The organism is Actinoplanes sp. TBRC 11911, assembly GCF_012933445.1.
GTDB lineage: Bacteria > Actinomycetota > Actinomycetes > Mycobacteriales > Micromonosporaceae > Actinoplanes.
Genome location: NZ_JABBNC010000013.1, coordinates 57,672 through 115,342 on the forward strand (window position 1 = coordinate 57,672; position 57,671 = coordinate 115,342).

The 57,671-nt window shown below is 67.8% G+C and carries 36 protein-coding genes and 1 pseudogene (2 of these 37 cut by a window edge); 20 read left to right on the top strand and 17 right to left on the bottom strand.

Going from position 1 to position 57,671, the window contains the following annotated elements; all coding sequences use genetic code 11:
• Positions 1-60: the 3' portion of an NAD(P)H-binding protein gene (locus tag HH310_RS19580; RefSeq protein WP_169177032.1), read on the top strand. The gene continues 852 nt to the left of window position 1, outside the view; 60 of the gene's 912 nt are visible here — the last part of the coding sequence; its start codon lies off the left edge, out of view; the stop codon is at positions 58-60.
• Positions 61-91: 31 nt separating this feature from the next.
• Positions 92-430 (top strand): holin, encoded by a 339-nt coding sequence (locus HH310_RS19585; RefSeq protein ID WP_211192368.1) that lies wholly within the window; start codon positions 92-94, stop codon positions 428-430.
• Positions 431-505: 75 nt separating this feature from the next.
• On the opposite strand, the gene HH310_RS19590 is transcribed toward HH310_RS19585, so the two are convergent.
• Entirely contained in the window at positions 506-1,201 is a 696-nt protein-coding gene (locus HH310_RS19590; protein ID WP_169177033.1) for a hemerythrin domain-containing protein, read from the bottom strand.
• Between the two features lie 153 nt (positions 1,202-1,354).
• Between HH310_RS19590 and HH310_RS19595 the strand changes: the two genes are divergently transcribed.
• Positions 1,355-1,987 (top strand): TetR/AcrR family transcriptional regulator, encoded by a 633-nt coding sequence (locus tag HH310_RS19595; RefSeq protein WP_169177034.1) that lies wholly within the window; start codon positions 1,355-1,357, stop codon positions 1,985-1,987.
• A gap of 134 nt (positions 1,988-2,121) precedes the next feature.
• Here HH310_RS19595 and HH310_RS19600 read toward each other — a convergent pair whose 3' ends face one another.
• Positions 2,122-3,528, bottom strand: coding sequence for an FAD-binding oxidoreductase (locus HH310_RS19600; protein WP_211192369.1), 1,407 nt, complete (start codon positions 3,526-3,528; stop codon positions 2,122-2,124).
• A gap of 399 nt (positions 3,529-3,927) precedes the next feature.
• Here HH310_RS19600 and HH310_RS19605 point away from each other — a divergent pair, with 399 nt between their 5' ends.
• Both HH310_RS19605 and HH310_RS19610 read left to right on the top strand, forming a co-directional pair.
• Positions 3,928-5,295 (top strand): S53 family peptidase, encoded by a 1,368-nt coding sequence (locus HH310_RS19605; protein WP_211192370.1) that lies wholly within the window; start codon positions 3,928-3,930, stop codon positions 5,293-5,295.
• 263 nt (positions 5,296-5,558) lie between these two features.
• Complete coding sequence (locus HH310_RS19610) at positions 5,559-6,959, top strand: FAD-binding oxidoreductase (protein WP_211192371.1); 1,401 nt, start codon at positions 5,559-5,561, stop codon at positions 6,957-6,959.
• Positions 6,960-6,979: 20 nt separating this feature from the next.
• Here HH310_RS19610 and HH310_RS19615 read toward each other — a convergent pair whose 3' ends face one another.
• On the bottom strand, positions 6,980-7,807 hold the full coding sequence (locus HH310_RS19615; protein WP_169177035.1) for a helix-turn-helix transcriptional regulator: 828 nt from the start codon (positions 7,805-7,807) through the stop codon (positions 6,980-6,982).
• A gap of 452 nt (positions 7,808-8,259) precedes the next feature.
• Between HH310_RS19615 and HH310_RS19620 the strand changes: the two genes are divergently transcribed.
• Positions 8,260-9,963, top strand: coding sequence for an FAD-binding oxidoreductase (locus tag HH310_RS19620; RefSeq protein ID WP_211192372.1), 1,704 nt, complete (start codon positions 8,260-8,262; stop codon positions 9,961-9,963).
• Positions 9,964-10,019: 56 nt separating this feature from the next.
• Here HH310_RS19620 and HH310_RS19625 read toward each other — a convergent pair whose 3' ends face one another.
• Positions 10,020-10,841, bottom strand: coding sequence for an alpha/beta fold hydrolase (locus HH310_RS19625; protein ID WP_169177036.1), 822 nt, complete (start codon positions 10,839-10,841; stop codon positions 10,020-10,022).
• Positions 10,842-11,028: 187 nt separating this feature from the next.
• Here HH310_RS19625 and HH310_RS45405 point away from each other — a divergent pair.
• From HH310_RS45405 to HH310_RS19635, 3 genes and pseudogenes are all read left to right on the top strand, one after another.
• Positions 11,029-11,328, top strand: a pseudogene (locus tag HH310_RS45405) (response regulator); the annotation flags it as partial.
• A 229-nt stretch (positions 11,329-11,557) separates the two neighbouring features.
• Positions 11,558-11,734, top strand: coding sequence for a helix-turn-helix domain-containing protein (locus HH310_RS45410; protein ID WP_312034222.1), 177 nt, complete (start codon positions 11,558-11,560; stop codon positions 11,732-11,734).
• Positions 11,731-13,383 carry an ATP-binding protein gene (locus HH310_RS19635; RefSeq protein WP_169177037.1) on the top strand — a complete coding sequence of 551 codons (1,653 nt, stop codon included), beginning with the start codon at positions 11,731-11,733 and terminating at the stop codon, positions 13,381-13,383. Before HH310_RS45410 ends, HH310_RS19635 begins: the two co-directional genes overlap by 4 nt.
• Here the strand turns inward: HH310_RS19635 and HH310_RS19640 are convergent.
• Complete coding sequence (locus tag HH310_RS19640) at positions 13,272-14,381, bottom strand: acyltransferase (protein WP_169177038.1); 1,110 nt, start codon at positions 14,379-14,381, stop codon at positions 13,272-13,274. The two genes, HH310_RS19635 and HH310_RS19640, sit on opposite strands and share 112 nt — an antisense overlap.
• A gap of 96 nt (positions 14,382-14,477) precedes the next feature.
• Positions 14,478-15,377, bottom strand: a complete 900-nt coding sequence (locus HH310_RS19645; RefSeq protein ID WP_169177039.1) for a sulfotransferase domain-containing protein — start codon at positions 15,375-15,377, stop codon at positions 14,478-14,480.
• Positions 15,378-15,589: 212 nt separating this feature from the next.
• On the opposite strand from HH310_RS19645, the gene HH310_RS19650 reads away from it, so the two are divergent.
• A complete protein-coding gene (locus tag HH310_RS19650) occupies positions 15,590-17,251 on the top strand; it encodes a GAF domain-containing sensor histidine kinase (protein WP_169177040.1) in 1,662 nt (553 codons plus the stop codon).
• On the opposite strand, the gene HH310_RS19655 is transcribed toward HH310_RS19650, so the two are convergent.
• Positions 17,235-18,182, bottom strand: a complete 948-nt coding sequence (locus HH310_RS19655; protein WP_312034214.1) for an alpha/beta hydrolase — start codon at positions 18,180-18,182, stop codon at positions 17,235-17,237. The two genes, HH310_RS19650 and HH310_RS19655, sit on opposite strands and share 17 nt — an antisense overlap.
• A 405-nt stretch (positions 18,183-18,587) precedes the next feature.
• Between HH310_RS19655 and HH310_RS19660 the strand changes: the two genes are divergently transcribed.
• Both HH310_RS19660 and HH310_RS19665 read left to right on the top strand, forming a co-directional pair.
• Positions 18,588-23,300, top strand: a complete 4,713-nt coding sequence (locus HH310_RS19660; RefSeq protein WP_211192373.1) for a ricin-type beta-trefoil lectin domain protein — start codon at positions 18,588-18,590, stop codon at positions 23,298-23,300.
• Between the two features lie 66 nt (positions 23,301-23,366).
• The gene (locus HH310_RS19665; protein ID WP_169177043.1) at positions 23,367-26,549 is read left to right on the top strand and encodes a DUF5010 domain-containing protein; all 3,183 of its coding nucleotides are present in this window, start codon (positions 23,367-23,369) and stop codon (positions 26,547-26,549) included.
• Positions 26,550-26,596: 47 nt separating this feature from the next.
• Here HH310_RS19665 and HH310_RS19670 read toward each other — a convergent pair whose 3' ends face one another.
• Entirely contained in the window at positions 26,597-26,731 is a 135-nt protein-coding gene (locus HH310_RS19670) for a GMC oxidoreductase (protein ID WP_211192374.1), read from the bottom strand.
• A gap of 208 nt (positions 26,732-26,939) precedes the next feature.
• Positions 26,940-27,653 (bottom strand): alpha/beta hydrolase, encoded by a 714-nt coding sequence (locus tag HH310_RS19680; RefSeq protein ID WP_312034215.1) that lies wholly within the window; start codon positions 27,651-27,653, stop codon positions 26,940-26,942.
• A 324-nt stretch (positions 27,654-27,977) separates the two neighbouring features.
• Here HH310_RS19680 and HH310_RS19685 point away from each other — a divergent pair, with 324 nt between their 5' ends.
• The 3 genes from HH310_RS19685 to HH310_RS19695 all read left to right on the top strand — a co-directional run bounded on the left by HH310_RS19685 (position 27,978) and on the right by HH310_RS19695 (position 30,680).
• Entirely contained in the window at positions 27,978-28,544 is a 567-nt protein-coding gene (locus HH310_RS19685) for a TetR/AcrR family transcriptional regulator (RefSeq protein ID WP_211192375.1), read from the top strand.
• A gap of 206 nt (positions 28,545-28,750) precedes the next feature.
• A complete protein-coding gene (locus tag HH310_RS19690; RefSeq protein ID WP_312034216.1) occupies positions 28,751-30,136 on the top strand; it encodes an MFS transporter in 1,386 nt (461 codons plus the stop codon).
• Positions 30,137-30,386: 250 nt separating this feature from the next.
• Positions 30,387-30,680, top strand: coding sequence for a hypothetical protein (locus HH310_RS19695; RefSeq protein WP_169177046.1), 294 nt, complete (start codon positions 30,387-30,389; stop codon positions 30,678-30,680).
• Positions 30,681-30,724: 44 nt separating this feature from the next.
• On the opposite strand, the gene HH310_RS19700 is transcribed toward HH310_RS19695, so the two are convergent.
• Entirely contained in the window at positions 30,725-31,087 is a 363-nt protein-coding gene (locus tag HH310_RS19700) for a DUF2397 family protein (RefSeq protein ID WP_169177133.1), read from the bottom strand.
• Between the two features lie 589 nt (positions 31,088-31,676).
• Here HH310_RS19700 and HH310_RS19705 point away from each other — a divergent pair.
• Entirely contained in the window at positions 31,677-32,177 is a 501-nt protein-coding gene (locus tag HH310_RS19705; protein ID WP_169177047.1) for a hypothetical protein, read from the top strand.
• A 123-nt stretch (positions 32,178-32,300) separates the two neighbouring features.
• Here HH310_RS19705 and HH310_RS19710 read toward each other — a convergent pair whose 3' ends face one another.
• Positions 32,301-32,447: a DUF4389 domain-containing protein gene (locus tag HH310_RS19710; protein WP_248294168.1), complete on the bottom strand. Its 147-nt coding sequence runs from the start codon at positions 32,445-32,447 to the stop codon at positions 32,301-32,303.
• 292 nt (positions 32,448-32,739) lie between these two features.
• Here HH310_RS19710 and HH310_RS19715 point away from each other — a divergent pair, with 292 nt between their 5' ends.
• Positions 32,740-46,350: a hemopexin repeat-containing protein gene (locus HH310_RS19715; RefSeq protein WP_169177048.1), complete on the top strand. Its 13,611-nt coding sequence runs from the start codon at positions 32,740-32,742 to the stop codon at positions 46,348-46,350.
• Positions 46,351-46,362: 12 nt separating this feature from the next.
• On the top strand, positions 46,363-48,966 hold the full coding sequence (locus HH310_RS19720; protein ID WP_169177049.1) for a hypothetical protein: 2,604 nt from the start codon (positions 46,363-46,365) through the stop codon (positions 48,964-48,966).
• A gap of 187 nt (positions 48,967-49,153) precedes the next feature.
• On the opposite strand, the gene HH310_RS19725 is transcribed toward HH310_RS19720, so the two are convergent.
• From HH310_RS19725 to HH310_RS19735, 3 genes are all read right to left on the bottom strand, one after another.
• The gene (locus HH310_RS19725; RefSeq protein WP_169177050.1) at positions 49,154-49,837 is read right to left on the bottom strand and encodes a CE1759 family FMN reductase; all 684 of its coding nucleotides are present in this window, start codon (positions 49,835-49,837) and stop codon (positions 49,154-49,156) included.
• On the bottom strand, positions 49,834-51,003 hold the full coding sequence (locus HH310_RS19730; protein ID WP_169177051.1) for a CE1758 family FMN-dependent luciferase-like monooxygenase: 1,170 nt from the start codon (positions 51,001-51,003) through the stop codon (positions 49,834-49,836). The genes HH310_RS19725 and HH310_RS19730 overlap by 4 nt, the downstream gene beginning before the upstream one ends.
• Before the next feature lie 87 nt (positions 51,004-51,090).
• Entirely contained in the window at positions 51,091-51,588 is a 498-nt protein-coding gene (locus HH310_RS19735) for a MarR family winged helix-turn-helix transcriptional regulator (protein WP_169177052.1), read from the bottom strand.
• Between the two features lie 235 nt (positions 51,589-51,823).
• On the opposite strand from HH310_RS19735, the gene HH310_RS19740 reads away from it, so the two are divergent.
• Positions 51,824-52,930, top strand: a complete 1,107-nt coding sequence (locus tag HH310_RS19740; protein WP_169177053.1) for an alanine--glyoxylate aminotransferase family protein — start codon at positions 51,824-51,826, stop codon at positions 52,928-52,930.
• A 74-nt stretch (positions 52,931-53,004) separates the two neighbouring features.
• On the opposite strand, the gene HH310_RS19745 is transcribed toward HH310_RS19740, so the two are convergent.
• Both HH310_RS19745 and HH310_RS19750 read right to left on the bottom strand, forming a co-directional pair.
• A complete protein-coding gene (locus HH310_RS19745) occupies positions 53,005-53,265 on the bottom strand; it encodes a CHAT domain-containing protein (protein ID WP_169177134.1) in 261 nt (86 codons plus the stop codon).
• Positions 53,266-53,850: 585 nt separating this feature from the next.
• Positions 53,851-55,011 carry a site-specific integrase gene (locus HH310_RS19750; RefSeq protein WP_169177054.1) on the bottom strand — a complete coding sequence of 387 codons (1,161 nt, stop codon included), beginning with the start codon at positions 55,009-55,011 and terminating at the stop codon, positions 53,851-53,853.
• 367 nt (positions 55,012-55,378) lie between these two features.
• On the opposite strand from HH310_RS19750, the gene HH310_RS19755 reads away from it, so the two are divergent.
• Positions 55,379-56,383, top strand: a complete 1,005-nt coding sequence (locus tag HH310_RS19755; RefSeq protein WP_169177055.1) for a hypothetical protein — start codon at positions 55,379-55,381, stop codon at positions 56,381-56,383.
• A 367-nt stretch (positions 56,384-56,750) separates the two neighbouring features.
• Here the strand turns inward: HH310_RS19755 and HH310_RS19760 are convergent, their stop codons facing one another.
• On the bottom strand, positions 56,751-57,671 hold the 3' end of the coding sequence (locus tag HH310_RS19760; RefSeq protein ID WP_169177056.1) for a lipopolysaccharide assembly protein LapB. The gene runs 1,659 nt beyond the window's last position; 921 of the gene's 2,580 nt are visible here — the last part of the coding sequence; its start codon lies off the right edge, out of view; the stop codon is at positions 56,751-56,753.

Consider the following 57,671-nt stretch of genomic DNA (forward strand, 5'->3'; position numbering starts at 1 on the left):
CGGGCTCCCCTGACCACGCCGGAAGCGCTCAAAGACATCATCAAGGCCATCAACGGCTGACGACCTCGCCGATGTCGTCTCGCGCCTTCGCTTGATCGACAAGGGGAATGATCAGGAGTCAACGATGTTGACCAGAACATTTTGGATTCAGCTCGCGGAACGAGCGCTCAAGACCGGCGCGCAGTCGGCCGCGGCGATAATCGGCGCCGCCGGGCTGGATGTTCTCGATATCGACGCCACGAAGGTCATCTACATCGCCCTGCTGGCGATGCTGGCTTCCGTGCTGACGTCGATAGGCTCAGCCCCGCTGGGCAATGACAAGACCAGCCCGTCGATAACCTCCGTCGGGGCGAGTGCCCCGGCATCCGCGACGGCGGCGACCACGCCACTCGCGCCATCGCAACCGAGTACACCGACACCGTCGACATAGTGGACCAGGCGCGGTTGGCCGGCATCCCCGGCCAACCGCGCGAGGGCCGGCCCCGTGGGTCGGCCCTCGCTGGGTTCATCGAGTGGCGATCGACGACCAGAGGGGTGGGGTGCGCGTGCCGTAGACCCGCTCGGCGTAGTCGCCGTACGCCTTCGGGGCCATTTCGGAGATGACGACGCGTACCTCCTCGCCGATATTGTCGAGCAGTTCCCGGACCTGCGCCGGCTCGGCCTCGTACATGAAGAGACCAACGGCGACCGGCAGGAGATCCGGTGGCAGTGCGCCGAAGTTGGCGGCCGCCATCGCGTCCCATTCTTCGGCCTGGATGTGCTTCTCGATCAGCGGAAGCACGTATTTCAGCTCGTCGTTGAGGTGCTCGCGTACCACCGGCAGCAGCTCGCCGAGCGTGCCCTCCACGACGGTGCGGCTCTGCAGGGTCGGGTCCGCGCGCCAGGTCGCGAGTTCTTGGATCAGCCTGGTAGTGAGCGTGCCGATGAGCTCGTGATGTTCTTCCATGCCGTGCACCAGGGGGCGAATCTCCTCCGGGGCACGCTCCAGCAGCCGGGGCCAGATCTCGAGGTCCTCGGCGTGGTGGTGATGGTGAAGGCCCATGCTGATCAAGCCCACGTGATCGTGGACGATCTCCGCACGCCGGCGGTCGCCCTCGAACACCGTCCGGACGAGTTCGGGCATCAGGAAGAACTCGCGGAGAAATCCCGTGTGCACCATGCTCATGTCCCGGGTCATCACACCCGGCGCCTTGCTCGCCATTGCCGACTCCCTGACTGGCTACTCAGTGACTTACGAAACATTGCGGCAACCGGCGTGATCGGAGCCGTGCACCACCGGACAGACGGCATGAGTCACCCTCCGGTAAAATTGAGTGGTACGACACCGGATTCACTACAGTCGGACCGGAGCCAAATGTACCCCACGAGTCGCCAGCCGCGCACCTACCACTCCGCGCTCCGCAGTCAGCAGGCCGCGCAGACCCGGGAGCGGGTCCTCGACGCGGCGGCGGTGTGTTTCGCCGCCAACGGTTACGGACGCACAACGCTCGCCTCGATCGCCGAGCGCGCCGGCGTCTCGGTGGAAACCGTGCAGGCTAACGGGCCCAAGCGGGCCCTGCTCATGGCCTCGTTCGAGCGCGTCTTCACCGGCGACGAGGGCCCCCGGCCGGTCTCCGAGACGCCGACCGGCCAGCAAATCCTCACCGAGATCGATCTGGCCGGATTCCGGGCCGCGCTGGTGGCGTTCCTGGTCGCCGCCAACAGCCGTGGGGTGCGTCTCTGGCGAGCCTTCGAGGCGGCCGCCGACAGCGACAAGGAGGTCATGGCGTCGCTGCAACAACTGTGGGAGCGGCGGCGGATCGATGTCACCGCCGCGATTGCCGCGCTGATCGAACGGGGAGCGGTGATCTCGGACCCAGCGGCGGCCGCCGACGTGCTCTCCTTCTTGATCTCCCCGGAGGGTTACGAACAGCTCGTACTGCGCGCAGGATGGTCGAACGACACTTACGCGCATTGGCTCGACCAAGCGATCGAACAGTTGCGATGAGCGCTTGGACCGAGCCGAGGTGACCTTCGACACGCTTCGTACAAATTTCATTGCCACTAGTGTTCCCGCATCACGTCGGGGCCGCTGCAGCCTTAATTGATCATTCCCCGGTCGCGCGCAGACGCCTGGCCCGGCTACCAGAGCGCGATGTCGTGGTTCATTCGGAACATGTTCGCAGGGTCGAATCGACGCTGAACGCGGGCCAGCCGTTCCTGCCGCTGCGCGCCGTAGGCGAGGCGCACGCGGTCGCCACCGGCATCCTCGTCGCCGCCGACGAAGTTGACTGTGCGCAGGCCGTCGACCTCCCATGGCGCGAGCCCGTTCCCCAACCGATGGAGGCGCGCGTTCAGCAGATCCTCGTCAGGACCGCCGATCCCGAACGCGTTCACGACGTACGGGCTCCGCAGCGCCGGAACGGCATTCGGCACCGGCGGCTCTCGATCAGACGCACCGCCGAGCGGACGAATCTCGACCATCGTGAGCGGACAGTCCGGTTCCGGCCCGGCAACCTCGATGAAGGCGTCGAGCACCTCGTCGGACAGTTCCCTCAGCGTCGTTGTCCAGCTGTAAAGCGGAGTCCCGCTCTCGGTGTCGAGATCAATCATCGCGCTTTCGGCGTACGGCCGCGCGTACACCTGGTCGATGAGCAAGGGAGAAATGGCGCGGATCGGGGCGATCAGCCGCTCGCCCTCCGCGGCCGGGCCGAGAAAGGCGAACCGGATCTGTAGCACGAAGGCGTTCCCCAGCATTTCGGGCAGTATTTCCGCCAGAACGGGAATGCGCTCGACGGCCACCGATGTGGTTGCGCGCTCCGGCAGTGACCCGGCCCACGTTCGCCATATCGGCAACACGTCGGCCATGCTGCGGGCGGGCAGATACAGGCTGCCGCCGTAGGAGGTCGTCTCCTCCATCAGGTCGAACGTGATCGCGGTGACGACGCCGAAGTTGCCTTTGCCGCCGCGCAGTGCCCAGAACAGGTCGGGCTCGCCGTCGGCGGTGACATGTCGGAGCTCGCCGTCGGCGGTGACCACCTCGATCTCCCGCACGTGGTCGGCGGCCGAGCCCAGAGAACTCTGCCCGGCGCCCAATGTGTAGCCGACTACACCGGCTTCGGGGCTGGATCCACTCATCGGCGCCAGCCCGTACCGGGCGGCCTCGTCGACGACCGTTTTCCAGCGCACTCCGGCTTCGACGCGCGCAGTCCGGTCCGTCTTGTCGACGTGGACACCGTGCATTCGGGACGTGTTGATGAGAACGGCACCGTGGGCGATTCGAACGACCTGACGCCCGGTTGCTCGAATCGCCACCGGCAGGTGGTGTCTGGCAGCGAAACGGACCACCGCCTGCACATCCGCCACGCTGGTCGCTCCGACTGCTATCACCGACTCCAGATATTCCAGCGGGTTGTCAGCGGCGGCCTCGGCAACATGGGTCGCGCCGTCAGTGGTTGAAACACCCCGGAAGAGAAAAACCGGCCCGGCGACGCCTTCACGTAGCTCCCTGACGTCACCTTCCCACGCGGACATTGAACCGTCATCCACTTTCTCTCACTATTCCGTCGCATGCGGAGGGGATTGGCGTGTGACGCCACGAAAGTGGCACGTCCACGATGTTGCTCCGGTTTTCGTGTCGTTGCCATCCCACACGCCGGGTACCCAAAGCCCGCGCCTCCGGCAGCCCGTTTTGCGCACCACGTGATGGGTACCCAAAAGATTTCAGAAACGACATGGCCCTGACCAGCGACCGCGGGGATTCCAGCGTTCACGACAGTGACGTTCATCTGAGCGACGTTCGTTACAAGCAAAGGCTGTGACGAGGCCTGGATATCTCCCCGAGCCGAGCCATAACGTGTCGGTGGAGTCCACGGTTGCTTGTGGACTTCCGGCGTAACAGATCTGCGCCGGAATTCGCATTCGATCGCCAATCTGAAGGAACTAGGAGTGAGCCGAGTGCATTCACGTAAACGTTTTGGTTTCATCGCCGCCGCGATACCCTCCGTTCTCATGGCAGGTGCGCTGGCGGCGGATCCCGCCTTTGCGGCAGCCGGGACATCGCACGACGGGGGCGCCGCCGTCACACAGCAACCGGGAGATGCGACGATTCCGTTGCCGAATCATGAATGCCAAGCTGTCGCGCACACCATCTGCTATACGCCCGCACAGCTGAGCAAGGCCTACAACCTGGACCCGCTGTACAAGGCCGGCATCACCGGCAAGGGCCAGACCATTGTGATCATGACGGCGTTCGGATCACCCACCCTTCAGCACGACCTTGACGTCTACAGCAAACAGTTCGGTCTCAAGACCACCAAGGTCGACGTCATCAGCTTCCGTCGCCAACCTGTCTTCGACCCGGACAACAATTCGCAGATCAATTGGGCGATCGGGATCACGGGTGAAGTCGAGCTGGCTCACACGGCCGCGCCGGACGCCCGGATCGTCCTGGCCGAAACCGGAGTGGACGTCGCGCAGACCGTTACCGGCTGGCGACAGGTGATGGACGCCGAGAAATACCTCATCGATCACAACATCGGTGACGTCATCGTCAACGGTTTCAACACGACGGAAAACAACTTCCCCGGCTTCGACAAGGGGGACTTTTCCAGCATCGAAGACCTGCGGTACGCCTTCAAGGACGCCGAAAAGCACCACGTCACTCTGATCGGAGCTTCGGGTCAGCGCGGCACGACGAGCCTCGAACCGGATGGTTCGACCCCCTATCCGTTCCAGGTGAACTCGTGGCCGTCGTCCGACCCGCTTGTCACCTCCGTCGGCGGCACCAGCCTGCACCTGACTGACACGGGTGAGCGCACCGCACCCGACAGCGTTTTCAACGACAACGACATTCACCTCGGGGCGAGCGGCGGCGGACTCTCGCACGTGTTCGCGCGCCCCTCTTACCAGGACGGCGTCAAGAATGTCGTGGGCAATCACCGCAGCACGCCGGACATCTCGATGAACGCCGCGGGCCGGGGCGGCTTCTGGACGTACGGGTCGGCTGTCCCTGTCTTTTCCGGCTGGCGTGAGCTCAACGGGACCGAGCAGGGGGCACCGTACTTCGCCGGCATCGTCGCTCTTGCCGGTCAGATGGCTCACCACCGCCTGGGCAACATCAATGAGACCGTGTACAAGCTGGCGGCCGCGTCCCGGCACGACGCCCGGACCGGAATCATCGACGTGAATGACGGGACGAACAACAACGTTGTCAACGTCCCGGGCTTCACCGCGGTGGACGGTTACGAACCCGCGGCCGGGGTGGGCACTTTCAACGCCGCCCTCTTCGTGCCCCGGCTCGCCCAGGGCCACTGACGTCCACGAGCGTAATTGGCTGCCAGGCCTTCCAGCTGCCGCGCTCGCCGCCGTTGGCGGTCAGCGGGTGACTTGACGAGACAGGGCCCCTCATCGCCGGCACGGTGGTTTCACTCATCGTGACGGCGACCCGATGGGGCCCTGTTCGTCCTTGCGTAGCGATCCAGGATGTTGCTGATCTCCGGAACGCATACCCGGGGCCTTGAAATACGTGTCGTCGTGGTTTTCGTGGAGTGGGCGCGAAACGAGAATGAGGGAAAGTAGTGACTGATTCAGCGCGGTCGCGGGAATTCGACCTGGCCGAGTTGCGTGAAGCCGTCGCCGGGCCGGTGTTGCGGCGGTCAGATGTGGGGTACACCAACGAGGTCGCCGTTTACAACCCGGTTGACTTTCTCGCACCGGTGGCGGCGGTCGGGGTGACCGGCGTGGCTGATGTGCAAGCTGTGGTCCGCTTCGCTGCGAAACATGACCTGCCGGTCGCGATTCGGGCGACCGGGCATCAGGTGGCTCTCCACGCGCGCGGCGCCCTTCTCATCAACACCTCCCGCATGGACGGTGTATCTGTCGACGAGATCGGGCGGATTGCACGAGTTGAGGCCGGCGTGCGCTGGAGCGCGGTCATCGACGAAGCCGCCCGGTACGGGTTGGCACCGATGAGCGGATCCAGTCCCGACGTCGGCGTGGTGGGCTACACGTTGGGCGGCGGGCAGAGTCCGGTGCTCGGCCGCTCCCTGGGCTGGGCCGCCGACCACGTGCGGGAGATCGAGGTGGTCACCGCCGACGGCGAGCTACGACACGTCACCGCCGACCGCGAGCCCGACCTGTTCTGGGCGCTGCGCGGCGGCAAAGGCAACTTCGGCGTCGTCACCGCGATCACGTTCGACCTGTTCGAGGTGGGCACGTTTTATGGGGGCAGCATGTATCTGCCCGGCGCGCGCATCGCTGAAGTGTTGCCGATATGGCGCACCTGGGCCGGCACGCTGCCCGAACAGGCAACCACATCGATCGCCGCCGAGCGAACCCCCGCGCTGCCGGAACTACCGCGAGTACTTCGGAACTCGTTCGTGCTGCACGTCCGGTTCGCATTTCTGGGTTCGGCCGAAGCCGGCGAACGGTTGATCGCCCCGATCCGCGCGATCGCTCCCGCGCTGATTGACGGCATACAAACACGGCCGTACACCGAAACCGCCACGATTCACCTCCCCCGGCCGGCGGCAACCCCGTACTACAGCCGGACCACGACGCTGTCCGAACTCTCCGACAAGGTGCTGGACGCGCTCGTCGAGCTCACCGGACCCGACTCGGACTGCCCGCTCGCCATGGTCGAGATCCGTGCCTTGGGCGGCGCCCTGGACCGCGAGCCACCCGTGCCGAACGCCGTGCCCACTCGCGGGATCCCGTACGTCGTCAACGCCTTCGGAGTCAGCGACCTTGACGAAGAAGAGCTCATGGATGGTTATCTTGATGAAGTCGTCGACGTACTCGCGCCGTGGGCCGTCGACGGCCGCCGGACGGTGAACTTCCTCGGCAGCGAGGAAGCCGTTACCCGCGACCAGATGCGACGCGTCTATGGCGCACAACGATACGACCGGCTGGCCGACATCAAGCGTCGCTTCGACCCGGGCAACATGTTCCGCATCAATCACAACATCGCGCCGCAGTAGCGGCAGCGCCGCGCAAGGTTTTACAGGTCGGGCGAGGCGAGTTGGTGTAGCCGCCGCGCCGAGTCCGAACCTGGCGCGGCGCCCAGGTAGATCGTCCGCTGTGCCAAGGTGTCCGGGACCCGCAGCACCTGTCCGTGCAGGGTCATTCGCCCGACCACGGGATGGTCGAACAGCCAGGTCGACTCGGAGCACTCGCCCACTCGGTACTCGGACCACAGACGTTGAAAGTCGGGGTCGTTGGCGCCCAGCTCGGTGATCAGCGCGGTCAGGTCGGGATCGTCGGGCAGTTCGGCGGTGGCAACCCGAAGGAATCCCACGATGCGTGTCGCCAGGTCCTCCCAGTTGACCAGTAGGTCACGCATCGCGGGGTTGAGGAAGGTGTGGCGTGAGACGTTGACGCGGTCACCCGAACGCAGACCGAACAATGCGTGATAGAGGCTGTTGCCACCGAGGATGTCGCCGTACCTGCCGATGATGCCGGCGGCTTGTCCGCTGCTGCCCTCGACGAGAGTCAGCAACGAATCACCGACTCTTTCGGCGCCTCGGTCCTGCCGGGTCAGCTGCTCGGGCCACGCCAAACGGGCCAGGTGCAGGCGCTCGTCCTCGCTCAGCCGAAGTGCCCGGGTTATGGCGCCGAAGACCGAGTCGGACATGTGGTGGCTTTCGCCCTGCTCCAGCCGTGCGTAATAACTCGCGCTGACGCCCGCCAGCTTCGCCACCTCGACGCGACGCAGGCCAGGGACGCGACGCGTTGAGCCGTACATCGCAATGCCGGCCTCGTCCGGGCTCAACGCGGCTCGGCGAGTACGCAGGAACTCGCCAAGATCATTGCCTCGAAACTGAACCACGCTGGAATTCTCTGTCGGCATTTTCGTCGTTGCTACCCCACGCCATGCGCACCCATCTCCATATATAACGGTTGAAAGCCATCAAATAGAGAATGTCGACCCCTATTATATGCCGATGCTTCACTGAAGGTGACTGCCCGGTTGCATGACGTGTCATCGTCCATGACCCACCGGGCCGCCCCGGGACCAACGTCACATCGACCGCAACACGTACTTTCACCAGGTCCATTATGAGCGAGTCTGGGTACGCACGGCATGGGGTGGCGCACGCCCGGATCTCCGGCAGAGAATTCAGGTGCGGTAAAGACGTTTCTTTGGGCGTGGCGCCGTAACCCGCGCACAACCGCTCACGAAAAACTCCGCGAACGATTTCCTATCGAGATCGTTACCTTGACTAACGTAGCCCGTCGGCGAACGTGGACCGGCCGCAAACCTTTCTGGGAGTTCCCATCTTGAGCCCTGACAACACGGCTCGCATCAGTCGCACCGACGTCCCGCACATGAAATGGTGGGGATGGGGCATCGACGGAGTCAGCTTCAGCTATGCCGACATGCCCAACTTCGCGCCGTTCATCAAGCGTCAGGTCGGCCTCGACCTGGAGACCCGCGTCGCGCAACCGGCACCGTCTTTTGACGAGCTCGACGTTCCGACGTCGCGCATCCCGGACGACCTGACGAATTTCTTGATCGACGTTGTCGGCGCCGACAACGTCGTCAGCACCGCCCACGAGCGTGTCCTGCACGGGTCCGGCAAGAGCATCCGCGACCTCATGTATGTGCGGGCCGGCGACTTCGCCCGTCTGCCGGACGTCGTGGTCTACCCCGCATCGGAGTCCGAGGTCGCAGCGCTTGTCGCTCTGGCCGTCGCACGCGACTTCGTGATCATCCCGTTCGGCGGCGGCTCCAACATCGCCGGCAGCCTCGAGCCCGAGCTAGCCGAGGAACGCACCGTGGTCTCGCTGGACATGGGACGGCTCAACCGGGTGCTGGACATCAACGCCGAGGCGGGACTGGCGCGGGTCGAGGCCGGCGTCCGCGGTCCCGACCTCGAGGCCCAGTTGAAGGCAGCCGGGTGGACGCTCGGCCACTTCCCGGACAGCTTCTCGCACTCGACACTCGGCGGCTGGGTGGCCACCCGTTCGTCCGGTATGCAGTCCGATCGGTACGGCGACATCGCCGACATGACCAAGGGCCTGCGGGTGGCCCGCCCGGACGGCATCCTCGACCTTCGGCCCTTGCCGAGCACCTCCACCGGGCCGAGTCTGAAGGAGATGATCCTCGGCAGCGAGGGCCGGCTCGGCGTGATCACCGAGGTCACCGTGCAGGTTCACCGGGTGCCCGAAGCCCGCGAGATCCGGGCCTACCTGTTCCGTACGTGGGCGCACGGCGTCGCCGCGATGAGAGAGATCACGCAGAGCGGCCTACCGGTGACGTTGACCCGCGTCTCGGACGCGCGCGAGACCTCGTTCTCGTTCGCTACGAGCAAGGCCAGCGGCGGTGTCGCGGCTTTGGTCAAGAAAGGATTGATGAGGTATCTCAAGGCGCGGGGCTGGGATCTTGACGCGATCGCGTTGTCTTTCATCGGCTTCGAGGGCAGCGCGCAGCAGATCGCCGCGATCCAAAAGGCGGTCCGCCGGGTCGTGAAGAAGCATGAGGGCATCAGTATCGGAACCGGCCCGGGCGTGCTCTACGACCAGAAAAAGTTCGATACGCCGTACATCCGGGACTTCCTGCTGGACCGTGGCGGCGCGGCCGACGTCTCCGACACCGCGGCCCCCTGGGAACTGCTGACCACCATGCACGAACGGGTGTACGCGGCGGCCCACGGCGTGTTCGACCAGCTCGGCGTGCGGGGCTGGATCATGTGCCACCTCTCCCACTCGTATCGGTCGGGAGCGTGCCTCTACTTCACGTTCGCCTTCGTCGAGGAAGGCCCACCCCAGATCGAGAATTACGACGTGGTCAAGAACGCGGTCCAGCAGGCATTCGTGGACGTCGGTGGCACGCTCTCGCACCACCACGCCGTCGGCGTCGAGCATGCCCCCTGGCTCGAAGACGTGTTGTCCCCGAGCGGTTACCGCGTGGTCGCGGGTTTGCTGGAATCCGCTGACCCGGGCCGCAATCTCAACCCCGGCAAGATCGTCACAGTGGAGTAGGACGCGGTGCGGCGGCCCACCCTCGTCGCACGATGGCGAGGGCGGGCCGCCGGTCGTCAGGAGCGGAAGAACTCGAGCAGATCCGCGTTGATGGTCCTGGCGTGTGTGATGGGCATGGCGTGCGGGAAGCCCGGGTACGTCTTGAGGGTGGCGTTCTGGAGCAGTTTCGCCGCCCGGGGAGCCGAGTTGGCGTACGGGACGATCTGGTCGTCGTCGCCGTGCGCGACCAGCACCGGGACCGTGATCTTCTGAAGGTCTTCGGTGAAGTCGGTCTGTGACCACGCGACCAGGCCGTCGTAGTGGGCTTTGATGCTGCCCATCATGCCCTGGCGCCAATTGTTCAGGATCAGGGCGTCGGACTTCTCGACGCCCGGCCGGTTGAAGCCGTAATACGGCCCGGCGACATCCAGGTAAAGCTGGCCGCGGTTCGTCGCGACCTGTTCCTGAAGGCCGTCGAGGACGGACTGGGGCGTGCCGTCCGGGTTCGCGTCGGTCTGCGCGATCAGCGGAGGAATACCGGCGAGGAGCGCGGCCTTCGCGACGCGTGACTCGCCGTGCCGGGCCAGGTAGCGGACGACCTCGCCGGTACCCGCCGAATGCCCGATGTGCAGGGCGTCCCGCAGATCGAGGTGGGCGGTCAACGCGGCCAGGTCGTCCGCGTAGTGGTCCATGTCGTGCCCGCCGGCGACGTGCGCCGAGCGCCCGTGCCCCCGGCGGTCGTGAGCGATCACCCGGTAACCGTTGTTCACAAAGAACAGCAATTGCGGGTCGAGGTCGTCCGACGATACCGGCCAGCCGTGGCTCAGGACGACGGGCTGGCCCGACCCCATGTCTTTGTAGAAGATTTCCGTTCCGCCGCCGGTAACGATGATCGGCATGACGCTCCTCGTCTGTAGCACCTGACCTCAGAATCCTCTGCCGGAGCAGTCACGTCTGCCACCCCACGTTGTGCACACCCACAGCCACCCTTAAAGGACAATGATCGAGAAAGCGACCACGCGTCGAATGGCTTCCCGAGTCTCTGAGTGGAGCACCCGCTTCTCGGCGTCACTTGTCATTGCGGCGATGGGTTTGAATCGTCGGGTGCGTACGGAGATTCTGGCCGCCGAGGACGATGCGCGGCAGGCCGAGCTGATTCGTGTCTACCTTCAGCGCGAGGGGCATCGAGTGACCTTGGTGCGGAACGGGCAGGCCGCACTTGACTCGTGCCGTACGGATCGGCCGGCCCTTATCGTGCTCGACGTCATGATGCCGGTTCTCGACGGTGTCGCGGTCTGCGCGGCGCTGCGTGCCGGCTCGCAGATTCCGATCCTCATGCTGACCGCGCGGACCGCCGAGGACGACATGCTTCGAGGTTTGGACGCGGGCGCCGACGACTACCTGACGAAGCCGTACAGTCCTCGCGAACTGGCTGCCCGCGTGCGGGCGCTGCTGCGCCGTTCCGGCGTGGTGCGTGATCGCGATGAACCAGTGTTGCGCTGCGGCGACTTGGAGATCGACCTTGGCCGGTACGAGGTGCGCGTGGCGGGCCGTCCGACCCGGCTCACGGCGAAGGAGTTCGGTGTGCTGGAGGTTGGCCGGCGCGCCCGGCCGCGTGTTCACCCGCAGCCACATCATCGAGCGCGCCTTCGGCTTCGACCGGGACGTGCTGGAACGCACCGTGGACGCGCACGTCGTGAATCTGCGACGCAAACTCGGCGACGACCCGGCCGATCCGGCTTACGTGCAAACGGTTTACGGGCGTGGCTACCGTCTGACGGATCCGACGTGAGTTTCCGGCTGCGGGTTTTCCTGCTGGTCTCCGTGGTCGCGCTGGGCGCCACCGGGGCCGCCGCCGCGCTGACGCTCCGTCAAGCCACTCACCAGGTGCGCGCCGCGGCCACGTCGGGGCCGCGGGAGGCACTCAACACGGTCCAGGCGGGGCTGCTCGAGCATGTGTACCGAACCGGCACCTGGGAAGGCATTGCCGGAACCGCCATGGAGCTGAGTAACCAGACCGGACAGCGGATAAGACTGGTGAACTCGACGTCGGAGGTGGTCGTCGACACCGACATTCTCCATCAGCGAACGGCCCGCTCGCCCGGAGCGGTCGCCGCATTCGTGGACCCGCGCCCGGTGCTGACGCTTGGACCGAGTGTGCCGGACCGGCGACACTCCACGCTTGCGGCGATCGAGGCGTATCGGGCCGACACTCTTCGCACCGCATGCTTGTACCGGTGGGACGAGGTTGATTTCGTGGTCGCGACCGGCCCCGACGGTCTTTTGCGGCACTCCCCCACGAAGCCCGTCAAAGGCTGGGTGGACCGCCGTTGCCGGCCCGGGACGACCGCCGGCTGGCTGCTGCGCGAGGACCAGCAACGCGTAAACCGGTGTTCGACGGACGCCTGCCTGCAAGCAGCCTTCGCCCAGCAGATCTCCGAGGGAGACGTCGCCCCGGCAACGCTGGCGGTAATCATCGGACTGGGCGGAGATCCCGTCGTCGTACCCCACGCCGGCCCGACACTGTTCCTGGTGGCGATCGTCGCCGTTCTGGTGGTCGCCTCAGCTCTGCTGATCAGCCGGCGGGTGGTGCGCCCGATCGGCGCCTTGATCGGGGCGGCGCACCGGATCGCGGACGGAGACCGATCGAGCCGTGTGCCGATCAAGGGTCGGGACGAGATCGGTCAACTCGCCCGAGTGTTCAACCAGATGGCCGACTCCGTGCAGTCCGCCGAGGAACGCCAGCGGCGTCTCATCGCCGACGTCGCGCACGAACTGCGCAGCCCGCTGACCAACCTGCGCGGCTATCTCGAGGCCCTCCGAGACGGGGTGCTCAGGCCGGATCCGGACCTGTTCGCGTTGCTGTACGACGAGACGATTCTCTACCAGCGGCTGGTAACCGACCTTCAGGACCTGGCCCTTGCCGAGGCGGGCGCACTGGTCTATCACCGGGTCCCGGCGGATCTGGTCGAGTTGGTCGAGACCGCCCGCATCGCGCACGCGACCGCCGCCGAGGCGGCTGGGGTCAGCCTGACGGTAGAGGCCGACGGCCCGATAGAGGCCGTTGTCGACCCGGATCGTATCCGGCAGGCCCTCGGCAATCTCATCACCAATGCCGTCCGTGCCACTCCGGCCGGCGGGTCGGTGATCCTGCGCGCACACGCCAACGCCGACGGCGCCGTCCTTGAGGTGGCCGACACCGGGGTCGGCATCGAACCGGAACACTTGCCGTTGGTGTTCGACCGGTTCTGGCGCGCGGACCCGGCTCGCGAGCGTGACACCGGCGGCCGGGGCCTGGGTCTGGCCATCGTCCGCCAGATCGTCCGGGATCACCGCGGTGAGGTGTCGGCTCGTGGTTCGGTGGGTGACGGAACGACCTTCGAGCTGCGTCTGCCGCTCAGCACGGAACGCAACAGCGGCGCGAAAGGGCGTTCCACATAGCGATGCACCAGCCAGGAGGCGCCCAGTACCACCGCGATGGTGACCGGAACAAGCACCGAGGCCGGTGCGCCCGTCGCGTGATGAGCCGCCCGCATCAGGCTGTAACCGACTCGCGGATGCAACAGATAGAAGGGATAGGTGAGTGCCCCTGCGACGGCCAACCGGCGCAGGTTCAGGCGGTCGGTGGCGCCCAGAGCGATCGCCGTCAGGACGACGAACGCCGCCGTGATGATCACGAGAGCCGGCCAGGACGGCACGCTGAAGCCGGGCTGCAAAGAGGCGACCCGATCGGTCACCCGCTGCAGGGAGATCAGCCAGCATGCGATGAGCAGCGCCCACAGCCACGTGGTCGGGCGGTGCTTGCGCATGAGGAAGAGGACCAGCCCGGCAACGAAATACGGCGCGAACTCCGGAATCAGGATCTGCGCCACCCAGCCGGGCAGCACCGGCGCGAACAGCGACGCGGTCAGCCAGGCCGTGGCGGCGGCGGCCACCCGCCGGTATGTCGCTCCCCACCACACCAGTACCGCGAAGAGCAGGTAGAAACGCAGTTCCACCCACAAGGTCCAGTACACGCCGTCGACCAGCGGGACACCCAGCGGTTCCGCAAGCATGGTCAGGTTTACCGCCACGTGGGCGGGCGACGGTGGTGCGGTCTCTACCACGCCGGTGCGGACCGGCAACAAATTCACCACCACGGCGGTGATCGGCACACAGACCCAGAAGGCCGGGTACAGGCGAGCCGCCCGGGCGACGGCGAACTGACGCAGCGACCGGCCCCACCCACTCATCCCGATGACGAAGCCGCTGATCAAGAAGAAGACCTCGACACCCAGGAAACCGAAGATCAGCACATGGCTCGCGTACGGGAGAAAATATGCCGGAGGGTGGACGCCGTCCAGACGCCATGACACGCCGTAGTGATATCCCGCCACCGCGAGCGCGCACACCAGCCTGAGCCCGTCCACGGCGTACAGACGGGTGGTCGAATTTCGCATGGCGTGAAGGGTGCCGAGCGACTATGCGAATCTCGTGAAGGACCGCACGGTCCGAGGGCCGGCCATGCACGGCCGGCCCATGGACATGTGCCGTCGTCAGTTCCGATCCGGCTGGAGCCACCCGAGCATGTCCGGATCGGCGTGTGCCGTGACGCGCTCGCGGTAATAAGCCACGTCCTCGTCGTTGAGGACCGACCGCCATTGGCCGCTGGTGCCCCTGTGCAGGAAGCGCGACTTGTCGATCCAGGTGTCGCGGTTCGGAATCACCTCATCCTCGTGCTGCTTCATGGAGGCGAACGTCGCCGCGCCCACCAGGTCCGGCCATTTTTCCTCCGGCACCTCGATATGCAGCCGTGCGGCCAGTTCGCGCATCGAGCCGGCCAGGTCGTCCTGCAAGTCCTGGTAGTGGATCAGCAGCACGTTGGGGCGCTCGCGCAATTGCCAGACGGTGTCGAAGTGGTTCAGGTACGAGGCCAGTCCGAACATGTATTCGGGGTTGTCCACCCAGGCGCGGAAGCGGTCGTGAATGGACTCGGACGGCGGCGGCAACTCGGGAAACGGTGGTGGTTCGACGCCGTCGGCGGCCATGGTCGCCTTGAGTGCCTCGGTCAGGACGCCCAGGTTCATGTTCGACGCGTTGTTGTCGGCCGAGATGCCGGCGTCGCGCGGATCGCGGCCGATGCTGAGGTAGGTGACCCGCTCGTCGTACGGGAGGCCGTCCATCGGGGTGTGGGTTTTGATGATGCGCCGGTGCTGCTGGGCGGCCAGGATGGCGCGGACCTGCCGGCTCGGACGAACGAGGAAGTCGGGCCAGATGGAGATCTCGCTGAGTGGGCGCGGCAGTTCGGGGGTCTGGAAAACAAGCAACGCGCAGATCATTTGCGTCCACGTGGTGCCGCTTTTCAGCGGCGTGGTGACGATGATGTCGCCGTCGCGTAGCGGAATGTCGTCCCACCGCGCGTTGTCGATGAAGCCGGATCGATATCTCTTGGTCATGGAAACCTGCCGAGTCGAAGAACCTTCTTTCAAAGTCGAAGAACGTCGGGAACATGCTGTCCTTCACGGGACATCCGGTGGGGCCTCTCACAGGATGGGCGTGGGGATCCAGAGCAGCCGTTTTCGGACAATTCGGATCTAGCACTCGGACGTCGAATACCTTACGGTGTGGAAAGTCGAACTCATGTGACCAGCACAAATGATGATCAAAAATGACAGCTTTCCGCCTCCGGTCCCGGTCATCCGTCCCGCACAAGCTGTACGTCGCGGCGGCGGTGATCGTCGGTGCGGTCATCGCCCGCAACGCCGTCGCCTCGGGACGCGCGCGCGGCAAGCCGGCCGATGATCAGGCGGCGCTGCGGCGCGTCGCCACCCTCGTCGCGCGCGGAGCCACCCAGTCCGCGGTCTTCGCTGCCGTCGCCGAGGAACTGGCACGGCTCTTCGGCGCCGAAGCCACCTTCGTGGCGCCGCTGAATCGCGACCCACGCGAGGTGTTGCGCGGTGCGCTCGACGCCGGCCGGCCGATTCGGGTCGGCGCCGAGGACCTGGCCGTCGGCCCTTGGAGTGCCACCGTCGCCCGGCTGCGCCTGCGGTCCGGGATCGTCGCGCCCATCATGGTCGACTCCCGCGTGTGGGGTGTGACGTTTGTCGGATCCAGCAACGGTTTCCCGCCCGGCGCCGAGTCGCGTATCGCCGACTTCACCGAACTTTCCGCGCTGGCCATCAGCAACACCCACGCGAGCGACCAGTTGGCTCGTTTGGGCGAGGTCCAGGCCGCCCTGCGCCGTATCGCCGTGCTCATCGCCAAAGGCGAACCGCCCGAGCGGGTGTTCGCCGCTGTTACCGACGAAGTCCTGCGACATTTCGGAGACGGCGGCACGGTCCGGCTGGTGCGGTACGAGCTGGACGACTCCACCACGTTGCTGGCGCACGCCGGAACACCGAAACCGTACGCCGAGGCCGGCCAGCAATACGGCTCTATCCGGCCGCCCCAAGGAGTCTCGGAGACGGTACGCCGCACCGGACGTCCCGCCCGCGTCGACGACTACCGCAAGCTTGATCTGGACCCACGATTCGCTCGAGAAGGCGTCGTCGCCGCCGTGGCGATACCCGTCTTCGTCAACGGCCGGCTGTGGGGACACATCGCGATCGGCAGCAGCCGTGGTCCGCTGCCGGCCGGCCTCGAATCACGCATGTCCGAATTCACCGAACTGATCGCCACCGCCGTAGCGGGCGCTCAGATCCGCGACGAGCTCACCGTCTCCCGCGCCCGTATCGTCGCCGCCGCCGATGAAGCCCGCCGGCGCATCGAACGCGACCTGCACGACGGCGCTCAGCAAAGCCTGGTCACCCTCGCGTTGCGGTTGCGCTCGGCGGCGACCGAAGCGGCCGCGCGCGATGAGGCGCACGACGAACTGTCGGATGCGGTCACCGAATGCATGACCGTCATCGACCAGTTGCGCGAACTCTCCCACGGTATTCATCCCGCCGTCCTGTCCGAGTCCGGTCTGCGGGCCGCCCTTCGCGCGCTACGCCGACGCTCTCCGCTGCCGTTGAAGGTCGACGTCCGGATCGAAGGACGGCTACCCATGCCGGTCGAGATCGGCGCGTACTACGTGGTCACCGAGATACTCACGAACGCCGCCAAGCATGCCCGAGCCTCGGGCGTGGACGTGGAAGCGGAGGCAGCCGACGGAATGTTGACCCTGCGCGTCCACGACGACGGCATCGGTGGTGCGGACCCGAAACGCGGCTCGGGACTATTGGGACTCAAGGACCGCATCGAGGCCTTGGGCGGAAGCTTCGACGTGCACAGCCCGCCGGGCGGAGGCACGACGGTGACATGCATGGTCCCGATCAGGACGTCACCTTGAGGTATTCCTCGTGGATGAAGCGGGCGACGCGGTCGGGCTGGCTGATGAACGGGGAGTGCCCGCTGTCGACCCGATAGACGTGCTCGGCACGGGTGGCCATGAACTCGCGGGCCTCCTTGGGCACGGCGTGGTCCTGTTCGCCGATGACGTAGCTGCTCGGGATGGTGTGCCAGGCGGCCTGGGTGATCTCTTGCTCGAACGACTTCACCGAATGCGGGCTGAGGTCGGCTGCCGCCATCTCGGCGGCCATCGGGTCGAAGTCCGAGTAGAAGATCCGTTCCGCGTGCAGCATCTCGTACGCGCCCTGGTCGATGATGTCGGTGCCCCACCACCAGTCGAGACCGGCGTTGGCCTTGACCAGCGATTCGCCGACGTCGGGCATGAACGCGTTCAGATACAGGATCCGTTTGACCTTGTCTTCCATGCCGGCTAAGCCCTCGGTGGTCGGAGCACCGCCGTAGGAGTGCGCGACCACGACGACCGGTCCGTCGATGCTTTCGACCTTCTGCCTGATGGTGCGTGCGTCAGCGTAAAGATCGCCGAGCTCGGACGGGGGCACCACGGCGCTGGACGGGTTCTGCAGGGTATGCACGTCGTAGTTGTGTAGGTATGTCTTCAAGAGGTTCCACATGGACTCTTTGTGCCATGCGCCGTGAACAAGAACGAGTGCGGGTTTTGCTGAGCTGGACACGTCATTCCTTCGTTTGCGGGTTCGGGAGAGGTGGTCGTCCACGCCTCCCGCAAACCAAGTTAGCACGATCGGTCGTTTCTTCGACAGATAGTGATGCATTACATAGCACGATCGGTCGTTCTCGTCGTTGTTGTTGATCTCATGGCGAGGTGGATCTTGCACCGATCGCCACTTTGGACTCCCCCCATCATGGGTTCCCTGGAGCCACCAAGAGCCGCAAAACGCATTCGCCATGTTCATCCGCGCCCGATCCACCCCGACTGATGCGTGCGTGGGCGAGCATCTTCTTCGCGACAATGGCACTGGTCACGCGCCGTCCGCGCCGTTCTCTCCCCGGAGAAACGAGCTACCGCGGCACGCCCGGCCGGGAGAATTCACGGACCACGAGGTGACGCCAGCCACATTGTCCGCTTGCCGACCCTTGTTGAAGACTGCCATGCGGAATTTTCATTATAGATAGTCGAAGATTCGGCGGTTCGATTGAGATCTCCACGTAAGTTGGCATTCTTCGCGAGCGCGCTCGCCGCAGCGGGCTTCGTTTCCGTTGCCGTAAGTCCTTCCGCACAGGCAAGTACTGCCCCGACCCCCATTTATCTGGACCCCCGGTTCACGCCGGAGGAACGCGCGGCTGACCTGGTCTCCCGGATGACGCTGGACGAGAAGGTCCGGCAGCTCGTCACCAACCAGGAGCCCGCGATCCCGCGTCTCAAGGTCCCCGAGTATCACCTGTGGAATGAGGCGCTGCACGGCGTCAACTCGCTCGGCGAAAACGTGCGCGGCGGCCCGGGCACCAACGGCGTCCACGCCACCGGATTCCCGACCAATCTGGCCGCCGCCGCGGCTTGGGATCCGGATCTGACATACGGCACGGGAAGCGCCATCAGCGACGAGGCCCGCGGCTTTCTCGACAAGAGCCTCTGGAATGTCTCGCAGAACAATATCGGGCCGGACCAGAACCAGCAGGGGTCACTCAACTATTTCGCGCCGACAATCAACATGGCGCGAAATGCGAAATGGGGCCGCGAGGACGAAGGGTTCGGCGAGGATCCCCTCCTGACCGGCACCCTGGCCACCCAGTGGATCGCCGGTTTCCAGGGTGAGAACCCGGACGGAACCCCGATCAACGGGTATCTCAAGGCGTCCGCCACGGCGAAGCACTACGCGTTGAACAACGTCGAGAACGGGCGTACCTCGATCAGCTCGGACGTCAGCGAGAGCGAGCTGCGCGACTACTACACCCAGCAGTTCAGCGACGTCATCGCGAACGCGCACCCGGCCGGCGTGATGTCCTCGTACAACGCGATCAACGACACTCCGGCGGTCGCGAACACGCACACGCTCGACGAGCTGGCTCGCAAGACGTACGGCCACACCGGCTTCGTCACGTCCGACTGTGGCGGTGTCGGTACCACGTCGGGCGGCCACAACTGGGTGCCGCCGGGCTCCGGCTTCACGATCAGCGGTCAGAACTGGGTCAACTCCTCGACGGGCACCAAACTCCCGGCGACCGCCGGTGGTCAGGCGTACGCGCTGCGCGCGGGCAACGACGTGAACTGCAGCGGCGACGAGATGACCACGCAGAACATCGAGGCCGCGATCGGCGCGGGCATCCTGAGCGAAGGCGTTCTCGACACCGCCCTGGTTCGGGTCTTCACCATGCGGATGAAGACCGGCGAGTTCGACCCGCCGTCCAGCGACCCCTGGACCTCGCTCACCAAGGCGCAGATCCAGAGCCCGGCGCACGTGGCGCTGGCCGGCAAGTCCGCCGACGAGTCCATGGTGCTGCTCAAGAACGATCCCGTCGCCGGGAAGCCGCTGCTGCCCGCGTCCCTCCCGGACAAGGTGGTCGTGCTCGGCAACCTGGCCGGCGTGGTCAACCTGGGCAGCTACGGCAACAACCCGACGCAGCAGGTCTCGATGGCGCAGGGCATCACCAACCGGGTCAAGGCGGCCAACCCGAACGCCAGCGTGGTGGTCGACGCGGCCGGCACCAGCACCACCGCCACCACCGACGCGGTGCTGAGCACCGCGACCACCGACGCGATCAAGGCAGCGAAGCTGGTCGTGCTGGTCGTCGGCACCGACCACGACACGGCCAGTGAGGGCCGCGACCGGACCACCCTGGCCCTGCCCGGCAATCAGAACTCACTGATCGACAAGGTGACCGCGCTCGGGAACCCCAACGTGGTTCTCGACATCCAGTCGGTGGGCGCGGTGGACATCTCCGCTCGGCTGCCGAAGCTGCCCGCGGTGCTCTACAGCAGCTACAACGGCCAGCTGCAGGGTGACGCGCTCGCCGACGTCCTGTTCGGGGCCCAGAACCCCCAGGGGCGCCTGCCGATCACCTGGTACACCGGTGACAGCCAGCTCGCCGCGCCGGACGACTACGGCCTGACCCCCTCGGAATCGGGTGGACTCGGTCAGACGTACCAATATCTCACCGTGAAGCCGCAGTTCCCCTTCGGCTACGGGCTGAGCTACACCACCTTCACCTACTCGCCGATCCGGGCGGACCAGAGCAGCATCACCGCGGACGGTACCGTCACCGTCTCGTTCGACGTGACCAACTCGGGCAGTGTGGCCGGCTCGACGGTGGCGCAGATCTACGCCGCGCCGCAGTTCACGGTCTCCGGTGTCGAGTTGCCGAAGACCCGGCTGGTCGCGTTCAAGAACACCGGCGTGCTTCAGCCGGGCGCGACCCAGCACGTCACGCTGGCGATCAAGGCGGCCGGCCTGAGCCGGTGGGACAACACCACCTCCCGGGAGAAGGTCGACAACGGCGCCTACGCGCTGCGGCTCGGCACCGACGCGGCCACGACCTCGAGCAGCACCACCGTCACGGTCACCGGGACGCTCACGCCGAAGGTCAAGACCGTCACCGTCAACCCGGGTCAGATCGTCGCCAACGCCGGCGACAAGATCGACCTGCGCGGGAACAATCCGTGGCTCGCCGACGACACCGATCCGGCCAAGGAGCACCGCACGGTGCAACCGGCCGCCGACGACATCGTCACCGCGACCGCGACCGACGAGTCCTTCGTCGATCTGTCGAAAACCGCTGCCACCTACGCCAGCAGCAACCCCGACGTCGCCACCGTGGACACCAATGGTGTGGTGACCGCCCGCAATGACGGTGTCACCACGATCAAGGTGACCGTCGGCGGGGTCAGCGGCACCACGCCGCTGGTCGTGCAGAACAAGCTCCGCCTGACCGCCGACCCGCTCCTCAAGGCGGGCACCGCCGGCACGGCGACCACGAAGTTCGTCAACGCGACCACGTCGCCGATCACGAACCTCACCGTCGGGCTCACCCTGCCTGCCGGATGGACCGCGGATGCCACGACGGCGACCACCTCCGCGAGCCTGAGCCCCGGCGCCACTCTGACCACCACCTGGCGGGTCACCGCACCCGCGGGGACCGGGCCGGGCTCGTTCACCGCGTCGGCGTCCGCGACCTACGACGGCGGAGCCGCGGACGATTCGCAAACCCTCAATATCCCGTACGCCGATCTGGCGTCCGCGGCGACGACGATAGGCACCACCGACGATGCGAACACCGCGCCGGGCAAGTTCGACGGCGGCGGCAACAGCTACTCGGCGCAGGCACTCGCCGCGGCGGGCATCACCCCGGGCGGGAAGGTGCCGTTCGACGTGGTCACCTTCACGTGGCCGTCGGCGGCACCGGGTACCAAGAACGTCGTCGACTCGCGCGGTCAGGCGATCAGCATCACCGGCCGCGGCACCAAGCTCGCGTTCCTGGGCGCGGCCAGCAGCGGCAAGACCAGCGGCACCGGCACCATCGTCTACACCGACGGCAGCACGCAGCCGTACGGGATCGACTTCACCGACTGGTTCGCCGACACCACCAAGCCGGGTGTGGGCAACACGACGGTGAAGAACCTGCCCTATCTCAACCAGAGCAACGGCACCCACCAGCAGCACGCCGTCGGTCTGTACGCGACGACGGTGGCTCTGCACGCCGACAAGACCGTGGCCGCGGTGATCCTGCCGAACGTGGAGGTCGACGGAAACAGCCGGATCGGTATGAACCACCTCTTCGCCGTGGCGATCGGGGGGAATCCGCCGATCTCGACGCCCGCACCGGCCGGCAAGTCCGGTCAGCTGGTCGGCTACGAGGGGTTGTGTGCCGATCTGAGCTCGGCCGCGACCATCGACACCTCGTTGGTGCTGAACAAATGTGACGGTGCGGCGACGCAGCAGTTCACCCTCGGCACGAACGGCACGTTGTGGAACGGCGGGTTCTGCGTCGACGGGGGCGGGGACATTATGACCCGTCCGGTGCTGCTGGCGAACTGTGACGGTTCGGATCGGGAGAAGTTCACCGTCGGAGCAAACGGCAACCTGGTCAACGTCGCGGCGCCGTCCTGCCTCAGCGACGACCACAAGGTGCTCACGGACGGCTCCGCCGTGCAGATGTACCCGTGCAACGGCGGCGACAGCGGCCAGCAGTGGATGGTGCCCGATGGCACCACACCAGGCACCAAGGCCCAGCCGGCCGGTCCGGCGGGTCCGATCACCGGGGTCGGCGGCATGTGCGTCGGCGTCACCGGCGACATCGCCACCGATGGCGCCGCCCTCGCGCTGCAAAACTGCAACGCCGCAAAACCCACCCAGAAGTTCGTGCCCGCGGCGGACAAGTCGTTGTGGGTGGCCGGGAAGTGCGCGACTCTCTGGAACGGCTTCGTGGCCAACGGCGCACGAGTCACCCTGGACACCTGCGACGGCTCGACGTCGCAGCAGTGGACGGTGAACTCGTTCGGCGGCCTGGTCAACGGCAAGTCCGCGACCTGCCTGCTCACCCCGGGCAACTCCACCACCGACGGCACCGAACTGCAGGTCTACCCCTGCAACTCCGGCGCCACCGGCCAGCACTGGACACTGCCCGCCACCACCGCGACCACCACGCCGTCGGGGTGGAACACGGTGACCTCCAAGAGCAGCGGCAAATGCGTCACCGCCCGCACCGGCACCGACGGCACCGCCGTGCAGCAAGTCGCCTGCAACTCGACCACCGCCCAGCAATGGCAATTCCAATCACTGGGCAACGGAGTCGACCGGGTCAACAGCCGCCTCGACACCACCCGCTCCTGGGACGTGCTCGACCGGTCGACAGCTGATGCGGCCCCCATCCAGTTGTGGGTCGCGACCAGCACCCCCGGTACCAACCAGCAATGGACACCGGTCTTCGAAACCACCAACACCTACCACTTCATCAACAAGAACAGCGGCAAATGCCTCGAAGTCCCAGGCGGTTCCACCGCGGACAACGTGCAGCTGCAGCAACGCACCTGTGACGGGTCGACCCGGCAGTCGTTCAGCCTCACCGCCGTCGCCTGACAGACCGTTCCCCGGGTCCCCGGCCGTGCCCGGCCGGGGACCCACCTCGTTCAAGGAGCTCGAAGCTTGAGAAGCAAGCGAAAATGGATGGCGGTCGCCGGACTGGCGGCGATCGTCCTCACCGTCGTGGGCGGTCCCCCCGCGTCGGCCGCGACCGGCGCCAGCACCGGCACCGGCACCGGCACCGCCGTCAGTGGCCGTGACCCGAGTCGTACCGGAACGCTCGGTGTGACGTTCGGCATGCCCCAGGACTTCCTGCACGGCGGGCCGTACAGCAGCAGCGGAACGGTCTACAACACCCCGATGTTCCGGGCGAACGTGAATGACATGCCAGCCTTCTTCGACAACTATGTCGAGGAACTGGCCGACGCCGGCGTCGACTTCGTCGCCCCGGTCCTGCGCGGCTTCACCCCCGGTTCGGTGGTGCCGGACGGCGGCGGCGACCCGCGCCTGCTCGGCGAGTTGGTGGCCGCGATCAAACGCCGCGGCGTCGGAGACCGACTCAAGATCGCCGCGTTCGACGACACCCCGGCATCGCTGACCGACGCGAAGAACCGGGCCAAGCACCACACCGGTGGTTACGACCCGCCGTTCGACCTCGGCGACACCGACGGCACCGGCGAAGGCGGCTACGAGTACTACTGGGACCGCAACCTGCGCGAGTTCCTCGCCCAGGTGCCGGACGACATGCGCTACAAGATGGATGGGCGGCCCGTCGTCTACGAGTGGTCGATGAACCAGCCCTTCATCACGAACCCGGGAAACGGAAACGAGTCGCGGCTGCTGCGATACGCGCGGCAGCAGGCGAAGACCGAGTTCGGCACCGACCTGTTCTACAACCTCGACCAGAGCTGGTTCACGCAGGACCCGAGCGTGGTCGCCCAGGCCGACGGGATCAACAACTGGTTCGGGGTCCCGGCCGGTCGTTCGCTGGTCACCTACCAGCCGATCGCCGACGACAAGGTGCTCACGTTCCCGGCCGGGTGGACCAACCCGTCGACCGGCCTCGGCGACTACGGCAGCACCCTGCACCAGACCAGCACCGCGGGCGCCACGGTCAGCTATCCCTTCTACGGCACCGGAATCGACTACCTGGCCGAGACCGGTCCGGGCCTGGGCACCGCCGATGTGTATCTGGACAACCAGCCCGCTGCGCATGTCACGTTGGGCACCGGCACGGGCGTACAGGTGCAGCAAGCGGTTTTCAGTAAAACCGGGCTGACCGATGACCTGCACACGATCAAGGTGGTTGCCACCGGCGGCACGGTGAACGTCGACGGTTTCCGGGTTGCCTCCCCGCACACCGCGGCCACCTCGGGCAAGTCGTACGGCGTCGCGACGCCCGGATTCAACGTCGTCAACGCGACCACGAACATGGTCGAGGACCCGCGGCACGGCCAGGCGCTCGCGGACAACCTCGAGGCCACGGTGAACGCCGGTGCCAACGCCACCCTCGTCGAGGGATTCACCGACGCCGAGGAGAACGCGCTCTTGGCCCGGGCCGCGGAAGGCACCTACGACCAGCGCCACGTCGACTTCCCGAACCAGATGATCGACGGGCTGCGACGGTACGCGACCGACCCGTTCCCGGCCACGATGACCGTCGAGGCCGAGTCGGCCGACGCGGTCACCGGCGCCACCCCGGGCAACGATGGGACGTATCGGACCGGGGACCTCGACGTCACCCGGCAGGCAAGCGGCTGGAGCGTCACTCAGATCCAGCCGAACGAGGCGCTGACCTGGCAGGCCGTCGGTATGGAAGGCACCGTCGACCTGTCCGCCAAGGTCGCCGCGCCGGCGGGCACCACGCTGCGGTTCACCGTGGACGGGGTGGCCGGTCCACTGGTTACCGTGCCGCCAACGGCCTCCACCACGGTGGCCGGGGGCGAGTTCGTCCTGGTGGCGCGGAGCAGTCACGTGGTCACCGTCCAGTTCCCGGGCGGCCAAGCCTCGTTCGACTCCTGGTCCGAGACGCAGCGAACGCCGCCACCGCCGCCTCCGCCGCCGGCCGGGAAGTCCGGTCAGCTGGTCGGCTACGAAGGGTTGTGCGCCGACCTGACCGGGACGGCACGGGTTGGTGCCGCGCTGGCGCTGAACAAGTGTGACGGTGCGGCGACCCAGCAGTTCACCCTCGGCACCGACGGTACGTTGTGGAACGGCGGGTTCTGCGCCGACGGCGGGGGTAACACGATGACCCGCCCGGTGACGCTGGCGACCTGTGACGGCTCCGACCGGCAGAAGTTCACCGTCGGAGCGAACGGCAACGTGGTCAACGTGGCAGCCCCGTCCTGCCTGACCGATGACCACAAGGTGCTCACGGACGGCTCCGCCGTGCGGATGTACCCGTGCAACGGCGGCGACATCGGCCAGCAGTGGCTGGTGCCGGACGGCACCAGCCCGCAGATCAAGCCGCAGCCGGCCGGACCGGCCGGCCCGATCACCGGCGTCGGCGGCATGTGCGTGGGCGTCACCGGCGACACGGCGACGGACGCGGCAGGCGTGGCGTTGCAGAAGTGCGACAGCGGGAAGCCGACCCAGAAATGGGTGCCCGCGGCGGACAAGTCGTTGTGGGTGGCCGGCAAATGCGCGACCCTCTGGAACGGCTTCGTGGCTAACAGCGCACGCGTCACCCTGGACAGCTGCGACGGCTCGACCGCGCAGCAGTGGACGGTGAACTCGTTCGGCGGACTCGTCAACGGCAAATCCGCCACCTGCCTGCTCACCCCGGGCAACTCCACCACCGACGGCACCGAACTACAGGTCTACCCCTGCAACTCCGGCGCCACCGGTCAACATTGGGCGCTGCCGGCCGCGACCGTTCCGTCGGGGTGGAACACGGTCACCTCCAAGAGCAGCGGCAAATGCGTCACCGCCCGCACCGGCACCGACGGCACCGCCGTCCAACAGGCCGCCTGCAACTCGACCACCACCCAGCAATGGCAATTCCAATCACTCGGAAACGGAGTCGACCGGATCAACAGCCACCTCGACGCCACCCGCTCCTGGGACGTGCTTGACCGGTCGACAGCAGACGCCGCCCCCATCCAACTGTGGGTCGCCACCAGCACCCCCGGCACCAACCAGCAATGGACACCGGTCTTCGAAACCACCAACACCTACCACTTCATCAACAAAAACAGCGGCAAATGCCTCGAAGTCCCAGGAGGCTCCACCGCGGACAACGTGCAGCTGCAGCAACGCACCTGTGACGGGTCGACCCGGCAGTCATTCAGCCTCACCGCCGCGTGACAGAGCGGGGCAGTCGGCTCGTCAGCCGGCTGCCCCCCATGTGCGGCCTACCTCGTTCGGATGAGGTCAGCTGCTTTTTCGGCGATCGCGATCGTGGCGGCGTTGGTGTTGACGGAGACCAGCCGGGGCATGATCGAGGCCTCCACGACGCGAAGGCCGTCCAAGCCGTGTACCCATCGCATTGATGCTGCTGGAGCCTCCGAGTGTTCGTCCACGCCACCCGAGTGTCCGGCTCTTCGGACAACCTGGTCGCGAGGACGCTGCCCGCGGATCCGGCGCCGACGATCACATAGTCGTAGTGGGTCACGGGTTCGTTCCGTTTCGCCCGAGGAGTCCCGTTGCCGGCCGCTCATCGGGCAGACCGGCAACGGGCGTCCACCTGTGATTTCGTTATGCGTCGAGCCGGAGGTATTCCTCGTGGATGAAGCGGGCGATGCGGTCGGGCTGGCTGATGAACGACGAGTGGCCGCTGTCGACGCGGTAGATGTGCTGGGCGCGGGTGGCCATGAACTCGCGAGCCTCCTTGGGCACCGCGTGGTCCTGTTCCCCGATGACGTAGCTGCTCGGAATCTCACGCCAGGCGGCCTTGGTGATCGGCTGCTCGAATGACTTCACCGAATGCGGGGTGAGGTCGGCGGCGGCCATCTCGGCGGCCATCGGTTCGAAGTCGGAGTAGAAAATGCGCTCCGCGTGGAGCATCTCGTAGGCGCCCTGGTCGACGATGTTCGTACCCCACCACCAATCCAGTCCCCTGTTCGCCGTGACCAGCGACTCGCCGACATCGGGCATGAACGCGTGCAGGTAGAGAATGCGCTTGACCTTGTCGCCAAGGCCGGCCAATCCCTCGGTGGCCGGCGCTCCGCCATAGGAATGCGCGACTACCACGACCGGGCCGTCGATGCTCAGGACCTTTTCGCGCATGGCTCGGGCATCGTCGTAGAGATCGCCCAGCTGCGACGGCGGAACGTTGGCGCTGGACGGGTTCTGCAGCGTGTGCACGTCGTAGTTGTGGAGATGGTTGCGCAGGACATTCCACATCGACTCTTTGTGCCAGGCACCGTGATACAAAACGAGCGCAGGCTTCTGTGAGCTGGACAACGTCAAATCCTCCGTGTGCGTGTTCGGCTGAGTTGCTGACTCAATCCAGCATCCAAGCTAGCACGATCGATCGTTCTATCAATCAGAAGTGATCCCTCTCATAGCACGACCGGACGTACTTTCTCAGGGTGGCGGAAAGCGACCGGTCGTGCTATGTATTGACGCATGGCTGACGACGAACGCGTGCGAATGGCCCCAGCAGCGGCCTCGACGACCCCTAGCGGTTCCAGAGCGCGCCCGGGGACCGCCGCCAACCCGCCAGCCCAGGACACGCCGGGCCGCAAGCGCCAGGATCGTCGGATTCGAGAGGACGGCGTACGCAGCCGGCGGATGATCCTGGACGCCGCCGCGAGGCTGGCCACCGTCGAGGGCCTCGAGGGCTTGTCGATCGCCCGGCTCGCCGACAAAGCCGGCTTCAGTAAAAGCGGTCTTTTCGCCCACTTCGGCTCAAAGGAAGAGCTGCAACTCGCCACCATCGAGGCAGCGTGGGAGGTGTACGGGCGCGAGATCATCGAGCCCGCGCTGCGCGAGAACGATCCGGTCGCTCGGCTTCGCGGGCTGGCCGAAGGCTTCCTGACCTTGATCGGAGGCGACGTCTTTCCCGGCGGCTGCTTCTTCGCGTCGGCCACTGCCGAGTTCGACACCAGGCCAGGCCCGGTCCTGGACCGTCTTACGGTGCTTGACGACGAGTGGATGCGGAATCTGTCCGAGCAGGTTTCCGCGGCACGCGCCGAGGGCCTCTTCCGGGAGACGGTCGACCCGGAACAGGCCGCGTTCGACATCAACGCCTTCCTGCACCTGGCCAACGAGCGCTACACGCTGCACCACGACGCGACAGATCTCGATCGAGCCCGGCGCAGCATCAACGCGTACCTGAGCGCCGCGGCGACCACGTAACCAACGAGTTCGCCTGCGACAACCCCGCCCGTCAGCTGCTGACGGGCGGGGTTGTCGCTTTCGGGCCGATGTGGCTCGCCTCTCAAAGCGGTCCGCCACGGTTGGAAGTTAGGACGACCAGTCGTACTATTTTTTAGTAGAACGACTGGTCGTTCTTATTAAGCTGGATCGACGTGGGGGATCTTGTGAGTACTGAATCTGCCGTAGTGCCGGCCGGACAGCGCTGGCCCGTACGGCTCTGGATCGTTCTGGCGGTGCTCTGTACCGCCCTGTTCCTGGACGGGCTTGATCTGTCCATCGCGAGTGTGGCCCTGCCATCCATCGGCTCCGACCTGGGCCTGTCAACCGCATCGCTGCAGTGGGTCGTCAACGCCTACGTGCTCGGCTACGGCGGGCTGCTGCTCTTCGGCGGACGCATCGCCGACCTTCTCGGCGGGCGCCGCGTCTTCCTGATCGCGCTCGGCGTCTTCGCGGCCGCATCCGTGTTCGGCGGCCTGGTTCACAACGGCGATCTGCTGATCGTCTCCCGGTTCGTCAAGGGTGTAGCGGCCGCGTTCACCGCGCCGACCGGACTTGCGATCCTGCTGTCGACCTTCCGCGACGACCGCTCCCGCAACCGCGCCCTGTCGATCTTCACGATCTTCGGGGCCAGCGGATTCGCATCCGGGCTGATCATCGGTGGTCTTCTGACCAGTCTCGGCTGGCAATGGGACTTCCTGATCCCGGTACCGCTCGCTTTGGCCGCCCTCATCGCCGGGGTGGCACTGATCGCCAAGGACGGTCCGGCGGCCAGGGCGCGTCAGGATCTGGGCGGCGCGGTAACGCTCGTCGCGGGCACCCTGCTCGCCGTCTACGCCGTGGTGAGCGCACCCAGCCGAGGCTGGGGGGACTCGCTGACCATCGCCTTGCTCGCGATCGCGCTGATCATGCTCATCGCGTTCGTCATCATCGAGAACAAGGTGGCTCAGCCACTTGTGCGTCTTGCCATCCTGAAGAGCGGGCCGATCCTGCGGGCGAATCTGAGCATGGCCGCCCTGTTCGGATCGTTCATCAGCTTCCAGTTCATCATGACGCTCTACCTGCAGGACGGTCTGCACTGGTCGCCGCTGCGGGTCGCGGTCGGTCTGGTGCCCGGACCGGCGATCGTGGCGCTCGGCTCGCTGCCGGTCGCGCGGCTCATCCCCCGGTTCGGCACCGGACCACTGATCGGCGCCGCCCTTACGTTCCTCAGTGCGGGCTACCTCTGGATGCGCATCGCGTCGGGCCACCACCCGACGTACGGGGGAGTGATTCTGCCGACGATGGTTCTGCTCGGCATCGGTTTTGCCTTCGGCTACAGCGCGATCATGGGTCAAGCCACGTACGGCGTCGCCCCGCAGGAACACGGCCTGGCATCCGGTCTGGTGCAGTCCAGCGGACAGATCGGCACCGCGTTCGTCCTGGCCGTGACCACCGCCGTGATCAGCATCGCCGGTCGCGACTTCACCTCGTTCCGGCCCGGCCTGAATCTGGTCCTCGGGATCGCACTCGCCGGGCTGCTGCTCAACGTGGCGCCGCTGCTGGCTCGCCGGCGATCGCTCGTCCCGGCCTGACGAGACTCAGGGGCATTCATCCGGTCCTTCCCGGGTGAATGCCCCTGACCCTGGGGGCGTGCTGCGGCCAGCAGCACCCGGGCCCGGGTGCTGGCGCTCCTGACTCGTCGAGCGCGGATCCCTAGCGTCGAACGCATGAGGAAACTGCTGAGTTTGAGCATCGCGGGGGCGCTCATCGCATCCTCGCGGGGGGGTACACACCCTGGGCGTACACCTCTCCATCGACGACTTCGGCACCGGGTACTTCGCTATGGCGTACCTGAAAACCCCGCCCATCGACGAACGCGCCACCCGCGACGAACTCGACGCCGGCGGCTGCCACGCCATCCAGGGCTACTACATCTCCCGGCCCGTCGCCCTCCCAGCGATTCGACGAATGGCTCGCACGGCAGACCATCACCAGCAGGGCGACCGGAGCGTACGTGTCGAAGATGTGTCGTCACCGTTCATGATGGACATTCGAGTTGGGCCCAACGGTCAAGCCGCATCGAGACCCGAACCGAAGGCACAGCGGGTGCATATGACCTGGCCAGGGAGCATCTAGCTCAATCTCCGCGTGTCCAACATCGACCATGCCGGACCCGCCCGCTAACGGCCGAAAGAGAGATTATCAGGCCGCCGAGCAGCAACAAGGAGGTAAGCAGTTCGCCCGATCGGGCGCCAGACCGCGTGCCGACATGGCCGTTGCCAGCTCCGGATCCCACGGTGTCGGCGCAGGCCGCCCGGCGCCGCCGGATCTCGGGCGGTCGGGACCCGGGTCTCGCGCACCGACCGCACCAGGTTGCCCCACAGCACGAGCTGCTTGCAGCGGTCCACGGCCACATCGGGGTCGATGTCAAGGTCACGGTCACGCAGCTGAGCGGCAACCTCGGCCGCGGACAGATCCGTCAGCAGCGTGCCGGTGAACAGCCGCATGATCGCGATGTACTCGTCGGCGACATCCGCGGTCAGGTAGCTGAAGAGTTTGCGATGGGACGACGTGTCATGCGCGACCTCGGCGAGGTCATCCTGATAGCCCGTTTCCGCGCCACCTCAGGCACCTTTCAGCGGCGCCTGGACCATGACTCCCGTGATGTCTTCGAGGGGCTGGCTCTACTGCCTCGCCGAGCATCCGTGACGGTGACAGCCGGTTCGAGCAGGCGGACCGTCCCGCGCCGGCCGGCTGGCGGCGCGGGGAAGCGGACCTGTGGGTCGGCCTCGCCGCACCGGCCGGGCGCGCGCCCCGGCAAGGCTGGAAAATCCACATCTCGGTCACCGTTCCCGAGGCGGTCCGTTGCCTCCACACCGTTTGGGACTACTGCACGACGCACTGCCTCAGTTTCAAGTTCCTGCGCAGCGCCGACGTCCTCACCATGGTCAATTCCCGGAACGCCGGGCCGGGCTCCAGCGGAAAGCTCGTCACGCTGTATCCGCGGGACGACCGGCAGTTCGAGTGTGCGATCACCGAGCTGTCCGCCCGGCTGGCCGGCATGTCGGGGCCTTTCGTGCCGGGCGCGCTGCGGATCGGCGCGGACCGCTGTACGCACGCTACGGCGCCCACGTGCGGATGTGGTGCCCGGGTGAGAACGACGAGGCGGTGCCGGCGATCGAGGACGTCGGCGGTGAGCTCGTCCCCGATCACCGCGGACCGGTCTTCGCCGTACCGCCGTGGGTGGAGATTCCGGCGATCCTGCGGCCGCACCTGGCCGCGCGGCGCTCCGGCGGGCCGGTGGATTTCCCGTACCGGGTGGACGAGGCCCTGCAGGTCTCCAACGGCGGCGGCATATATCTCGCCCGCAACGCCGCCGGCGAGAAGGTCGTGCTGCGCGAGGCGCGGCCGCACGCCGGCCTGGACTGCCACCGGGCGGATGCGGTCGCCCGCCTACGCCGCGAGCACGCCGTGCTGACCAGGCTCGCCGGTCTCGACGACCACGCTGGACTACAACGTCAGCGTGGTGGTCGTCGGGTCGGTGTCCGCCTGGGCCGGTCCGGCGGTCGCGACCACCGCGATCAGCGCGGCGCCGACGGCGGCCGTCAGTATCTTGAATATCCTCTTCGGTAACACGATCTCCCCCTCCGGGCTCGCGATGGCGGCCCTTCCGCCACCACGGCCCGTCGGCAGCCTGCTCGGACGCCCTGAAACGGCGATGACGCTGTGCTGAAAAGGCCGGGAACCGGGAGATCATCACCTGAGGCTGAACGGCGGGTACCGGTCGGTGACCAGCAGGAACGCGTAGGCCTGTACGCGGAGTGCCCACCGGCCGACGCCCACCATGTAGTCGAACAGCGACCGCGGATAGCGTCCGGTGAAGAGAGCCGGAGTGCGTCCCATCGGCCGAGCCGCCTGGGTCGCCGAGGCGGTCGATCTGGCGCGGTGCGCACTGGATCAGCGGATAGCAGCGTCCACAAGCGTCACTCACGGCGATCGGTTAATGACGCTCAGATGATCGGGCGATGTATCTGACCCCTCGCACCGTTTAGCGTGCACGAGAGGCCCAACGACCGGCGTCACCGCGTGAGCCGGTCATGCCGCACCCGCGACGAGATCCCCAGACCCGCAAGCCGCCGACGGCACAGCGGGCGATCCCGCGTGCTCGGGAACGCCCGCCCACTGAGGAGGATCCATGAGCACGGACCACGCCCTGCCGAATTACGAACAGCTCTTCGGCGAGGTTGACATCCGGCCCGCGGACGAGACGCGGTCGGTGTACTCGCCCGCCGCCTACCTCGCCGACCTGCTTCAGCTCACCGACGAGATCGCGGCCACCGGCGAACCCGGTCAGGCGCTACGGCGGCGCCGGCCCGACCTCGACGACGTGCCGCTCGACGGGCGCGACACCTACACCGAGATCCCTTACCTCGACATCGTCAACGACGTGCTCGGCAACGAGCTGACCGGGCGGACCGAGCCGGTCGACGGCGCCACCCCCGACGAGACCGACGTCGAAGCCCTGCGCATGCTGGCCACGCTGCGGTACCCGTTCGTGGCGCCGTTCTCGTTCGGCCGCGAGCGGGTGCGCCGCTACCTGGCCCGGCTCGGGGTCGAGCCGGTCGAGCTGTACCGGCAGTTCGCCACCGAGGTCGACGCCGACGTGGTCGCCCGCGAATACCTTGGGCTGAGCCCCGCCGACGCCGACATCATCGTCACCGAGCTCGCCGACGGGCAGGCGCTGCGCGAGTGCTACCACCTCGGCACCGCCGCGGACGCGTGGACGACACTCGCCGACGCCGCGCGGTTCCGGCACGCCACCGGGCTGACCGCGGCCGAGCTGCGCGAGCTGCTCGCCGGGCCGTACAGCCAGGCGGGCGCCGCGATCACCCTGGACGCGGCCGAGCACCACCTGGTGGGCACGCCGGCGCCGGCCTGGTTCGACCGCGTCAACCGGTTCGTCCGGCTCGCCCGCCGCAGCGGGCTCACGTTCACCGAGCTCGACCTCGTGGTGCGCACGTGCTGCGCCGGGCAGATCAACGCGGCGGCCCTGCGCGCCGTGGCGGTCGTCATCTGGCTGCGCCGCGCCTACGACCTGCCCCTCGACGTGATCGTCAGCCTCGTCGCGCCGATGCCCGTCCTCGACGCCGGCGACGAGGACAAGGACGAGGACGAGGACGACCTGTTCAACCGCGTCTTCAACCTGCCCTTCCCGGGCGACCCGATCCTCCTGGGGCCGGGGCGCCTGCCCACCGGCTGGGCGAAGCTCCCGGTGCTGCGCTGCGCCGGCGACATGCTGGCCACCGCGAACACCGCCTACCGCCGCCGCGTCGCCACCGCCGTCGGCCTCACCGAACGAGACCTCGCCGCCGTGGTGACCCGCGTCCGGGACCGCGCGACGGGCACCGCGCCGGGACTGTTCGAGGGCCCCGAGCCGGGGCTCGCCGAGCTGTCGCTGCTGCACCGCGCCGGGCGGCTCACCGCGGCGCTCGGCGTGTCCGTCGACGAGCTCTTCGCGCTGCTCGACGCGCTCGGCGCCGACCCGTCGGTCCGCCGCTTCAATCCGCTGCCGATCCTGCTCGACACCGGCGGGACGGCCACCGATCTGGACGCCGTCCTAGCCGGCGCCGACGTCCCCGCCGGGCTCTGGCTCATGCAGCAGCTGTACGCGTTGACCCGCTGGCTGAGCGACGCGGGCCTCGACGCCCGGGACCTTTGCCTGATCCTCGGCGTGCCGACCGGTCCGAGCGGCGGCGACGAGGACGCCGCTGTCCTCGAGTCCCTCCGGGAGCGGTTCGACGCGCTCGGGGTCACCGCCGAGACGTTCCGCTCGGTGCGGTTCGGCGACCGGGCCGCCCAGGTCGTCGCCGACGTCGTCACCTCGGCCGCGCCGGAGGGGGCGCTCGGCGTCGTGCGCCTCGACCCGGCGCAGGTCGCCCCGACCGCGCACGGCGCGCTGGAGGAACTAGCCATCGTCGCCGACGGGGACCTCACCGGCATCGGGCTGGGCGACCGGCTCGCCGCGAAGATCCTCGCGAATCTCGGCTGGGGCGGCTATCTCGGCGCCGGAGCGGTGATCCTGCCCGAGCGACTGCCCGCGGACGCCGCCGACCTGCGTCTGGCCGGCACGTTCGAGGCGTACCGGGATGTGCTTTTCAAGATGATCGCCACCATCTGCGAGGGCCCCGGCATGCTGCCGGTCCCCGGCGAGGACGAGGAGCCCGCGGCGGGGGATCCGTCCTGGTATTTCCCGTCCGACCTCGGCATGCTCACGGGGTTGAGCGACACCGAGCGCGCCGAGCTGTACGACAACCTGGTCTTCCACGGCTACCTGGACGCGAGCGGCCAGATCGCCGACCCCGGCTTCTTCCGGGCGCCGGGCAACCTGGCGGAGTTCAGCGTCGACGTCGATCTCGGCGGGCTCGCCTCCGAGGTGCACGCGCTGCTAGCCGGGCGGGTGGCCGCGTTCGCCGGGGACGCGCCGCCGTTCGATCCGGCGCTCTTCGACGACCTGCCGCTGAGCGTCCAGCAGCGCACGACGCTCGTGGACAGCCTGCGCTTCAACGGCCACGTCGACGCCGAGGACCGCTGGGCCGGCCCGGCCGGGCTTCTCGAGCGCGCGGCCGACGAGTTCGGGCTGGCCGTCGAGCTGCTGGCCTACCGGCGGCCGATCGTCGACGCCGTCAAGGCTGCCCTCGCCGCGCGGCGCACCGAGCTGTACCGGATGGAGGCGGACGACTTCGTCGAGCTTGCCGACGCCGTCACCGCCCGGCGTGTCCTCGACCGGCTCGACGGCGTCTACCTCGACGACGGCTGGCTCATCGCGGCAGCCGCGGCCTTCCTCGCCGACCCGGCCGGCGCCGACGACCCGGCCGGGTTCGCGGGCGCCGACGGGGTGCTGATGCTCGACGGGTTCACCGCCGCCGAGTGCGCCGTCATCACCTCCCGGCTGCGTGAGGTGCTCACCGACGCGGCGCCCTACCGGGTCGACCCGGCGGCGCTGACCACCCTGGGCTTCCCTGGCGACAAGCGTGACCAGCTCATGGCGTATTTGGTGGAGGCGGCCTTCCTGACACCGGCGTACGCGATCGCGCCGGCCCGCGTCGAGTATTTCGCGAGCGTCTACAACGCCGCCGACTTCCGGCTGGCCGGCCTGGAGGACTTCACCACCGACGTCTTCGTGCTGCTGCACCGGGTCGCGGTCGCCACCCGGGACGCCGTCGCGGAGATCGGCGCCTCGCTGGCCCGAGTCGTGGCCGGGCAGCGCGCGGCGGCCGTCGAGGTGCTCGGGGACGCGTTCGGTGCGCCTGCGGCGACGGTCGGGGCCATCGCGGCGGCCCTCGCGGGCGGGCACGAGCAGGTGCTCGACCTCATCGTCGGGCCGGCCCTGGACTCCGACGGGAGCGACCCCGACCTGCGGCGGGCGCTGCGGCGGATCCGGGGCTTCGCGCGCCTGGCGCAGCGGCTCGACCTGGACCCGGCCGAGGTCGACGCGGCGTTCATCGACCAGGACCTCACCGGCAAGTTCCCCGAGCCGCTGCTGCTGCCGACGGGCGTCGACAGTGTCGACGCGCTGCTGGAGAGCGCCGACGGCAACGTGTACCTCTTCCACGCCGACAACGTGTGGCAATACCGCGACGGCCGGCTCCTGGACGCCGAATCGCGGAGCCTGGCCGACCTCTCGCCGGCCCTGGGCTCACTGTCCACGGTCGACGCCGCGTTCCGCGACGGGACCGGCACCGAATGGATCGTCGGGCGCGACGACCAGGCTGCGCCTCGGAGCTTCGCGCGCGAGCCGGGCCGTACCCGCTGGGCCCCGTCCACGCAGGAGTGGGGCGTGGTCACCAACGCGTTCGACGACGCGCCGCGCATCGACGCGGCGTTCGTCGACGACGCCGGGCGGACCTACCTGTTCCGCGGCGAGCAGTACGTGCGCTACTCCGGCACGAACCTCACCACGGTCGACGAGGGCTATCCGCGCCGGATCGGGCAGTGGTGGGAGAACGAGCGGCGCACCACGCCGCTGCCGGCCCGCTTCCGCGAGTCGCTCGACGCCGCCTTCCACGGCCGCGACGACGTGACATATCTGTTCGCCGGAGACAAATTCCTTGCCGTACGCGGCGACGCTGTGGGCGAGTCGGTGACCGGTGAATGGGGTCGCATCGCCAACGCGTTGCACGGCGCGGACCGGGTCGATGCCGCCTACGCCGCCGGGGACGCCCTGCTCGTCTTCGCCGGCAACCAGGTGTTCCGCTACTCCGCGAGCATCGAGGCGCCGGGCGTGCGGGTTGACGACGCCTACCCGCGCACGATCGAGACGCACTACGGCGACGTGCCGGTCGAGTTCGAGGGCGGCGTCGAGGCGGCCTTCGCCGACGTCGACAAGGTCGTGCACCTGTTCAAGAACGGCAAGACGGCCGCGCTGAGCCCCGGCAACGAGGTCGTGCCGACCCCGCAGCGGTGGGGCCGGCTCGGGACGGTCCTGCCCGGCGGCAGGGTGGAGGCCGCGTTCACCGGGCTCGACGGGCGCACCTACCTGTTCTCCGACGACCGTTACGTGCGCTACTCGACGGCGGACTACTCGACCGTCGACGTCGGCTGGCCGCGCGCGATCGCCGGCGACTGGGGCGGGCTGCGCCGCGTCGACGCCGCGTTCGTGCTCGACGGCGCCACCTACCTGTTCGGCGCGGCGGGAGAGCTGTGCACGCTGTCCTTCGAGGGCTGCGAGGCGGAGCTGGCGGCCGGCCGTGCGCCACGTGCCGTGCGCCGCGCCCTCCGGGCGTACGAGATCACTGTGGCCGACACCGCCCTGGTGTTCGGGGTTTCGCCCGACGACTGGCGCCTGAACGCCGAGGGCCAGATCGGCCTGCTGCTGTGCCGCGTCGAGGTGAAGGTTGGGGAGCGGACCGAGCGACGGCTGGTGGTGCGCTGTACCGAGGACACCACGGTGCCGTTCCACGTCCGCTACGCCACCCGCGACTACACCACCCCCGACGCCGGCTTCCCCCGCCCGGTCACCGGCAACTGGTGGAATCTGCCCGACGACCTCGTCGCGCCGGGCGCCGCGTTCGCCACTGTCGACGCGGTGCTCACCGCCCGCGACGGACTGACCTACCTGTTCTCGGGCCCGCAGTTCGTCGTCTTCGACAGCAAGCGGCGCTGGTGGTCCGAGCCGCGTGCGCTCGACGAGCACTGGGACAGCCTGCCCTTCACCCACCTGGACGCCGCGTTCGTCGGCGCCGACGGCAAGACCTACGTGTTCAGCGACACCAGCTATGCGCGCTACTCCGGCGTCGGATTCACCCGCGTCGACGACCGCTACCCAGCCTCGATCACCCCGTTCTGGGGCAACGTGGCCAACAACATCGCCCGCACCGGCCGGGTCGACGCGGCGCTGGTGCTCCCCGACCCGGACAAGGCCGGCACCACGTACACGTACCTGTTCTCCGGTGACCAGTTCGTCCGATACACGCATGTACTCACCGACGCCGAGCGGCCCTACTATGAGGCCGGCCTCGCGACCGAGCCAGGCGTCGTCGACCTCGGCTATCCGCGCAAGCTGTCGGCGCTGTCCGGCGAGCCGCGTCTGGGTGCGCTCACCGCGGACCTCGACGGTGTCGACGCCGCTTTCGCCGACCGGGGCACCGTCTACCTGCTGCGGGGACGGCGGATCCACTCGGTCTCGGCCACGCCGTACCGCCGCTACGACGCCGTGGTGCCGGCCGTGGTCGGCTGTGTCCTCGTCGAGGACGGTGCGCCGCACGTCGAGCAACCCGACGGCTGGCACCGGGTCAGCGCGATCGAGGGCGCCACCGTGAGCACGCCCGAGTCACGGCCGCGTGTCCTGCGTGACGTGCCGGTGTCGTGGCGTACCGGGCTCGACGCCGTCCTGGCCGGCACCGACGGCAACACCTACCTCTTCCAGGGCACGTCCTGCTTCGGCGTCGACGTCGGCCACGAGTTCCCGCTGGCCGAGGAGTTGGGACGGCCGCGCAACGCCTTCTACCACGACGACCGGGTGGACGCCGCGTTCGTCGGCACCGACGGGCGGACCTACGTCTTCAGCGGCGAGCAGTTCGTGGCGTACCAGGGCAAGGCGTACGACGGTCTGCTCGACGAGGAGCCGCGGCCGATCGCCGAGCACTGGGGCGGATTGTCGCGCGTCGTTCTGGCGTACGTCCGGGAAGGCACCACCTATGTGTTCGGGGCGGCGGAGGCCGACGGGACGATGCCGTACGTCGTCTACTCCGGGCACGACTACACCACGCCGGACGCGGGCTATCCGCGCACCACCGGCGCCGGCTTCTGGGGGCTGCCCGATCGGTACCGCCCGGCCGGGTTCACCGCGCCGACGGCCGTGCTGACCAGCGGCGACAGCCTGCTGTTCGTCGTCGGCGGCAACTATGTGCAGCACCATGAGACCGCCGGCACCTGGTCCTACCCGCGCCCGCTGGAACGGCTGTGGCGCGGGCTCGGCGGCATCGGCAAGGACACCGTCGAGGGTCTGGTCACCGCGTTCACCGGGGCCGACGAGGCGACCTACTTCTTCTTCGCCGACGGGTTCGTCCGCCACCACGGCGGGGTCGCCGAGCCGCGGCGGCGCGTCCGTGAGCAGTGGGGACGCACCACCAACCCGTTCCTGACCGGCTCCGGCAGCGACATCGTGGACGCCGCGGTGGTCGTGCGCGGGGTGACCTACCTGTTCTCCGGCGAGCGGTACGTGCGCTACTCCGGCAGCGACTACCGGTACGTCGACGCGGGCTACCCGAAGCCGATCGTGGCCGGTCTGCGCACCGAGGACGGCTTCGGGGGGCTGCCCGCTACGTTCGACGACGACCTCGCCGAACGGTTCGCGGCCGGACGAGTGATGATCGACGGCGCGTTCGCCGACGAGCGGCACGTCTACCTCTTCGTCGACCGGACCTGTCATGTGGTCTCGCACGAGCTCGCCGGGACGTACGACCTCGGCATCCTGGGCAGCGTGCGCAACGTCATCGCCGAGCGTGGCCGCGTCGACGCGGCCCTGGTGACGCCGAGCGCGACGCTGCTGTTCTCGGGTGATCAGTACGTGCGGTACAGCTCCGCGGTCGGCGACCACACGGTCGCGGACGAGGGCTATCCCAGGACTATCGGCGGCTGGCTGCCGCAGGAGCTCGGTCTCGCGCCGGGCGCGCTGCCGTTCCGCGACACGATCGACGCGGCGCTGTGCACCGGAGACAACCGGGTGATCCTCTTCGCCGGCGAGCAGTTCGCGACGATCGCCGCCGGCACGGTGTCGGTGGCGCCGGTGCGCGGCGCGTGGGGCGTGGTGCGCAACGGCTTCCGGCTGCCCGGCGCCGGGCTCGATGCCGCGTTCGTGGCGCCGGCCGGCGAGCTCTACGCGTTCGCCGGCGACCAGTACGTGCGTTACGCGGCCGGCAAGCCGGAGAAGGTCGACGACGGCTACCCGCGGCTGATCCGCGACGCGTGGGGCGACCTGCCGACGCTGTTCGAGGATCGCCTCGACACGGCCTTCACCCTCGACGGGCGGGTCTACCTCGGGCTGGGCGCGGAGTACGTGCGTTACGGCAACGGTCACTTTGACGCGGTGGACCGCACCTATCCGCAGCAGTACCGGCACCGCTGGTCGGCCACCGCCGACTACCGGCTCGCCGACCTGCACACGATCACCCGCGTGGTGGCGCTCGCCCGGACGCATCCGGACCCCGATGGCGGCCTGACCACGTTCCTGGCGCCCGGCCCGCGCGTGGTCGCCGAGCCCTACCGCTACCTCGCGGACCTCTTCGGCTGGGACGTCGATGAGGTGGCCTGGTGCCGGCGCAACAGCCGCTTCCTGTCCGGCGCGGCCGCCGACGAGGAGCGCGTCGAGTGGGAGTTCCTGCTGGAGCTGTCCGATCTGTTCGCGGTCACCCGCCGCCTGGGCATCGGACCGTCGAGGGTGGTCGCCGACGTCTTCGACCGGCTGCACCCGGACGCCGGGCGTCCCGAGGAGGCCGCGATCGACGCCGCCGCCGACGCGCTGCTCGACCTGCTGAGCCGTGTCACCGACGCGCAGTCGCGCACGGAGACGCACAACGAGCTCAACGCCATCCTGCGGGATGCGCTGCTCGCCGCGGTGCTCGCCCGCGCCGGCGCCGACACGACCGCGCGTGACCTGTTCGACCGGCTGCTCGTCGACGTCGAGATGGGCGGCCGGGGCGTCACCTCCCGGGTGCGCGAGGCGATCGCGGCGGCCCAGCTCTACCTGCACCGCTATCTGCTGAACCTGGAGGCGCTGCCGCCGGTCGACGAGAACGCCGACCCGGTCGTCGCCGAGGCCGCGGTGGTGGCGGCCGAGGCGACCCGGGAGCGGGTCCGCACCTGGTGGCCGTGGACCCGGTCGTACCGGATCTGGGAGGCGCATCGCAAGGTGTTCCTGTACCCGGAGAACTACCTGCGTCCGGAGCTGCGCGCGGCAAAGACGCCGGCGTTCACCGGGCTGGAGAGCGATCTGCTGCAGGGGGAGATCACCGCGGACACCGTCGAGCGCGCCTACAAGCGCTACCTTGACGAATACACCGAGGTGTCGCGGCTGACGATCGCCGGCGGCTACGTCTACACGAAGGACCGCAACCCGAACGGCGCGCGCCGCCTGGTGCTGTTCGGTCGCACCCGCACCGACCCGCGCCGCTACTACTACCGGCTGGCCGAGTTCGCCACCCGCGACAAGCTCGCCGCGTCGTGGGAGGCGTGGCAGCCGGTCGGCGTGCAGATCGACGCCGACCACGTGCACCCGGTGCATGCCTTCGGCCGGGTCTTCGTCTTCTGGGTGGTCACCGAGCCGGTGCGCGACGCCTCGACCAGCACCACCGTCGTCGCGCGCGACGCGACCGGCGGCGGCCAGGCGGTGTCCTCGCCGCCCGGCCAGCAGCGGGTCCGCCTCATGTACTCGTTCTACAACCTCACCAAGGACTGGGTGCCCGCGCAGATCCTCGGCCACGGCATCGCCGAGACCGGCACGATCGGCGACGCGACGCTGCTGGTCCAGCCGCGCCTGGCCGCCGACGGCGAACGCATGACCGTGGTCGTGGCCTGCAACTACACGGTGACGGTTCCGTCGGAGGACCCGGCGAAACCGGCGACGACCCGGCCCGGCTCCGCGCTGTTCGAACTCAACCCCGAGCTGTACGCCGTGGACCTGTCGAGCGCCACCGACGCCAACGCCGTCGCCGTCGCCCTCGACGTCGACGCCGCCCAGGCGAGCGCGGCCACCACCGAGCGGGTCGGCCGGGTCTTCGTCGACCCCGTCGAGCCGGGCGCCGCGGTCCGCTTCGACGCACCGACCCGATCGGAGATCTGGTTCAGCGTCGACCACCAGGGCGGCAGCGTGCTCTGCCGGCCGATCGTGGTCGAGCCCGAGACGCTGCCCGTGCCGGCGACGCCGTTGAAGAAGGACCGGCTGCCGGTCTGGTCGCGCGTCGACGCGGCGGTCGAGCTGCCCGGCGGCACCCGCTACTTCTTCGACAACACGAACCACACCTTCGCCGAGGCGCCTGGTCCGAAGGGCACGGTCGGCGACCCGATCGGGATCGCCAAGCGCTTCGGCTGGCCGGCCACCGTCCTGCCCGACGACGGCAAGGTCGACGCGGTGCTCGTGCGCGCCAACGAGACGATCGTCGTCAGCGGCGGTCAATACGTGCGGTTCCGGGCGACCCCGTTCGAGCGGTTCGACGCCGACTACCCGCTGCCGCTGACGAACAACCCCGACCGGCTTCCCTCGTGGGATCACATCGACGTCGCGTTCGTCGGCGCCGACGACATCGAGTACTTCATCAACGGCGACCAGTTCACCACCTCCGAGGACCTCACCAGCACGAAGTCCCTGCGCGAGCACTGGGTGCGCAAGGTCGTGCCGGATGCCGTGTGGACGACGCTGATGGCCACGTTCCGGGCCGTGGTGGTCACCGACAGCCGCACCTACCTGGTGTGGCAGGACCAGTACCTGCGGTTCGAGCATCCGAAGACCGATCCGCCGAAGGGCAAGACCAAGAAGGACCTCGAGCCGTACGCCAAGCCGGACGGGGGACTGCGTTTCCTCTCCGGCAACGGCGACGGGCTCCCGGCCAAGGTCCCGGCGGGCACCCGGCTGGCCTGGCGCAAGAACGTCCTCTACGCGTTCGACAACACCGCGCGGACGTACACGGCGACCACCGGCGGCACGACCGGCAAACCGCGGCCGATCGGCGCGGGCAGCAGCATCGCCCGCGACCGGATCGTCGACGGCGCCTGGATGTCGGGCCGTAGCCTCTACCTGGCGGGCGGCAACGAGTACGTCCGGTACACCCTGCCGGAGGGCTCCGACGTCGTGCCGGCGCTGATCGACGAGGGCTACCCCAAGCCGTTCCCCGGTCCGGTCGACGCGATTCTGCACCGCGGCGACGATCTGTTCCTGTTCACCAAGGAGCGGTACGCCTTCGTGAACGCGACCGTGGAGCCGTTCGTGGCGCCGGCCGACCGCTCGGTTTACGACGGATGGGCCGGCCTGCCGCGCACCACGGGCGTGCCGTTCGACGCGGCGATGCGCACCGGCAGCGAGCTGATCCTTTTCACCGGCAACACCATTTCCCGGTACGCCCAAACGGGCACCGTTCCCCGGCCGTACGAAATGGCGGGTTTGCCCTTTGAACTCATCAGGCTCACCACCGGCACCGCGTCGACGCTGAACCAGAAGCTGCTCTCCGGTGGCGTGCCGGCGCTGCTGGATCTGTCCACCCAGGAGACCGACGAGGCCGCGCTGAGCACCGAGGCGACGGCCACCGGCGCGATCCGGGTGCGCAAGTCGATGGTCGCCGAGGGGAAGCTGCCGACGGGTTCGCACCTGGACTTCCGCAGCGCCAACGGCATCTACTACCAGGAGATCTTCTTCCACGCGCCGCTGCTCATCGCGCAGGCACTGAACGCGGCGCAGCGGTTCGAGGACGCCAAACGCTGGTACGAGTACGTCTTCGACCCCACCCACCCGTCGTCGTACTGGCGGTATCTGCCCTTCCTCGCAATCGATCTGGCCGCACTCGCCGACAGCGTGGAGGCCGACCTGTCCCGGCTGCGTAACCTGCGGCCGGCGCCGGCCGAGGTGCGCACCGCGCTGGCGAAGACCCTCACGGCGCTGCGCACCTACGCGCCGGCGGCACAGCAGGGACGGGCGCCGGCCACCCCGGCCGAACAGGAGGCGTTCGACACGCTCACCTCGACCGCCGAACACCTGAAGATCACCGGCGCAGTCGACGCTCTCGCCGCGCGGACCGACCTCACCGCGGCGCAGCGGGCCAGGGTCACCACAGTGCGCGAGCGGGCGCTCATGATCGTCGACGTCGAACGGCAACTGGACCGGCTCGGCGACCGTGACGGGCTGCTCAAGGCCTATCAGGAGGACCCGTTCAACCCGTACGCGATCGCCGACCTCCGGCCGGTCGCGCATCGGCGGGCGGTCGTCATGGCGTACGTCGACAATCTGCTCGACTGGGGTGACCTGCTGTTCCGGCAGTACACGCCGGAGAGCGTCGACGAGGCGCGGATGCTCTACCTGTTCGCCTACGACCTGCTCGGCGCGCCGCCCGAGCGGCTGGCGACGGCGCTGCCCTCGGCGGCGGAGACGTTCGAGGAGATCGGTCCCGACCTGGTCGGGCAGCTCACCAGCGGTGGCACGCTCGTGGACGGCGCGGGTGTCGTGCACGCCGGGGTTACCAGCAGCTACTTCCACATCCCGGACAACGAGGTCTTCGAGGCGTACTGGATCCGGGTCCTTGATCGGCTCACCAAGATCCGGCAGTCGCTGAACATCCTCGGCATCAGCCAGCCGCTCCCGCTGTTCGCGCCGCCCATCGACCCGATGGCGCTCGTGCGCAGTGCCGCCGCGGGCGAACTGCTCGACGGGCTCACCGCGCCGGTCGAGATCCCGGTGCCGCAGCATCGCTTCAGCACGCTGCTGCGCCGGGCGCAGGACCTCGCCGACAAGCTGCGCTCGCTCGGCACCGACCTGGTCAGTGCGCTCGAACGCGGCAACGCCGAAGAACTGAGCCTGCTGCAGGGGCGGCAGGAGAAGGAGATCCTCACCCTCACCCGAGCGATCAAGCAGGCGCAGGTCACCTCCGCCGAACAGACGCTCGCCGAGCTGACCGCGAGCCAGCAGGAGGCGACCGCCCGAGCCGCGCACTACGACACGCTCATCGCCACCGGCATGTCGGCCCTGGAACGCGGGCAGGCCGACAGCATGGCGACCGGCGCCGACCTGAACCTCGCCGCCGGCATCATCAAGATCGCGGCGAGCATCGCGCACGTCGTGCCCGAGTTCTACCTCGGCCCGTTCATCGTCGGCACCAAGACCGGCGGGCGCAGCCTCGGCGCCACGCTCGACAACGTCGCCGGAGCGACCGAGTCGATGGGCGAGGCGTACAGCATGAAGGGCGAGCTCATGGGCGTCCAAGCCCAGTTCGAGCGGATGAGCCAGGACTGGACCCAGCAGCTCGCGACCGCGCGCAGCGACATCGAGCAGATCACGCATCGCATCGCCGGCGCGAACGCGCAGCTCGTCAGCGCCCGGCAGGACGCCGAGATCCTCGAACGGCAGCTCGCGCACAACGACGCCATCGGGGTGTTCATGCGCGACAAGTTCAGCAACGCGCAGCTCTACCACTGGATGGCCGACGGGCTCGGCGCGCTGTACTTCCAGGCGTACCACCTGGCCTACGACACGGCGCGGGCCGCGGAACGCGCGCTGCAGTTCGAGGCGGGCATTTCCGAGACCTTCGTACGCCCGTCGTACTGGGACAGCCGACGCAACGGTCTGCTGGCGGCCGAGACGCTGTCGCTCGATCTGGATCGGCTCGCGGCAGCGCAGGCCGGGCTTGGAGGTCTTGGTGGGCGCGGTCTCGAAGTCACCCGTCAGGTGTCGTTGCGCGAGCTCGACCCGGTCGCGCTGGTGCGCTTCCGCACCGCCGGGACCTGCGAGTTCGCGCTCACCGAGGCACTGTTCGACGAGGATTTCCCCGGCCACTTCCGCCGGCAGATCCGCACCGTCACGGTGACGTTCACCGACGGCGAGGGCAACCCGGCCACGGTCAACGCCACGCTGACCCAGCTCGGGCACAAGACCGTGCTCTCGGCCGACCCGCAGGCGGTGCGGTTCCTGCTCGACCCGCAGGGCGCGATGCCGGCGACGGTACGCGGCGAGTGGCGTGCCGGGGAGAAGATCGCGCTGTCGCAGCCCGACGGCGGCCGCGAGAACAACGGCCTGTTCGAGCTGCGCTTCGACGACGAACGCCTGCTGCCCTTCGAGGGTACCGGCGCGGTCTCCACGTGGCGGCTGCAGCGTGCCGGGCGGCTTCCGGCGACGCTGTCGGACGTCGTGATCGTCGTGAAGTACACCGCGGAGGACGGCGGCGAGCTCTTCGCGAACGCGGTGAAGGGCATGCGGCGGCCGCACCCGGCGGCGCGGTTCTTCGACCTGGCCCGCGACTTCTCGCAGGAGTGGGCCGACTTCCTCGCCAACGGCGATCGGGAGCTGGTGCTGCCGTTCAGCGCCGACATGTTCCCCGACCTCGTGGGCCGGCGGATCACCGGCATCTACCCGACGTACGAGCTGGCCAACGGCGCGTCGAGCCGGCTGCTGCTCGGCGGCGACCCGGCGATGGCGCTGACCGAGTCGCGGCTGCTGACGACGCCCGGTCTCGCGCTGCGCGGCACACCGTGGTCCTTCACGGTCGAGGGGCCGAAAGAGAACGTCCGCAACGTCGGGCTGGTGCTGACCTACCAGGCTCGCGAGCAGTAGAGGAGACGGACGATGACCAGTTTGACGACTCGACGCGGTTCGAAGACGAAGGTCAAGCCGAAGCCGCCGCAGGATACCGATCCGGCGCCGACGCATCCGCCGGCCGAGCATCCGCCGGCCGATCCTCCCCCGGTCGATGATGGGGCCCTGCCCGGGACCGACCCGGAGATGCCGCCTCCACCGCCTTCACAGGCCCCGCCCCCGCCCTTCCGCAAACCCGGGCCGCCTGCGCCGCCGAAGCCGCCAGTGCTCACCCGGCGCGACGCGGAGCCCAGCCGCCCCGTGGCCCGCACGTCGCCGACCAGCCGGCTGCGCACGCTCGACGGCGATATGACCGGCTTGGAAGGAGCGCAGCGCACGGCCGTGCTGGAGCAGTTCAAGGTCGAGATGGACACCTTCGCGGCGAAGGCCGACGTCAGCGCCAGCAAACAGTTCTACGACCAGCTCAAGAGTCCCAACATGAACCGGCTGACGAAAGCCGAGCGCTACGAACTCTTGGCGCACTTCCTGTCCCGGCAGTTCCTTCGCCCCGACCTGCCGCAGATGGCGGCGGACGACCCGGAGTTCTTCCGCTCGGTCCTGTCCTTCCTCACCGGCAAGACCGCGCCGGCCGACTCGGAATTGTCCCGCGAGACGCGCGCTCATCTGGCCTTCGTCCTTCTCGAGGCCGCGTGCACCCCCACGGCTGTGGCGGCACTGCGGCCCAAGGGCGAGGACCTCATCGTCGACATGCTGTCGTCGGCCAGCCGCCTGGCCGACGACCCTGCCATGGTCAAGAAGCTCAACCTGAAGTCGACGTACTTCTACGAGAAGCTCGGGGCCCTCGGTGAGGACCACGGGCCGATCGCCTGTGCCGCGGTGCGCAACTACTGGATGGAGAACACGGCGGGGATCGGCTCCGCGATGTACAAGTGGATCTTCGGCACCATCAGCACCGCCGAGTGGAACCGTGCCGGGACCGAGCTCGCCGCCCGCGGCATCAACCTGCTGTGGAACAACCGCGACTACGGACGCATCGCCGCCCTCCTCAACGACGGCGTCGATCCCACGAAGTCGGCACGGGCGTACGACGGGGTGAAACGCGAAGGTGTCTGGACCGGCTATGTCCAGCCGATCACCCACCTGCTCGGCAAATACCTCAAATCGATCAAGAAGCTCGACACGCCCGAGGAGTCGTCGGTGACCGACGCCGAGAAGGTGCGCGGGGCGAAGCTCCTCGTCGAAAGGCTCCTCGCACTGCCGAGCCCGCCGAAACTCCTGCTGGACTACGACCAGGTCGAGCGTTCGCGCATGGTGGAGATGTTCAAGGCGTTCCCCGGGACGATCTGGGGCTTCGAGGACGTCCGCCTCCCGTACGTGCAAGCCGCCCGCGACACCGGCCATGGACAGCAGCCGCTGCGGATGCTCGACATGTGGGAAGTGATCCAGCCGATCCTCAACCCGGACACGTATGTCGATCTCATCAAGAACCCGGACGCGACGATCGAGAAGCAGCTCGACGAGGCGGCCAAGGTGGTTCGCGAGGGCATCCGTTCCGGCAACCCGCAGTACGCCGGGATGAAGGAGGATCCGTACGTCAAGAACTTCATCGAGGTCAGCCGTAGCTATCTGAAGTTCCTGTCCAAACGACCGCCGTACGCCAAGTACCTGGAGAAGCCTGCCGTGATGGGCAAGGATCAAGGCAAGCTGCTGCCCTCGTACGCCTGCAAGACCGGCATCTGGTGGTCGCTGTCCCAGGACCCCCCGAAGCCGCTGTACTACTGCCTCGACGGCATCAACATGAGCGACGTCACCAACTACAAGAAATACAAGACCGCGCAGATCAACACCTACCTCCAGGCGCTGGAGGAGGATCCGAAGAACGCGGACAAGTATCACCCGTTCCAGGAGGTCATCACCCTGGCCGAGATGCGCGAGATCCTGCAGCACTGGGACAAGTTCCGGGACATGGTGCGCTTCGTCGAGATGGGTGAAGTGCTCAGCCCCGAAGAGACGCGCAAGCGTGTGACGGAATGGATCGGCCAGATGGAGGTGGCCGACAAGACCTCCGAACAGCGCGGCTTCCGTGGCGAGTGGGACCTCGTCGAGGAGGCGCGCAAGCTGATCCGCGACGACGACGTGTTTTGGTCCAAGACCCCTCCCAAGACCCGCCGCGACTGCGTGAAAGAGGCCCAGGTCATCAAGCTGGCCGCCACCGCTGACGCACAGTTGCTCACCCAGATCCTCTCCGAGGGCTGCGCGTCGCTGATCGAGGCTGGGCAGCTTCCGAAGAACCTCGGCGCGCTCTACGACGCGGCGCGGAAGGCCGAACCGGGTCCGGCCCGAGACGAGGCCGTCGCCGCGCTGTGGACGCGGTTCTTCCTCACCGGCGCGGGCCTGCGGCAGATGATCAGGCCGGCGCTGATCCGCGACTTCGGCGCGAAGCCGGATTCGGTGCCGGACGTGCCCGACGTCAACATCGACCCGGGCGCCGACCTGGACGTCGGCCCCGAGGGCGTCGACCAGGCAGTGGTCGCGTCGCTGCCGGCAGCTAGCGTGCCGTCCCCCGGCCCGCCCCCGACCCCACAGCCGCTCGGCACCGTGACGAACCCGCCACCACGCGGCGACGAATTCTGACGAGAGCCGGCATCCTCGGGCCGCGCGGGGCGTCGAGCCGTCGTGGCTCGACCTCGCGCTCGCACCGCCTCCGGCCGGGCCGCGCGTCTCCGGAGGCGGTGCGGACTACCTCAGTTCACAAAGCTGGGCCCGGTGGCTCAGCCTCTCATTCCGGCCGAACAGGAACGCCCGGGCCAGGAGCGATGGGTCAGGCTTCGCCGCGGGCCAGGCGCATGAGATCGCTGTCCAGGTCGACATCCTTGCCCGTACGCTGCGCCCGGGTCGCGTTTCCGCCGAAGGTGTGCTGGTAAGCGGCCCAGCCGGCGTCGGCGATGTCGCGGCCGACGCCGCTGGCGATCAGCGCGGCCAGCTCACCGGCCGCGCGGTCGACGCGTTTGGACAAGTCCGCCGCTCCCCAGTCCTCGGGAGCGGCGAACAGTGACGTCGGCGCGGGGATGGCGCGCAGGAACGCGAACAACGGCCGCAGGTGGTCGTCGGCCACCATGGCGTGGCGGGCCGATCCCGCCGTCGCCGCCAGCAGGACGGGCTTGGCGATCAGCAGATCGTCGTCGAGCACGTCGATGAACGACTTGAACAGTCCGCTGAGCGCGGCCTTGTAGACCGGCGTGGAGACGACGAGAGCGTCGGCGGCGGCGAGGTGCCCGATCGCCTCCTGGACGGCCGCCGCCGGGAGGCCGCTGACCAGCGTCTGCGCGATCTCCGCAGCGATCGGGGCGAGTTCGATCACCCGGACAGCGGCGTTGCGGCCGCTGTCCCGCAGGCGGGTGACCACGGCCTGAGCGGCCCGGTCGGCGAGCATTCGCGTGGTGGACGGTTCGCTGGTGCCGGCGCTGACCGCCACGACCTGCACGGGGGCTTCACCGAGGCTCATGCGGCGGACTTCTCGGCGCTGTCCAGGTAGGGCAGCGGTCCGGAGGTGTTGTCTCCACGGTTGGGCCGGGGCCGCGCCTGGCGTGTCTCGGCGTCGCCGTAGGCCGCGCGCACCAGGGAGGCGTGGGTCGGCGCGTCCGGGACACCGGGCGCCCGGCGGGAACCCATCTCCTTGCGCAGGACGGGTACGACCTCGGTGGCCAGCAACTCGACCTGTTCCAGTGCGATCTCCACCGGCATCGAGCCGAGGTCGAGGGCCCACAGTTGCCGCTGGTAGTCACCGAAGCCTTCCTGGAAGGTGAGGGTTTTGTCGATCACTTCCTGAGGCGAGCCGACCGACAGCGGGGTGGCCTCGGCGAACTGTTCCAGCTTGCTGCCCTGGAACATCGGGTAGCCCTCGAAGTACGGCCGGAACCGGTCGAAGGCATCCTGGGACCGCTTGGCGATGAAGGCCTGCCCGCCGAGCCCGACGATCGCATCCTGGGCCCGGCCGTGCCCGTAATGCTCGAAGCGCTGCCGGTAGAAGTCGACGAGCGGCTTGAAGTGGAAGTTCGGGGCAAGGACGTGGTTGGCGAAGTAGCCGTTGCCGTAGAAGGCGGCCTGCTCGGCGATCTCCGGGGTGCGGATGGCACCGTGCCACACGAACGGCGCGATTCCGTCCAGCGGCCGCGGCGTCGCGGTGAACCCCTGCAACGGGGTCCGGAAGTTGCCCTCCCAGTCCACCACGTCCTCGCGCCACAGCCGGTGCAGCAGGTTGTAGTTCTCCAGAGCGAGCGGGATGCCCTGGCGGATGTCCTGGCCGAACCACGGGTAGACCGGCACGGTGTTGCCGCGGCCCAGCATGAGATCCACCCGCCCCTTGGCGAGGTGCTGCACGAACGCGTAGTCCTCGGCTATCTTCACCGGGTCGTTGGTGGTGATCAGGGTGACCGAGGTGGACAGGAGGATCTGCCGGGTCTCCGCCGCCAGGTAGCCCAGCAGAGCGGGCGGGCTGGACGCCACGAAGGGCGGGTTGTGGTGCTCGCCGGTTGCGAAAACGTCCAGGCCCAGTTCGTCGGCGGCTTTCGCGACCCGGATGACGTCCTGGATGCGCTGCCCTTCCGAACGGGGGATGCCGGTGGTCGGGTCGGGTGCGATGTCGCCGACACCGAAAATGCCGAACTGCATGAGAGGTCCTTCCACTGATGATGCGGTGAAGGACCGTGCGGGTGCATGAGAGCCGGAGCGCGCGGTCGCTTGCGAGAAAGTCAGTAATCAGTTCCCCGGCTCGAGGGCCAGATGGCGTCGCAGCGCGTTGGTCACCTCTTCGACCTGGGACAAGTGGCTGTCCGTGAGCGCGTCGACGAACAACTCGCGGACGGCACGCAGGTGCGGCACGGTGGCGGCGCGGAAGGTCTCCGCACCCGACTCCGTCATGATCACATCGATGCCGTGCACATCGTCGGCACAGACGGCCCGCCGGACCAGCCCGCGCTGCTCCATCCGTCCCAGGTGATGTGACAACCGGCTGCGTTCCCACCCGATCTGCGACGCCAGAGTCGAGGATCTCAGCCTCCGGTGCTCGGCCTCGCTCAGCGCGAGCAGCACCTGATAGTCACCTGACGACAGTGACGCCTCACTCTGCAGCCGCCCGGCCAGGAGAACCCGCAGCACCTCCGCCGTCTCGATGTAGTCGCGCCAGACACGCAACTGCTCACGCGTCGGTAACACTCGTCGCTTCTCCTGCGTCACCACTGCCTCCCGGATTGACATGTCAACCCTATCACCGTAATTGACATGTCAACCGCTATGCGGCTGTCCCTCGTCTCACACCGCGCCGCCGCCGAATCCGGACAAACCGCGCCGCATGACCTTGGTGACAAAGACAACGTTCACCGCGGAATCGGCATTAGTCTCGCGGACCGAGTTGAAGCGGCGGGTGCGGTCGCGGCGCCTGGTCGGCCCCTGCTGCGCGAGATCGCGTACCGCCCCTCCGTGGAGGCAAACGATGAGCTGGAATCCGCTGGCTGCCGTCCCGCAGTTCCCCACCGACGGTTACGCCCGGTTGGCCGACCGCCTCGCGCCGCTGCTCGGCACCGAGCATGACGTCGTCTTCGTGCAAGGTGAGGCGATTGTCGCGCTGGAGAGCGCAGCCGCCGAATTGGCCGCTCCTGGCGTATCCGCGCTCAACATCGTGACCAGCCCGTACGGCCGGCTCTTCGGCGACTGGCTCACCCGGGGCGGGGCCGAGGTCGTCACCATCATTGCCGAGGAGGGCGCGCCGGTTCGGGCCGCGGCGGTGCGCGAAGCGCTCGCGGGCGCCTCATTCGACTTGGTGGCCGTCGTGCATGGCGAGGCCGCCACCGGAATCCTCAATCCGATCGAGGCCATCGCCGAGGCCGCACGCCAGGCCGGGGCTCTGCTGGTGGTCGACGCGGTCGCGACCGTCGGCGGCCACCCCGTGCGCGCGGACGACTGGGATGCCGCCATCGTGGTGATCGGCCCGCAGAAGGGCCTCGGTGGGCCCGCGTCGTTGTCGGCCGTCGCGGTGAGCACCGCGGGCTGGCGGGCATTGGCCGCCGCCGAACGAGCCCGCAGGCCCCGCCACAACGTGCCGACGACGCTGTCGTTGCTGGACCTCAAACGGGCCTGGCTCGACACCGGCCGCGGCGCGCTGCCTGGTATGCCCGACCCGCTGGCGTTCTGGGCGCTGTCGGCAGCGCTCGACGAGCTCGAGGCCGAAGGCGTGGACGCCCGCATCAGCCGGCATCGGCGGGCTTCGACGGCGGCCAGGGCCGGACTGCGGGCCTTGGGCGTCGAGCCGTGGCCGGCCGCAGATGACGACGCTCTCACGCTGGTGACGGCCCTTCCCGTGCCGGACGGAATGGCGGCGGCCGATTTCCTCAGAGGTTTGCGGGCACTCGATCCCTCGGTCACTACAGCCGTCGGCACCGCGGCCAATCGTCTCGTACGGCTGAACCACACGGCACAGCGAGCCACCTACCCCGCGGTGCTCACCGGCCTGGCCGCCTACGCCGCCGTAATGGATGAGGCCGGGCAACCGGTGGACATCGGCGCGGGCGTCCGCGCCGCCACCGCGGCGTGGGCGTCGTAATCAACTTCGGCCCTTCCCCGGGTGTCCGGATCAGGGTACTCAGCGTCTCGGTCGGAAGCCGCGAAAGGCAAAGCTCAAACACCCGAATAGATGCGAGCCGCCCAGAGCGACGGGGTGCCGCGATAGGCCGTCCGCTGTTCAGCCGTAATCTCGTGGACGACCTGGGCGATGTCTGCGGTGGCGCCGGACGTGGTCAGCCGGCGACAAACCTCGGCCGCGAACGTCGTCGCGACCCGGTCGACCACCTGCCACAGGATGGCGACGACGGACACGTACCCGGCGAGCTGGAACGCCGTGGAGATGTGGATCGCCTCGTCCGGGATCGTCTCGCTCAGGCGACCACATTACCCCTAAAACAGACCGGCAGACATTCCTAAAAAGGAATATCCGCCGGTCAGAAAAGTCGGGCTGACAGGATTTGAACCTGCGACCCCTTGACCCCCAGGACATGAAAGGTCCAGCGACGTGCTCAACAACGTTTTGCCAGGTCACCGAGAAGCATATCAGGCCGAGTAAAGGTGTCGCGACCAGCTGCCTCTCGATGAACCCAGCAAAATCTCCCTACCAGCGGTTTTGCTGCTCGGCTTCCCTCAAAGGTGTTCTCCCGGACACTTACCAGTGTTTACGTGCTCGCCAGCTGGCTAATTGAGACCAACGAGCGGCGTGCTAAACCGCCGGCGGGAGCGACCCCTGACTCGGCAGCCGGTTCCACGACACGGATTCTTCTTTAAGGAAGAATACTTCCGCCGATTTCCATGAGGGCTCAATCGCGTTGTCGACCATTCTTCAGAAGCCTCTTTTGCTCGATTCCGTCGACGCCCAACCGGGCCGGGACAGTGCCGAGGGTGTCCAGCGCATGCGCCCGAATCTTAGGGTCAGTCTTTTACGGCACCCGCGCCTAGAAACACAAGATTCGAGCGTCAGCCGGTGCGCGCCTTCGCAGAGGTACCCGCCTCGGGGAGAAGACTCGTGGTGCAGCCTGCCCAGTTCCGCGGTGCCTTTGGCGGGATTCCGGGCGCTGTCATCAGTTCGGCGATCCTGTCCGTGGCCTCCAGACGTCTGGCCGCGCTGACCCGCGTGTAGTAGCGCATGAGCGTGGCCGGATCATGGCCGAGCCGCTCCGCGACTTCGTGGACGCCATAGCCGGCATCCAGCAGCGTCGACGCGATCAGGTGCCGGATCTGGTGTGGGCCGATCGGCCGGACCTTCGCGGCCACGGCCAGCTGGTTGAATCGGTCGGTCAGGTTATCCGGTCGAATCGGCTGGCCCCAGCGGCCGGCGAACAAATAGCGCGACGCCGGCCCCGCCGCGACCGGCCCGAGCAGGCCGAGCGTCCCTGGGTCAAGGACCAGCGTGCGTACACCGTTGTGCGACTTCGGCGGCTTCGCCCGAACTCGGCTTCCAGGATCTTCGACGACCAGTTGGCGCCGCACGGTCAGCGTGCCTTGCAGCAGCTCGAGGTTACCGCAGCGAAGACCGCACAGCTCACCACGCCGTAGGCCAGTCACCAGAAGCAGCCGCCACAACGGGTACAGACGATCAGCGCCGACGTGGTCACAGAAACGCCACGCCTCAACGAGCGACCAAACCGGTCGTTCCTTGTCGCTCTCGCGCGGCTTACGCACACCCAGCGTCCGGCCGACCTGTCCCGAGAACGCCTTGGCCAGCACCAGATTCAGCGTTCGCAGGGTGGTACGGGAGTAGCCGCATCCTTCAAGCTCCCGGTAGGCGCGTTCGACCATTCGGGCGCTGAGCCTCGAGGCTCGCACACCACCGACGTACGGGTAGATCAGGCCGAGCAGCCACCGGTAGCCGTACACCGTGTTCGGCTCGAGCTCCTGCTCCCGCGACAGCACCCAGCCTTCACAGATACTCTGCACGCTGTCACTGAGCCGCGGTTTCGGATGCCGGGCGTCCCGCTGCCGGCACAACCGGTCGTACTCGATGGTCGCGGCCCGCTCCGTCACGAAACCCGTCCGCCTGGCCTGCATCCGGATCCCACCATGGTCGCGGCCTATCTCCAGCCGGAACCCGAACGACCCTGTCACCGGATCTTGAACAATCGCATCGGTATCGGACATCGTCCGCACCTCCGCTCCAGTCATGGCTCCCAGATAAGAGGAACCTTCATCTTGAGCAACGAGCCGGCCCGGGAAGGGCGACCCGCAGATGTCGATATCACTCGATCGGGAAGCGACCGGAACCGCACCGGTGGAAGGGAGCAGCCTAGGGTCGCCGTCGTGGGTCACGGCAGGAACGAAAGACTTGCCCGGCCCTCTACGCAGTCGACATCGTCGCTCAGCTGCAGTTCCCGGGCGATCGAACGACTGATCGGGTTCTGTCCGCTGACAGCGATGCCCGCTATAGCCGCTATGCCGGTTCGATCGGTTGGCACAATTGGCACAACTTTCATGGATGGCACTGTGCTATCTGTGCCATCGTCGGCTCATGACGCCGATACCACTGTCCCAATGGGCCGATCGCAACGGCATCCCCCGGCGCACCGCCTACAACTGGGCGAAGTCCGGCAAACTCAATGTCCCGATCCACCGCACCCTCACCGGCCGCCTGGTCGTGCTCGACGACTCCGACCACGACACTCAAGACGCGCACCCCTTCACCACCGCGTACGCCGAAGCCCTGAGCCTTCCGATCGGACTCCACACCGACGACTTCCACCACTCCCCCGTCCTCGAGGCCTGGGGCATCGACCTCTACGACGCCGTCGCCGACGACCTCCGGCCGCTCGTGCTCCAGCTCGCCGTGCCAGCCGCGAGCTCCCGGGTCAAACGCGACGCCTGGTGGCGGCTCGCCGACTGGCTCGGCCGCGTCGAACTGGCCGACTGGTTCACCTCCACCGGATTCCCGCAAATCGCCGCCCTGTTCACCGACCGCACCCCGATCACCGACAAAGACAGCTACCTCGACTGGTGGCCCTGCGGCATCGGCTCATTCCAGTTCTGGCGCGACTTCGACGACCACGTCACCACCGCAATCAACGCTGCCGGCCTGGGCGTCCCGGACGACGACGGCGGCGCGACCAGCCTCGCCGAGAACGCCCTCGCCGACAACGCACCGATCGCCGGCCGCCGAGACAGCCTGCGAAACCGGCTCGACAAACTCGCCGCCGCCGAACTGCCCGGCACACCCGCGCCAAAGGTCCCCGACCGCAGCGACCTGTGGAGCCTCCGGTCGATGTACGCCGAACCGCTATGGGCGCTCGCCCGCCCCTACGCCCGCCGCACCGCCCAAGAAGTCTGCGCACTAATCGGCTGGGATCCGCTTAGCCCCGCCCCGCCAGCCGGACACCCACTGCACGAAGTCGGCTACCCAGCCTGCCTACACGCCTCAGAGACAGCCCTCGTGCCGTACGTACACGACGCCCACATCCGCGAGATCGACGCCTTCCGCGGCATCGCCCTCGGCAAACCGTTCAACAAGCCCACCGCCTGAAGGTCCTGCTGCCACCAGCAACGGACACTCCAGGTTGATCTGGCCGATAGGCGTTGATCGGCCGTCTAAAGTTCAATCGGCACGCCCAGTGAAGCCGTCACCATCTTTATGTGCGTCGCGAGCAGAAGACCCAACTGGGAACCAGCTCCCGAAACCAGCGCATTCTTAGCCCGCTCCATTTACGTGCGGACGATCCCCTGGTCGGGCTGGGGCCGAACCAGTTCGCCCTCCAGTGCGATGATGCTGCTCTCTAATTCCCAACTGGGATGAAGGTCTGCTAATGCACGGCGAGCCGGGGACTCAGGACTCGGATAATCTGCGAAGTTCCTGCTGCGACTCGGGCGGCCTTGCGCGGTCTTGCCGTCGCTTACAATGAAGTATTTGGCCGTGCTACGCCGCCTGTACGTTTTCTAAATTCGGCGAGAGATTCAGTTGCGCCGACGTACCCGCGATTGATGGCACCTAGATAGAGCCTTTCAGTGCCTGCGATGTCGCCGTCCTCCTCCCTACTTCTCGCTAGGCTTTCAAACGCAAACGAGACGCCCCTTCCGGACTGTTGCCATACGACCGCCTCGGCGCCCGCGGTATCCCCGGATTTCTCCCGCAGTAGGGCAAGATGACCAAGGGCTGAGATGTCTCCGCTTTCATGGGCTTGGAGGTAGAGCTTCTCGGCAGCGGCGATGTTGCCGCTACGTTCTTGTTGCTCGGCGAGGCTGACAAGCCCAGAGCTGTCGCCACTGTCGGCGGCGTATCGGTAAAGTAATTCGGCGCTAGTGAGGTTGCCGGCCTCTTCGCGATGCTTGGCCAGTCGGAGGAGCGCGCGGGCGTCACCACGGTCGGCGTCTTGTTTGGCGAGGTCCTCAGCGCCTGACAAGTCCCGATCCCGTTCGTGCAACATGACCAAACGAACAATAGCGGCGGTCTCACCACGCTGGATTGCTCGGGAATAGAGTGTTTTGGCGCCTTCTCGGTCGCCGCTCTGTTCCAATCTGTGGGCGAGACGAGCGAGGACGTGGGAGTCGCCGCGATCAGCCGCCTGCTCGGCCAAGGCCGTCGCGCCAGCAGTGTCGCCAGTCCACAATGCATGCTCGGCAAGGCGACCGAGAGCATAGGCATCTCCGATGTCGGCGGCTTTCCGGTATAGCCGTTCGGCGCCGGCGGCATCTCCCCGCCGTTCCCGACGCTCCGCGAGGCGTGCGATGGCAGAGACGTCGCCGCGCTCGCATGCCGACTGGACGAGTTCATCTGCCCGGCCGGTATTACCCGCGTCCTCACAACGCATCGCGAG

Coding starts and splice junctions, on each gene's coding strand:
- HH310_RS19640 (WP_169177038.1), bottom strand. CDS start 14,381: ATGCGAAATTCGACCACCCGTCTGTACGCCGTGGACGGGCTCAGGCTG.
- HH310_RS19725 (WP_169177050.1), bottom strand. CDS start 49,837: ATGAGCCTCGGTGAAGCCCCCGTGCAGGTCGTGGCGGTCAGCGCCGGC.
- HH310_RS19650 (WP_169177040.1), top strand. CDS start 15,590: ATGACAGCTTTCCGCCTCCGGTCCCGGTCATCCGTCCCGCACAAGCTG.
- HH310_RS19740 (WP_169177053.1), top strand. CDS start 51,824: ATGAGCTGGAATCCGCTGGCTGCCGTCCCGCAGTTCCCCACCGACGGT.
- HH310_RS19645 (WP_169177039.1), bottom strand. CDS start 15,377: ATGACCAAGAGATATCGATCCGGCTTCATCGACAACGCGCGGTGGGAC.
- HH310_RS19695 (WP_169177046.1), top strand. CDS start 30,387: ATGGCGTACCTGAAAACCCCGCCCATCGACGAACGCGCCACCCGCGAC.
- HH310_RS19720 (WP_169177049.1), top strand. CDS start 46,363: ATGACCAGTTTGACGACTCGACGCGGTTCGAAGACGAAGGTCAAGCCG.
- HH310_RS19660 (WP_211192373.1), top strand. CDS start 18,588: ATGACGCTGGACGAGAAGGTCCGGCAGCTCGTCACCAACCAGGAGCCC.
- HH310_RS19710 (WP_248294168.1), bottom strand. CDS start 32,447: ATGGGACGCACTCCGGCTCTCTTCACCGGACGCTATCCGCGGTCGCTG.
- HH310_RS19670 (WP_211192374.1), bottom strand. CDS start 26,731: ATGCGATGGGTACACGGCTTGGACGGCCTTCGCGTCGTGGAGGCCTCG.
- HH310_RS19735 (WP_169177052.1), bottom strand. CDS start 51,588: ATGTCAATCCGGGAGGCAGTGGTGACGCAGGAGAAGCGACGAGTGTTA.
- HH310_RS19595 (WP_169177034.1), top strand. CDS start 1,355: ATGTACCCCACGAGTCGCCAGCCGCGCACCTACCACTCCGCGCTCCGC.
- HH310_RS19590 (WP_169177033.1), bottom strand. CDS start 1,201: ATGGCGAGCAAGGCGCCGGGTGTGATGACCCGGGACATGAGCATGGTG.
- HH310_RS19625 (WP_169177036.1), bottom strand. CDS start 10,841: ATGCCGATCATCGTTACCGGCGGCGGAACGGAAATCTTCTACAAAGAC.
- HH310_RS19715 (WP_169177048.1), top strand. CDS start 32,740: ATGAGCACGGACCACGCCCTGCCGAATTACGAACAGCTCTTCGGCGAG.
- HH310_RS19685 (WP_211192375.1), top strand. CDS start 27,978: ATGATCCTGGACGCCGCCGCGAGGCTGGCCACCGTCGAGGGCCTCGAG.
- HH310_RS19755 (WP_169177055.1), top strand. CDS start 55,379: ATGACGCCGATACCACTGTCCCAATGGGCCGATCGCAACGGCATCCCC.
- HH310_RS19730 (WP_169177051.1), bottom strand. CDS start 51,003: ATGCAGTTCGGCATTTTCGGTGTCGGCGACATCGCACCCGACCCGACC.
- HH310_RS19750 (WP_169177054.1), bottom strand. CDS start 55,011: ATGTCCGATACCGATGCGATTGTTCAAGATCCGGTGACAGGGTCGTTC.
- HH310_RS19655 (WP_312034214.1), bottom strand. CDS start 18,182: ATGAACATGGCGAATGCGTTTTGCGGCTCTTGGTGGCTCCAGGGAACC.